This is a genomic window from Gimesia sp. (assembly GCF_048260065.1).
Taxonomy (GTDB): domain Bacteria; phylum Planctomycetota; class Planctomycetia; order Planctomycetales; family Planctomycetaceae; genus Gimesia.
The window spans coordinates 57672-115342 of record NZ_JBLXHC010000006.1 but is presented as its reverse complement, the minus strand read 5'-3'; the positions used below and the strand labels follow the sequence as shown (position 1 = coordinate 115342).

Genomic DNA, 57671 nt, shown 5'->3' with positions numbered 1-57671 from the left:
CCTGGCTGCTCATCACCCTGTTTTGAATCTCTTTTATCAGTCAGTGCCACAAGCAGTGATTTGAATCTGGATTCCGCATTCTGCTCGGCTGTGAGTGTCTGCTGGTCTGTCAGCTTTTGATCCAGTCGGTCGACAGCCGTTTTCAACTGTTCGATTGCTTTTTCCATGGCGAGTTTGAAAACAGGTGCAGCCGCCAGTTTTTCTGCTACTTTAGCCGCCTGCAACTGCAGATCCAGTTCGGTCTGCTGCAGCAGTTTGAGTGATTTTAACTGTCCTCGAGACCAGCGTCCCCGTGAGAGACGTTCCTGTTCCAGTCGAGTGGTTTCTTCTATCACTGCCTGTTGCCGCTCAATCAGTCCTTTGAGTTCTCCTTCCAGCTTGACTAATTCTTCGAAGGCAAGAGATTCTTCCAGCTCATTGCGACGGGCGGCCAGTTCACGTTGTGCCTGTTCCAGATCATCGAGCATTTCCTTGAGCTGCTCTTGTGCTTCGTCCGTATTTCCCTGTTGTAATGCATCATTGATCTGTGATGATCTTCGGCCACTGCGCTGCATCGAGTCTGCTGCTTTATTGAGACTCAGTCGTTGCAGTTTCATTTCCAGCTGCTGCATCTGCTGTTTCAGTTCCTGTTCCTGCTTCTTCAGCTTCTGCAGTTCTGCCTGCTGTTCCTGACTGTCAGGTCTGTTTTCTGCTTTCTTCAGTTTCTGTAATATTTCTTCCTGTTTCTTTTTGATCAGATTTAATTCCTGCTCACTCTTAATCAGTTGATTTAATACCTCTGCAGTCGAATTGACAGGTTGGTTTTCGAAAATATTTTTCAGTTTCTGCATCGACTCCTGAAGTTGCTTTTGTTCCTGCAATGCCTGTCCTACCTGATTCTGCTTTAATTGATCAGCCGTCTGTTTCATGACTTCAGGAATCGAATTTTTCCGCAGGAAGTCGATTGCATCCTGATTTCGCTGACGTTCGGATTGAGAGATATCCTGGTTCTGGTCATTCAGAGCATCAAGCAGATTCCGGAATCCTTTAAAGTGATCAGCCTGTTCTTCCTGGCGATGAGCGAGCTTTTCCAGATCTGCCTGATCCTGCAGTCTCAGTTTTTCAAATGCTTTGGTGATGGTTTTTCTGGCCAGCTTTTCTGTCTGATTTTGAATGTCTGCCTGCTGTTGGATCTGTTCATCCAGTTCGGAAACCAGATCCCTGGTTTTCTGCCACTGTGACAGAGATTTTAAAACCTGATCCAGTCTTTCGATCACCTGCTGTTGTCCATTTTCGGCGATGGTCAATGATTCCAGTGGTGACGCTTTTGCTCCTGTTTTTTCTCGTTCGTTTTCTTCCGCATCAGCAGACCTGTTTTTTGTGTTTGCTGAAGTCTGATCCGGATCCTGGGGGGAGCGGTGATCCGCTTTGGCCAGCATCTTTTTGCGCGCCTGTGTGATCTGTTCCTGAATCTCCGGGAAGACCTGCTGATTCAACTGGGAAAGTTCCGTGTTGAGTTCTGCGAGCCGCTGCTGCATCGCGGGATCTTCAATGCGATTCCATTTCAGTTCCTGCAGAAGTTCACTGGAACGCTGCTCCAGGCCGGTACGGGGGCTGTGGAGTTGAGAGGCAATCCGCTTCTGATCCATTTCCACCTGTTTGATCGTATCAATCTCTTCAGTACGAGCCTGACCGACGCGTTGCAGTTGATGCTGGACGTCTTTGATTTCCGTGTGCAGCAGTCGCTGGTCCTTCAGGACTCGAGCGAGTTCCTCCAGCAGATTAGCCTGTCGGTTTGCCAGTTCATTGGTTTTAAACTGAGGGCTGACGATCGTTAACACACGCGAAATACTGGTGCCTGTATGGGCGTCTGTTGCGGGCGGTTCTTTCGAAGTGGTTGAGGAGCTGTCCTGGAAGAGATCACGGGCTTCGGCTCGAAAAATTATCCGGTCACCTTCCTGAAGCGCCAGTTCGTCGAGCTTCCAGTTGTCTGTCACAGTCAGATCTTTCAACTGGTTTTCTGAAGACGCCGGGCTGAAGGGCAGGGGAAAGGAAAAGTTCTCGCGGTCAGTGCGCAACGCACGTGAGAGTGATTCCTGACTGGAAGATTTCTGATAGCGGATGAGGACACTTTCAATTCCCAGGTCATCGTGAACGACTACCGTGAGTGGAATTTGAGCAGCGGGCGTCACCTGCAGGTCGGTGTCGGGGACTTCCAGGAAGATTTCCGGTACGTCATCGCTGATCGCGGTGATTTCAAAATGTTCCGGCGCGGGTGGTTTAAAGCCCTGATCATTTTCCGCTTCAAACCAGTAGGAATAGGTTCCCGGTGTATCCACAGTAAATGTGCCGGAAAAATGCTTTCGATCCGGCTGCAGTTTCAGTGATACGGGGGTACCGTTTTTGATTCGCAGATCGACCGTTTTCAACAGTTTGTTGGAACTGGCTTTAAACTCAACACGCGTGCCGACCAGCGCTTTAAAATTACCAATGCCGGCAGGGAGTATTTCTTCGGAGAGTTGCGTGTAAGCAGGTGGTGTGAGTTTGACCTGTTCCAGCCGAATCTTGGTGGGAGGGACGGAAACAATATTGAGCCAGGGCATATGGTTGTCATCACCGCCCACCGCGCGCAGTTTGAGCAGTTTGTTCGAAACGACTAAAGAGCCTGTACCCAGATCATGAGCGGCTCCGGTAGCATCAGGGACCGATACAATTCGCAGGGGGTCCGAATAGATTTTACCCGCAGCCTGTTCTTTCTGACGTGATTGATATTCAAGACGAAGATCCTCCGGAGCTGTTCCATTTCGGTTTTCGACAAAAAACTGAAAGGTCTGCCCTTCGACCACCTGATAAGGATTGTTCGGCCCGGTTTCGATGGGGACCAGATTCTCATCCAGGATCTGCAGTTCCACCCGTTGAGGCCAGTCAGGTGCCGAGAAAGGGAGTATCAGACGATGGAGTCCCAGAATCACTTCCTGCGGATGCAGCAGAGTGAATAAAGCAGTGATCAGACAGAGGAGCGTTGCAGAAAACATGATTTTTCTGAGGGGGTGTGTATCAATCAGTTCCAGAAAATTAATCTGAGAGGCCCGTTGATAGGCGTCTTCGATGACTGCCTGACGCATCTGTTGAGAGCCGGCAAACGGCGTGGTTGACTGATGATCAAATTGAATGCTGCTGGAAAAACTGTCTCGCAGGGTCGGATAGCGACGTTCGATTTTCAGCGCCAGGTCTAAATCGGTCAGAGGAGTTTTTAGCGGGACGATGAGATGTTTCCAGAGTATCCAGATCACACTGGAACCTGCGGCGAGACCCAGTACGAGTCGGCTGGCGGGATCGGAAATATTCAGCATCCAGTCCAGGCTGATGAGGCACGTTGCCAGTCCCAGAAACAGTGTCAGACCCCAGCACAAACCGTTCAGCCAGATGAGCTGACGGATTTTGTGATGCAGTTGTTCCAGTTGTGCTCGAATGGAATTTTGCATGATGCTGGTTTCAAGGGAACTGTGGGACGTAACAAATCAGTACGGTTTATTATACTAAGCGAAAACGTTTTCTTAACAGCCATTCTGCAGAGATCAGTAAAGTAAACAGAATCAGGAATTCCCAGCGATTCCAGAGGGGAATCGGTTCTTCATTTTCCAGCGGAACAGGATGACCTGCCGGTATCGCCTGGGGAAGCTGATCTGCTGCGTAGATCGGGAAATATTTTCCCCGTGATTCCTGAGCTGTTTTTTTCATGTCAGACTGATTCATATCCCGGTTGACCAGTTCGCGTTGTGAAATTTCGACACGAAAATCTACCGCGGGGGGCGTGCCCTGCAGAATGGGTTGTGAGACCCAGGTGTGGTAAGCGCCTTCCGGGATGTTTGAGACGCTGCCTTCAAATATTCCGGGCGATTTTTCCAGAGGCGTTAACTTCACAGGCCGCGAAGCCTCCCCCTGTCGTTCGAGCATGACCGTGACATCTTTGGAATCGGCGGGAATCAGCTGTTCATCGAGAAATTTGACACGAAACTGAACGGTATCTCCCTGCTGATAAGTCTTCCTGTCCAGTGTCAGTTCCACTGCCTGTTCCTGGTTCAAGAGTTTGGATCGGCTCAGGTAGCGAATCGTTTGAACCCAGAAGCGTGAATAGTAAAGGTCGCCTACCAGATCGCGCCATCTCCACAGGTCGTCTGAAGCATTAAAGATGACTTTGCCGGCACCGACCCGTTGAGTTGAGATAATGGGAATTCTCTGACCATTTTTTCCCTTTTGTGTGGGATGCACGGCGAAAACGGAAGCGCCTGGTTTGATCTCATCTGCCGCATAAAACCAGTAAAGCTCAGGCAGGTTATTCCAGATGGCCTGGCTTTCTTCAGCGTTGTCTGCAAACCGAAAAATGGAAGTGCTGAACTGTCCTTCGGTGGTCAACTCGGGTTGAAATCCTTCAATCACCGGTTTGTATTCTGCGGGTTGCCTGTTTTTGGAAATCTCGACAGGCAACAGGGCTTCCAGAGCAGTATTGGCATAAGCGTGAGGAGAAAAACGGGGTCCGGCGACCATGATCAGCCCGCCCCCTTTTTCGCGAACGAACTGGTCAAGATTCTCAAAGACGGCCTGGCTGAAGTAGGCAGGGTCGGCATCACCCAGAATAACGACATCGTATTGATACAGGTCTTCTTTTTTGACGGGGAAATAATCGAGGGCGGTGGAGTCCTCTGAGGAATATTCCAGATCCGATTCCTGCAGAATGCTGCGAAGCTCAATAGTTTTATCCCGTTCCAGTAGATGCTTGAGATAGCGGTATTCGTAACGGGGGACAGAGTCGACCAGCAGAACACGGATTTTCTGATCGAGTACCGTCACCTGTCCCGTCTGCTGATTATTCTTGAGATTGACTTCCCCCTTCACCGGTTCTACCGCGATGACATATTCGAGTAATCCGGGTTTCGTGGGGGTGAAGGTCAGCTCGATTTTCTGATGATCTTTCTGAGTATTGATCGGGAACTGTCGTGACGCCAGCGGGCTGCCTGTGTGTGCTTCCTTGAGACTGACCGTCATGTTACCAGATTGAATACCGAAGAATTTCACTTTAGCAGAGACGGTGACCGGGTCGTTGATGAAGGCGACGTCATCCACCAGCAGATCGTACAGCTGCAGATCTTTAACCGGTTGTTCGCTGCCGACTCCTACCGGAAAGAGGGGGACCAGTTTGGATTTCGCCAAAACCCCTGCCCGTGACAGCAGATCGAGATCACCGGTGCTGGAGATTCCATCACTGAGTACAATGATGGCTGTCGGCGGAGTTCCACGAAAATCGTTGAGCACTTTTTGAACGGCGTGGAATGGACGCGTCTCTTTTCCCACCGGTTCCAGCTGTTTTAAGAGTTCCTGTGTCTGCTGGTAATTCTGGAGGTCGATCAGGCCCTGCTCACCCAGAGGCAGGCATTCGTCGGAAAAATGATATAACCTCAACTTGTGTTTGTTCTGCAGTTCCGTCAAAAAGCGGGCTTCATTTTCGAGGAGCAGATCTTTCACCAGATCCAGGCGGTTTTTTCCCCGACTCTCCTGCAGGAACGGTTTGCTTACACTGGCGGAGGACAGTTCCGCGTAATCATCTTCGAGTCCCATACTGGCGGAATCATCAATCAGTACCGCAACGAAAGGCAGGCCGGTTCGATGAATGGTCAAGGTGAAACGCGTGAGGAACAGAATGACAATCGCAAACAGTGTCAGCCGGATTCCAATCAGAAAGAGACGCTTCTTCAAATTCAGATGAGCGGTATCTTTCAGGTAGGCATAGATCAGCAGAAACACAATCCCGCTGCCCAGGAGGAGCACTAACCAGTCTGGTAACCAGCCAGGCCAGGGAGAATTCCACTGAAAATTCCAGGCAGAACCCTGGCCCGGACCCGCGGCGGGGATCTCGAAGTAGGATTCCAGGAGTTGTTTCAGCTTATCCATGATTGGTGCAAATGTATCGTGAAATGCAAGCAGGTAGTCTGTTGGTTGAAGTGATCGGCAGAGAATCGACTTCTTATATTGTATTCAGATCATCCAGCAATTGCTGTTTTTCATCGCCTTTCAGATCTGATTCTGCGATTTTTTTAGCCTGTTCCACATAAGTAGACACTTCTTCCGGTTTATTGGAGATGGAAGCAGCGCGTGCCAGCGCTTCGTAGGCATAGGCAAGGCAGAATGGACTTAAATGTTTGTCTTGAGAGAGCTTGAGGCAGAGCATAGCATAACTGAACGCATTGCTGGGTTGATTTGTCACAGCATACACGCGCGAGAGCTGCCAGTACGCAATCGAAATATTTTCGTCTGTGTGCCCTTCAAATTGCAGCCAGTGCCAATAGGAAGCGTGACAGGCGGAGATCATCTCCAGGTTTTCCGTTGCAGCACGGTCCTGTTTTTCCAGATACTCCCATGTCTTGTTGAAGCTGTCAGCCGCAAAGAATCGATGGGCGGCCTGTATATCAAAATCGGATGTCGACATGCTGATGATCCTGGCAAAAGAATTCTATCGAATCGAGTTAAGAGGTGGATGCCTGAAAACTGCTCTTCAGACAGATTCCATTTCGAGGCATAATGCATTGTATCGCAGCCGGAGAAGAATTATAAGAACTTACGAAAATTGACAGGATATTGATGAATACAGACTGTTCAGGATAAAAACCTGCTCCAGTCTTCCTGTTTTATCAATTTTCACCAGCCGACCGGCTTGATGCAACAGGATCTTGCTATTCGATAATGTTTATCCAGTCGAAACAAAAGTCATAACCAATGGATTCAGAACGCGCTGATTCCCGATAGTTAGAGACGTAGGATTTCGGACCGATCCAGCCGAGACCTGCCACTTGTCTGGGAAGACCCCCTGCGAGATAGATCATCGGGAACTTCAGATAAACATTAAGGCGATTATGATCCTGTCAAAAGCGAATACTCATCAGCAAAGTCAGTCAACAGACGGGCTACGTCTGGAATCATCTGCCTTGCCGGCTTCGGCTCACCTGGTAGGCATTTGCGGTTCTGGAATGAAAGCCCTGGCAGAATACCTGGCAAGTGCCGGTTGTCGAGTCACAGGATCGGATTTAAGCCCCTCTCTGGCCACCGAGCCTGCGCTGCGTGCGGGTGGTTATCGCGTGCATCAGGGGCACGACATGCGTTTTGTTCCTGAGGGAACGAGTGTACTGGTTTATAGTCCTGCCATTGGTCTGGCGAATCCGGAACGACGATTTGCACAACGGATGGGAATTCCCCAGTTTTCGTATGCACAGATGCTGGGGCATCTGATGCGATCGAAGCAGGGGGTCTGTATTGCCGGGACACATGGGAAAAGCACAACCACAGCTCTGACCGCATATATCCTGCAGAACGCCGGTGTCGCACCGTCAGCGGTGATTGGAGCCGAACTTTGCAACCAGAATCTGAATGGCTGGGCAGGTGAAGGGTCTCTGTTTGTCGCTGAGAGTTGTGAATATCAGCGTAGTTTTCTGAACTTATTCCCCTTTTATGCCGCGATTACCAACATCGAACCAGACCATTTTGATTATTTTAAAAATCAGGATGATATGACAACTGCGTATGCCGAGTTCGTCGCGCGGATTCCCAGGGGGGGAACATTGGTATTGCCCTCAACCTGCATGGGATTACAGAAGCTCCGAGAAGCCTGTAAAGGAAAGATCTCAACCTTCTCACTGGAACGAGGGGCGGACTGGTGGGCCACCGATATAAAATCGACGGCGTTCGGATTACGGTTCAGGCTGTTCCACCATGGCGAATACTTTTCCGAGATTTCGCTGCAGAAAACGGGAAAACATAACGTTTCCAACGCGATGGTCGCGGCCATTCTCTGTCATGCCGCCGGGATCGATGCCGAGCAGATCCGGGATGGAATTTACGAATTCCCCGGGATTCGCCGTCGTTATGAGCGGATGGGATCCTATAAAGGCATGACCCTGTTTGATGATTATGCACATCATCCGACAGCGATTCAGGCCACATTAAAGATGTTGAGGCAGGAATATCCGGATCGTCGGATCTGGTGTCTGTATGAACCGCATCAGGTTTCACGTACACAGGCTTTGATGGATTATTATGCCAGTAGTTTCAAGCTGGCAGACCGTGTTTTGATTGCACCCGTGTATGCAGCCCGCGAAAAGCTGGCTGAAGAGCCTGTTGAAACCTCAAAAGAGCTGGTTCGACGAATTCTTCTGCATAATGATTGGGTCAGTTTCAGCAGTTCCCTTGACCAGATGCTCTCAACTTTAGAGACTGAGGCTCAATCTGGTGATATTATCATTACTATGGGAGCGGGCGAAATAAATCGGATCCATCATGAGTTCAATCGAAGACTTCAAAGAAATTCTCAAACTATCTGAGCCACTGGCCAAGTATTCCTATTTCAAAATAGGGGGGCCAGCCCAGTTCTTTCTGGAACCACGCAACGCAGATGAACTGCAGGCTGTGATTAAATGCTGTGTTGAGAATGAAATTCCGGTACGCGTCTTTGGCGGTGCCTCCAATATCCTGATCAAAGATTCCGGCGTGCAGGGTGCCGTCATCCGCATTCATGCCGGCGATTTCTCCAAAATCAGCATCGATGGCACAACGGTCACGGCTGGCGCGGGGGCATTGCTCTCCAATCTGGTTTCAGAAACGGTTAAAGCAGGCCTGGCAGGTCTCGAATCCCTGGTTGGTATTCCAGGAACCGTGGGCGGTGCATTGCACGGCAACGCCGGTGGTCATACTGGTGATACCGGACAGTGTGTGACTTCCGTCACAGTTCTGACCGCACGCGGAGAAAAGTTTGTACGCACTGCAGACGAACTGAGCTTCAGCTATCGTGAGAGCAGTATCAATGAACTGGCAATTATCGAAGCCGTGTTCGAACTAACTGCAGACGATTCCGAAGAAACCACGAGCCGGATGAAAAAGAACTGGATCATGAAAAAGGCGAATCAGCCTTTAACTCACCAGTCGGCCGGCTGCATCTTCAAAAATCCGCGTGGCATGCACGCGGGGGCATTGATTGAACAGGCTGGTCTCAAGGGGACACGCATCGGCGGTGCCGAAATCAGTGATCGGCATGCGAACTTCATCATCAACGATGAGAACGCGACCACCGAAAACGTACTCGATCTGATCAATCTGGCTCAGAATACCGTCTCTGAAAAGTTTGGCGTCGAACTCGAACTGGAAATCGAACTCTGGTAAATCCAGAGTTCGACCAACCTGCTGAAACCGGTTCTGTTGCCTTCATGACAGGCTTCAGCCTCTCATTTTCCGATGCAGTAGAGATGTTGAAACGTTCGGATGAAGATCTGCCCGTCTGAGAACGCAGGCGTAGAGTTACTGCGTTCCTTCAGCGGGTTCTCAGCGACTTTTTCCAGCCCGGCCGTGCTTGGTTGAAAGACGTGCGTCGTTCCATTCTGATCGGTGACATACAGATGTTTGTCTGCGAGGACCATCGATCCCCAGCAGGCGGCTCCGCCGGATCGCTCCTGCCACACGATTTCCCCGGTTTCCGGGTTCAGGCATTGAAACAGATTCGGACCGGCGTTGGCCATAAAGAGATGACCGTTCGTAAAGATGCCGGTTGAGATGCGTTGGGGATTCGGTTCTTTCTGCCACAGTCGTTCTGCATCTGTGATATCGCCACTCCCCTGCATGCGGAAGCCGATCGCCGGACCGTTGAAGCCTCCCATGGCGACACAGATCTCATCTGCCAGTACGGGGGAGGTATAAGCGAGGTCCCCTTTTTTGCCTTGCAGACCTCTGCAACTCCAGATGATTTTACCGGTGGCCGGGTCGTAGGCATTCACGCGTAACGCCATGCTGCAGATGATCAGCGTTTGCCCATTTATGTTTGCGATCACGGGTGTGCTCCAGGAACCCATGTATTTCCGGTCGTCATTATACTGACCATCGCCGGCAACCGGTTCGTCCGTTTCCCAGAGAGTTTTTCCGCTTTCCAGGTCGAGGGCGGTCATGAAAACCCGTTTGCCTGGTCCACAGTGCAGAAAAATCTTGCCTGCATGCAGTACCGGTGAAGCACCGTAGCCCCAGATGTGCTCAAATTCACCCAGTTTGCGATTCCAGAGTTCTTTGCCTGTAAAGTCATAACAGAATAACCCGGCTGAGGAATGCCAGACAACAACCCGTTTCCCATCGGCGGCGGGTGTTGAACCGCAATAACTGTTCGTCTTATGAGTCGGCATGACTTTGTCATAGTTGACACTCTGAACCCAGAGTTGCTTTCCACTGGTTCTGTCGAAACAGTACAGACTCCGTTTGCGACCTTCGTTTTCCGCACAGGTGACAAAGACTTTGCCATTCGAAACGATGGGACTGCTGTTACCGGGAGCAGGCAGCGGCGCTTTCCAGAGAATATTTTCTTTGGAGTCCCATTTGAGCGGGACATTGGTTTCCTGGGAGATGCCATTTCCCAGAGGTCCTCTGAAAGCGGGCCAGTCTTCCGCGTGCAGCTGCCCGGCGGAGAGGGGCACAAAAAACGAGATCACACAACAGAGAGCTTGCCAGCGTTTGACCATGTGAGCGCCTCATTAAAAAATGCAACCAGATGAGAGTACTGCCCGCTTAAGCGATGACGTCATGGATGACATGCCCGTGCACGTCAGTCAGACGCATGTCGCGTCCACCAAAACGGAACGTGGATTTCGTGTGTTCCAGCCCCAGCAGATGCAGCATGGTGGCATGCATGTCATGAATCTCGACACGATTTTCGACTACTTTGTAGCCCCAGTCGTCGGTGGCACCATAGATCGTGCCCCCCTTAATGCCGCCCCCAGCCATCCACATGGTAAACCCGAAGGGATTGTGATCCCGCCCGTTCGTACCTTGTGCAAAGGGGGTTCTGCCGAACTCGCCTCCCCAGATCACCAGGGTCGAATCCAGCAGACCGCGCTGTTTCAGGTCTTTCAGCAGTCCGGCGATCGGTTGATCGACGGCGCGGGCATTATTTTCATGGTCCCGCTTCAGGTTACTGTGCTGATCCCAGCGGTCCCCTTTGACGTTCGGACAGGTCAGCTCCACAAAGCGGACTCCCCGTTCGACCAGTCTTCGCGCCAGCAGGCATTCCGCTGCGTAGGTGCGGGTGGGCTCATACTCAGAATTGAAACCATACAGCTCCAACGTGGATTTGCTTTCACTGGTGAAAGTCATCAGATCCGGGATGGCCATCTGCATTTTATACGCGAGTTCGTAATTCGAAATGGCAGAATCAATTTCATCGTGGACGCCGGTTTCCCGCTGTTTGAGCAGATCCAACTGCTTCATCAGTTTGAGTTTTTGAATCTGGGTCTGACTCGATTTTTCCTGCCGTTCCACATTGGCGATTCCGCTGCCTCCCGGTTTGAAGACGGAACCCTGGAAGCTGGCGGGGAGAAAACCGCTGTTAAAGCAGTCGAGTCCGCCGGGAGGAATCAGTCCCCCGTTGATGACTACAAAGCCGGGTAGATCCTGACACTCACTTCCCAAACCATAATTCACCCAGGCCCCCATGCTGGGACGTCCCTGCAGGCCACTGCCGGTGTGCAGGAAATAATTGGCAAAAGTATGTTCCGGAAATTGAGAGACGACAGAGCGAATCACGGCCATGTCATCAATACAGGAGCCGATCTGAGGGAAGAGATCGCTGACGGGGATGCCGCTCTCGCCGTACGGTTGGAACTTCCAGGGACTTTCCAGCACTTTGCCGACGTTGTCAAACTGGGTGGCTTCGACTTTAAAAAAATCGCCGGGACTTTTCCCGTTAAATTTCGACAGCATCGGTTTGGGATCGAAGGTATCGACCTGGGAAGGGCCGCCATCCATGTACAGGAAGATCACATTTTTGGCTTTGGGGGGGAAGTGTGTTTTGCCCGTTGATTCGCTGGCGAAGCCACGATCCTGCAGCAGGGCAGTCAGTGCGGCTGCGCCGAACCCGTTCGCACATTGGGTGAGCATCTCTCTTCGCGTAAACTGATGTCGGAAATTTCCACAGTGCATGCTGTCGGCTTTCTGAAACCTAAAACAGGTAGATAAACTCTTTAAGATTGAAGATCACATGTCCCAGTTCAGACCAGATACGGGCCTGCTCTGAATCGGAAGGGTTTGATTTCGTCTGTTGTTCGATAAACTCTCGCGCTGTCTGCAATTCTTCAGGCGCAGGAAGTCGGCCCAGTGCGGATTCATACATCCAGCGAATGCGGTCTTCCGTTGTCTGTAATTCCGATTCCGACAGCACGCGTTTGCCCCACAGTTCCGCCTGCTGCAGGACAAACGGATCGTTCATCATGATCAATGCCTGTGCGGGGACGTTGGAAACATTGCGACGGCCCATGGTGCTGAACGGACTGGGAGTGTCGTAGGCCAGCATCATCGGTGACAGGAAATTGCGACGGACCTGAATATAAATGGATCGTCGGCCTGCACCATCCAGGGGGCCGTTAACAGGAGGCTTGCCGCGGCCATCCATGAATTTCGTCAGATGCACGGGAATGGAGGGGCCATACAGGGTCTCGTCCAGTCGACCCGAAATCTGCAGCAATGCATCGCGGATGGCTTCCCCTTCCAGACGTTTCAAAGGCATTTTGTGAAGCAGCACATTATCGGGATCAATTTCCGCGACATCCTGTATGGTGCTGCTCGACTGCTGGTAGGTCTGCGTCAGCACCAGATATTTGATCATCTTCTTGAGAGAGCGCCCCTCTTCAAGAAACTTCAAAGCCAGGAAATCGAGGAGTTCGGGATGCGAAGGACGTTCTCCGAGTACGCCGAAATTATCGACACTGGGAACAATGCCACGCCCGAACAGATGCGCCCAGATGCGATTCACGATCACGCGATGTGTGAGTGGATTTTCAGGAGCATTGATTGCGGCAGCCAGTTCCAGGCGACCGCTGCCAGCTTTGATTCCGGGTGAAGCCCCTCCCAGCGCTTCCAGAAAGCGGCGTTCCACTACGGGGCCGGTATTCTGATGGCTGCCTCGAATCAGGACGTGATCGTTTTCGGCACTCCCATCCATAATGGCCATCGCGGTCTGGGATGCGGTCTGAATCGATTTTTTCAACGTATCCCGCTGCTGCTGCCAGTCTTCGATTCCCGCTTTGAGGTCCTGCCTGGCGGGACTCTGTGGTTCAGAGAACAGATCGGGATGTTGCAGCACCCAGTTGACCAGGGCCACTGACTGAGATGTCGGATCAGGTTTACCGGAAACAAATTCGTCAAACGCGGTTTCCAATGCAAGCGGCACTTTGGGGCCCGTCAGGCTGACGGTTGTCAGGTCAGGTTCCGGATGAGGCGCCCCATGTCTGACCTGATACACTTCCAGGGGAGACTGATCGATGGGCGTGAATTCGAGATGGACGCGATGTCCTTTGTAGCGGGAAAGATCGTGAGTGACCCAGACCGGCTTACCGTCGGGACTGGCTTGCACTTTTTTGAGTGTGGAGCCATGCAAAGGTCCAAACAGCAGTCGGTGGGAATCGACGCAGGCATAAACCCAGCAGTCTCCTTTTACTCGATAGTTGACTGCTCCCTGGACTTCGAATGTCGGAGTGCGGAGGGTTCTGCCGGCACGGGGGTAGGACCGCAGTCTGTTTTTCTGGTTCAGTTGTGGTGACTTCGTATCCACCAGATCGTTCCAGAGCGGATCACGCCGGGCAGCGCATTCGGTTTGTGCAAGTAGAACGGGAAGCGTATCGGACGATTCAAGCACCAGCGTTCCTCGTGAGCGCGGTGCCATGCCAAAGATAAATCCATCTGTAATGAATTCTTCCGGGGCTGACTGTGCATAATCGATGATGATGCGTTCATCCGGTTTGTCAGATTGTTTTTTTGCAAACGGTGAAGGGGGTAAGAGTGTGGATTCCTTGTCTGAATCCAGCATAAAACGGAGTGACATCAGCTGGCTCTGATCCGGGTTTGATTTGAGAAAGCGCACCCAGTTCTTCAGAATTTGAGGCGAGAGTTTTCCCTGATTTGCTTTCTGCTGCAGATCTGTTTGCAGGGCAGCTGTGTCTTCTGCTGGATATTTTTCTGCCAGCGCTTTGGCTTCCCAGTAGTATTTCGAGAAGTTTTGAATGCCTTCACTGAAAGCCGGTTTGATTTTTGCTTTGAGAATTTCCTGCTGCCGTTGATCGAGTTGTTCAAGCTGTTTCGCGATTTTCTGATTCTGTGTTTTCGATTCAAATCGGACCTGGTGGTAATTGCTGCTCTGCAGATAACCATACAGGGCGTAGTAATCCTTTGTGGAAATTGCATCGAATTTATGATCATGACAGCGAGCGCAGGAGACGGTCATGCCCAGAAACGATTTGGTCATGACGTCAATCGCGTTGTCGAAACGGTCGGTTTCATCTTTGCGGATATCGACGGGTGAGTGCACCCATTCGCCGAGGTACCAGAATGCAGTCGCCAGCACGGATTCATCAAACTGGGATTCGGGATTGAGGCGTGGTTGCGGCAGGAGATCGCCGGCAATGTGTTCTGTAACAAACTGGTCGTAAGGCAGATCGGCATTCAGGGCGCGAATTACATAGTCACGATACTGGTAGGCATTGGGGGCATCGTTGTCGAACTCGTGGCCTCGGGATTCTGCATAACGCATCAGATCGAGCCAGTGCCGTGCCCAGCGTTCGCCAAACCGGGGAGAGGCCAGTAACTGATCGACTACTTTTTCTGTTGCATCAGGAGACGAATCATTCAGGTAATGCTGAATCTGCTCTGGTGTGGGAGGCAGTCCTGTCAGGTCGAAACAGAGACGGCGGAGAATCGTACGCCTGTCTGCAGGAGAACTCGGATGCAGCTGTTTTTCTTCCAGCTTTGCCAGGATGAACTGGTCCACAGGATGCGTTGCCCCGTGTTTCTGCGGGACGGTGGGCGGTTTCACCTGCTTCAGAGGTTGCCAGGCCCAGTGTTCCTGCTTGCGTTTTGGCAGATCAAACTCTTGAGTGGCATCGGACGCAGCAGGTATTTTTTCGTCAGGCCAGGGAAGCCCCATTTCCACCCAGCGGGAGAGTGCTGCGATCTGCTCGGGCTTCAGTCGTGTATCGGGAGGCATCTCATACGATTCGTAGCGGACCGCCTGCATCAGCAGACTGTCGTGTGGTTTGTTCAGTTCCGCAGCCGGTCCTGAGTCGCCGCCTTTCAGCAGCAGCGCGCGGGCATCCAGTCTCAATCCCCCTTCCAGGCGTTTCGCCTGACCGCTGTGGCATGAGTAGCAATGTTCGGCGAGCAGGGGGCGAATTGATTTTTCGAAGAATTCGAGTTGCTCGTTTGTAAAACGGGGGGCAGCATCTGCTGTTTGATCTGTCTTTTCGGCAGAGTTCGTAAAGCGACTCAAACCGATGAGGACTAAGACCAGAGATGTGATGCGAATAAACTGCTTCATGCGCCGGTTTCTTTTACGGTGTTTGGGTAATGATCTGGCTGAAGCCTGTTGAGACACTGTGGTATACGCTGTGCCTCACTTCAATGGAGGGAGTATTCTCTAAAGATTACCAGCAGTAATTCTAACCCGATCGCAGACAGCGATTCAAGTTTTAATCGGCTGTACACCTCAAGAGGAGAGAATTGATTGAGAATGTATCAGATCAACTCGGGTAACGGTCGGGCGTGCCCTTCGACCAGATACTGCGGACGCCCGCTGAAATCGTCGACTGTGGTATGTTCCGTTTCGATCCCCAGGTTGTGATAGAGGGTGGCAAACAGTTCGGGGAATGTGACCGGGCGGTCGACGGCTTCGCCTCCCAGTCTGTCCGTCGCACCGATAACCTGACCGGTTTTCATGCCACCACCAAACAGAATGGCTGAATTGACGCGCGGCCAGTGATCGCGGCCTACCTGGGCACTGATTTTGGGGGTTCTGCCGAATTCCCCCCAGATCGCGACCGTGCAGTCATCAGACAGCCCGCGCTGATGCAGGTCTTCCAGCAGCGCGCTCACACACTGGTCGAAGACAGGGAAGTCTTCAGCTTCCCGTTTGAAGATGGAATTGTTCTTGCCGCCATGCCAGTCCCATTTGCTGTAATTGAGGGTTACTACGCGGGCACCTGCTTCAATCAGGCGACGGGCGACAAGCATGCTCTGCGGGACGCGGGGGGCGCCGTTACTGTCAATGAATTTGGTGGGATCGCCGGTTCCATAACGGGCGACGGTCTGGGGGTCTTCTTTCGACAGGTCCAGCGCTTCAGCCAGTTGGGATGAAGTGAGGACCCCCATGGCCTGCTCAGTGAATGTGTCCAGACCGGTCATCATTCCCGAGGCATCTGCTTCCCGTTTGAAGTTATCAATTCCCTGCAGCAGTTGTTTACGATCGGCCAGTCGTTCCAGCGAGACGCCGTTCAAGACCATGTCATGTCGGGTCGGTCCCATCGGCCGGAAAGGAGATTGGGACAATCCCAGAAATCCGGGGCCCGGTTCATTGTACGGCCCGTGAGTGCAGGGGTAACAGAGGCTGATGAAGGGGGGCGCCGATTCGACATAGGGGCCCTGCAGTTTCGCGACAGTCGAGCCAAATTGAGGCCAGCCCCCCTGGGGCGTCGGTTTGCGGGGATCATGGCCGTTGAAGCACTGGATGGCGTCGTGGCCGCTTTGTGAACCGACAATCGAACGGACGAGGACCATTTTGTCCATCGATTGTGCCAGTCGCGGGAATGCTTCGCAGATTTCAATCCCGGGAACATTCGTGGCAATCGGTCGCCAGGGACCGGCGATTTCTTTTGGCGCTTCCGGTTTGAGATCGATCATATCCTGGTGGGGAGGCCCACCGACCAGGTAGATCATAATGACGGACTTCTGTCGCTTCTGAGAAGGATTCCCGGCTTCGGCCTGTAACAGTCGCGGCAGTGTCAGCCCGGAAAGTCCCAGGCTGCCGATCTGCAGAAAACTGCGTCGCGTTAACCGATCGCAGAAAGATCCCTTACCGTGATCCGGTCCCAAGAGTGTCAACATGCTGTACTCGCTCCCGCACTAACCTGATATCGTTTTGAGCTGGTTTGGGAACGATTGTATCAATTTGTGTTTATGTGTTCCAGAGGAGTTGGCTCTGTTCTCGGAATTATTTCCGGGCCCGTTCCCGCAGTTCAGGCAGGACAGATTTGATACCATTGGCACCCAGTGAAGCGATGGAGCCGATATTCACGAAGCGATAACCTTCATCGATGGCCTGGCGACAGCGATCCAGATCGCCGAAAGTGATGCCCGCTGGCTTGTTGGCTTTCGCGACCCGTTTGGGGAAATCAGCCAGTAATTTCTGCAGTTCGGGATGCTGGATCTGTCCGATGATGCCCAGTGATGCTGACAGGTCCATCGGGCCGGCAAAGACGACATCGATGCCGTCTACCGCGGCAATCTCTTCGATGTTTTCGATGCCTTCCGGTGACTCGATCTGGGCAACAATCGCGGTTTCCTGGTTGGCGTAAGGCAGGTAATCATCGAAGGTGTAATCCAGGAACATCACCCAGTCAGGAGATACGCCACGCGTCCCTTCGGGAGGATATTTGGCATATTGAACGGCCAGTTTTGCTTCTTCCGCATTATTGATTTGCGGAACCATGATCGTGTTGGCACCGATATCCAGGGCTTTTTTGAAGTACATCGGGTCCAGTCCCGGTACGCGAATCATGGGCATGCAACCCTGTCTGCGGGCAATCAACGGGAGATTTTTGACTTCGTTGATGCCGTACGGGCGATGTTCGAGGTCAATCCACAAAAAATCAATTCCCGTGTCGACGGAAAGCTTCGCCAGAATTTCCGAAGCATCTGGCATCCCCACTCCTAAAGCAACATCACCTTGAGCAGTCAGTGTTTTAATTTTATTCTCGAACATCAGAGGATCCAAAACAAGAGATGAGATTGAACGGGTATCAGACGCCGGGGCGAACGCAAAATATCATAAGCGTAAAAACATCAACGGCATACCCTGAGGGAGTATGCCGTTGACGAATTCTTCTGATTTGTTTCAAACTTCGTACGTTTGAAATCCACTGGACCGACTAGCGGCTGATGTAATACATCGCGGGGTCGTCGATGATCCACTCAGTGGACCAGGTCCGTCCGTTATCCTGATTGCAGACATTGAAGAATGCAGTGTGGAATGACTGGACCGGTGCTCCATATGGATAATGCGAAGCGAAGCGGTCAGCCTGGGTCAGAGGTCCCACACCAGGTTTGGCATAGTAGTGAGCCCGTCCATCGGGTGTGAAAGACATGCCGATCGTCCACCAGCCGGTCTGCTTGATTTCAGGGCCGATGAAATCCTGTCCGGAACTGTCTGCCCGGACCACGAATACGGCTGAATCTTCGCCGTTGGCACTGTCTGTTTTGCTGTTGAACTGAATGAACATGCCCAGGTAGATCGTCTCAATTTTGGTGGACGGGCTGCTGCGGAAGAACCGACGGCGTGAGCTGGAACCGGATTTCGTCGGCGCTTTGACAGCGGTACGAAAACCAAAAGAAGTACCGGTTTTGTCTTCCCATTCTTCGAAGGGGGGAAGATAGACGCGTGTGATAACACTGGGAGAGTAGGCGACGGAAACCATGGTACCCGACATGATCAGGTCATCCTGGTTCGAACCACTGCTGCCATGTCCGGGGACACCGGTATACAGTGATTTCATCAGCAGCGAGCTCTTACTGCCGGGCAGGCCACCCGCAGGGGTGGGGACGCGCTGGATTACATCGGGTTGTCCGCGTTTAGCGCTTTCGGTCCAGATGCCGTTTGAAGACTGTCCCAGGGGGTAACGGGTTTCTTTATCGACATTGGTACTGCTCTTGGGCAGGTTGGTAATGTATTCCCAGGATTCATCTTCGAAGTCATCCCAGGCGCCATCAATACGGGTCCCTGTACCAGGAACAACCTGTGCATTCACCTGGCCGCCGACGAACAGAATAGTGGTTCCTGCAAACAGAGCCAGACAGTGTCTGGAGAGAAGATGTTTCCATGAGAAAAACATGTGATTGGTTCCTGGGATCGAGATAAAAAAGAGAGGAAAAGCCCCGACTTCCTGACGCTTGGCTGATTCTGCCCTGAAATGGATGAAGGCACACCATTTCGGGCGAGTGGTACTTTTCCGCAGTTGTGCTATTACTGGAATTATCGGACGGATCGGTAGAAATGGTTCAAACGCTCATCACATATCATTATTGCTGTAAGTTGTTTTCTGGTCGCTGTTTTGAGATATAAAACATTGCTCATGCCGAAAAGAGAAAGAACGAAATTCGTGATCACTGAACTCATAGACTCCGTAGCTTTTGTATTTTGACTGAATAGCAAAGATTCCTGTTTTAGTTGGCTGAATTGAGCGTGCTGAATTGGATTTCAAAAATGGAATCGTTAAGATAGCGGTTTGCTTTTCACACCAGTTCTAATCTATGTAAAACAGGCTGAATTTTAATCGTAATCACCCCCTTGAGAGGATTTGGCGCAAGTGCCTCTCATGAAATTGACGATTGATTCTAAATTCCGAGAACGTAATGACTGATCCAAATGTCTCTGAGCAGGATGCTGTTCCCCAGAGTGTTATTGATACCAGGCAGGAAGAGTTAATCCTGGTGCTGGACTTTGGTTCCCAAACCGCTCAACTAATCACAAGACGTGTACGTGAACAGAACGTCTTCAGCCAACTGGCCCGTCCTGATCTGTCTGCAGAACGCATCCGCGAGTTGAATCCGAAGGGGATTATCCTTTCTGGAGGTCCTGCCAGTGTTTATGGTGAGGATTCTCCCCAGCCTGACCCGGAAATCTTTAATCTGGGGATTCCCATTCTGGGAATCTGTTATGGCATGCAACTGGTCTGTCTCTCTCAGGGGTGTGAAGTTGCTGGCGGAGAATTTCGTGAGTTTGGACGAACACCGAGCCAGGTTCTGGACCATTCCAATCTGTTTTCAGGGGTTCCCAGTAATTTCATTGCCTGGATGAGCCATGGAGATCAGGTTCAGAATTTGAGCGAACATTTTGAATCGCTGGCTTCGACCGAAACCTGTCAGTTTGCCGCTGTGAAACACCACAGCAAACCCTTTTTCGGTCTGCAGTTTCATCCCGAAGTAACGCATACCGAATTTGGTGGTCTGTTGCTCTCCAACTTCGTACAAAAAGTTTGTGGTTGCGAAGGGACCTGGAAAATTTCCAATCTGATTGAGCAGGAAATCGAAACCATTCGCGAACGTGTGGGTGACAAGCAGGTCATCTGCGGTTTATCGGGGGGCGTCGATTCCTCGGTCGTTGCCGCGCTGTTGTACCGTGCCATCGGTTCTCAATTATCCTGTATCTTTGTTGATAACGGTCTGTTACGCAAAGGGGAAGCGGACGAAGTCGAACACCGTTTCGGCGAACACTTCAAAACCGACCTGCATGTGGTTGACGCACGCGACCTGTTTTTATCTGAACTGGCAGGGGTCACTGATCCTCAGGAAAAACGGAAAATCATTGGCAGACTGTTTATCGAGGTCTTTCAGAAGGAAGCAGCCTCCATTGAGAATGCCAAATTTCTGGCTCAGGGGACATTGTATCCGGATGTGATCGAATCGGGGGCCAACCCGGATGGACCTGCGGCAACCATCAAGTCACACCATAACGTAGGTGGTTTACCTGAAAAGCTGGGTTTTGAATTGATCGAACCGCTACGCGAACTGTTTAAGGACGAAGTCCGGCAGATGGGCCATGAACTGGGACTGCCCGACGAACTGATTTACCGACATCCCTTCCCCGGTCCCGGCCTGGCGGTACGCTGCCTGGGTGAAGTGACCGAAGAACGTCTGAAAGTGCTGCGGGAAGCCGACCTGATCGTCATCGAAGAATTGCATAAGGCAAATCTGTATCGCAAAACAAAACAGGCATTTGCCGTCCTGCTGCCCATTCGTTCGGTGGGCGTGATGGGAGATGGTCGCACCTATGAGGATGTTGCCGCCATTCGCGCCGTCGAGACAGACGATTTCATGACCGCGAACTGGTCTCCGCTGCCTCACGAGGTTCTGGAACGAATGTCGACCCGGATTACCAATAACGTGCGAGGCATCAACCGGGTCGTCTATGACATCAGTTCCAAGCCGCCGAGCACGATTGAGTGGGAATAATTTCTCGTTCCCCACAGATTCCAGTAGCGCTGACGTAGAAGGCATGACTGCGCGCCGAGTTCTGCAATTCGACTGATCTGGACTTGATTTCCCTGTCAGTCAGGATATGGTAGAACGTATTCGTTAATGTTCTTTATAATTGTCGGATCGGCTGTCTGGGCGTGTCATGCTGCATTTTGCCCGGTGGGATTTCGAAATCTGCGGATTTTGAAGACGCAGCTGCCTCCCTCCTGAAATCATGTCTTTGCTGAAAGAGAAAGTCGAATGATGCGTTCGGTTTCCAAGAGACGTCTGTTCTGCCTGGCCACAGGCAGTTTATCGCTCCTGTTGCTGGTGAGCGCCGGTTATTTTTCACAGGCCACCGCCCAGAAACCACTTGAGAACGAAGGCGATCTTTCGCAACGACTCAAACGGATTCCAGCGACGCCTCCGAAAGAGACTCTGAACGGTTTCAAGCTGGAACACGGTTTCAAACTGGATCTGGTGGCAGCAGAGCCTGATGTGATGGATCCGGTGGATGCCTGTTTTGATGAAAACGGCCAGATGTTTGTGGCGGAGATGCGAGGCTACCCTTATCTGCCCGATCAGGTTCCCGATTACTTCGATCGTCCCGTCAGAAAAGAAGCGGGTGTGATTCGTCTGCTGAAAGATACGGATGGTGACGGGAAAATGGACAAGAGCTTTGTCTTTGCAGACAAGATTACCTGGCCGACTTCTGTCTGCTGTTACAACGGTGGCGTGTATGTCATCGCTCCGCCCAACATTTATTATTTCAAAGATACCGATGGCGACAATAAAGCGGACATCCGGAAGACCGTATTTACCGGTCTGAAGACAAACAACGTTCAGGGGCTCGCCAACAATATGAAGTGGAGCCTGGACAACCATATTTATTTTGCCGGGGGAACGAATGGCGGTTCCATTCTGAAAGATGGCAAAGAGGTCATTCCTGCAGGCCGCCGCGACCTGAAAATGAATCCGAAAACACAGGAACTGGAACCGGTTTCCGGGGGATCCCAGTTCGGGCATTCGATGGACGACTGGGGTAACCGCTTTGTCTGCAATAACAGCAACCACATTCAACACGTGGTTTACCCGAGTCATTATCTGAAACGGAATGCTTATCTGGCAGTGCCGGGCGTATTACGAACTGCCGCTCTGAAAGGGGCTGCTGCTCCCGTTTATCGTCAAAGTCCTCCAGAGCCTTATCGTGTCGTTCGTACCGCCCGTCGTGCTGCTGATCCCAATTTCCGCAAGCGTCTTTCACCAACCGAACTGGTGGCGACCGGCTTCTTCACATCGGCAACCGGGGTGACGATCTACCGGGGAGGCGCGTATCCCAAAGAATACCAGGGCAATGCCTTCATCGGCGATGTTGGCGGAAACCTGATTCACCGTAAGACGATGGGTTCAAAAGGAGCGACCTACGTCGCTGCACGGGCCGATGAGAATACCGAATTCGTGACTTCTCCGGACAACTGGTTCCGACCTGTGAACTTTGTGAATGCACCGGATGGAACGCTGTGGGTGCTGGATATGTACCGGGAAACGATCGAGCATCCCTTCTCGATTCCTGAGGATATCAAGCGTCATCTCGATCTGGAAAGCGGTCACGATCGTGGTCGGGTCTATCGACTGCTGGGCCCGAATAATAAGGTCTTTCCAGTGCAGAAACTGGGTAGTATGCCTGTGGAAGAACTGGTGCTGCAGATGGAATCTCCCAACAGCTGGAACCGGGAAACCGCACAGCGTCTGATCTGGGAACGTCAGGATCAAGCGGCGATTCCCCATCTGGTGAAACTGTTCAATCACTCTGACAAACCACTGGCGCGTCTACATGCTTTGTGGACACTGGACGGACTGAATGCTCTGGACGCTGAGCTGCTGCTGAAAGCACTGAAAGATCCAGAGCCGGGCATCCGGGAGCATGCGATCCACCTGTCCGAGAAACAGGCTCAGGGTAATTCGGAACTGGCGAAAGCAGTGCTGGCGCTGGTCGATGATCCCGAGTATCGGGTTCAGCTGCAGCTGGCCTTCTCGCTGGGAGAATTCGACAAACAGACCGCGATTACCGGGCTGACGAAACTGGTCAATTCTCCGGTTTACGATGGCGATATGCAGGTAGCGGTTCTCACCTCTTCTGCAGACATTGCCGGTCCTTTGGCTGTGAATTTTCTCAAAGCATCTTCGAGCAATCTTTCCGGCAGCAAACGCTCGCTGGTGACCGAACTGCTGCGAATCGCAGGAGCGAAACAGGAGACTGCTGATGCATTATCTGTGCTAGAATACATTTCCAATGATTCTATTCTACTGGCTCAGAAGCAACTGGTATTGAGTGCGCTGGGAGAAGGTCTGGGACGCCGTGGGGCTTCACTGGCAACTTTACTTAAAGACAAACAGCTGGACCCCGCCGTCAAAGAGCAATTTGAGAAAATGGTTTCCGTTGCAGTCACGGCTGCAGAAGATGAAGAGATGCCGATTGCTGAACGGGTGGCCGCAATTCGCCTGCTGGGATTTTTTGATTTCAGTGCCGGCGGTGAAGTATTAGCAGAAGTTCTGAATCCACGGTCCTCGCCCAAAATTCAGACAGCTGCTGTAGAAGCGTTATCACGGATGGATCATCCGGAAGTCAGTGGTGCGCTGTTAGAAAACTGGTCTGCATTCAGTCCTGCCGTACGTGCCGATGTCGTTGATGCACTGCTGGGGTCTTCCGCACGCATTGACAGTCTGTTAAAGGCGATCCAGGCTAAGCAGGTTAAGCTGAATGAGCTTTCACGCGACAAAAAGGATCTGTTGCTGAATCATCCAGACAAGGGGATTCGCCAGCGGGCACAGAAGGTCGTCGGCGGTGAAGTTAACAGCGACCGTGCCAAGATTGTTCGCAGTTATGAAACTGCTTTGGAACTCAAGGGGGATGCAGTCAATGGTAAGAAGGTTTACCTGAAGAATTGCGCTGCCTGCCACAAGGTGGGGGAGGAAGGACATAACGTCGGTCCGAATCTGGCAACCACCAAGAATAAGTCTGACAATGACCTGTTGATTGCGATTCTGGACCCCAGTCGTGAGGCACAGTCGAATTATAATGCTTATACGATTGTGACGGAGCAGGGGAAGTTGTACACAGGGATTATTGCTGCTGAAACTGCAACCAGCTACACCATTCGCAGAGCTGAAGGCAAGGAAGATATCATCCTGCGGAATAATATCGATACGCTGCTGTCCAATGGTGTTTCTCTGATGCCCAACGGCCTGGAGAAAGAGATCACTCCTCAACAGATGGCTGATCTGCTGGAGTTTATCAAAACTCTGGAAGCACCACCCGAAAAGTAATGTGCTGAATTCAAAAAATAACCCCGCCAGTGAATTGCTGGCGGGGTTATTTTATTGTTGATTCTTAAGAGTATCGAAGAGGTTTACCAGTCCATACCCAGTGAAATCGATCCACCGAGCAGGCTCAGGTTACCCGATGGGTTGGCAGCAGAACCGGCTCCACTCCACCACATTCCATCCCAGGCGGCTCGTACCCAGACCAGGGCTCCAGTCTGCAGGACAAAATCGGCCTGCATACCAACCTGGACTTCAGTGATGCTCATTGACTTCTTGGAAGTCGTCTGAGCTGTGGCAACGACAGGACCTGGAGACTGGTCTTCAGCTGCATACTTAGAATTTCCCCAGAGTGCGGCGTATTTTGCACTGGTGATAAACGACAGGCTGGAAGTTCCTTTTGACCGACGGTCGTATAATCCTAATGGACGGCGTGCTTCACCAAAGACAACGATACCATTTCCGTCGAAGCGGTGTCCTGCACTGGATGAAACATCTGCACCACTGGCAGTACCAACGGCACTGTACTGCTGGCTCACTGAAGCATGTCGATAACCACCACCAAATGTGGTCTGCCAGCGTTCAAAATTCAATTCCTGGCTCAAGTCGACATCAATCGTATAGAGCTTGATATTGCTGGATGTCTGGATGAAGTCACCTGCCTGACCACCTGCAGCGATACCACCGATCGCAGTTTGAGTGGGCAGACCATTGAAGAATATGAAGTTAGCTGGTGCGGTTGCACCGTTCGAAGAATTATCTTCAAACTGGAACCAGCGAACCTGGGCACTGAGTCCTTCGTTATCAATCAGCCCCAGGTTGATGCGGGGAGCAGTCTGATAATTGTAGGAAAAATCATTTGAAGTCGTGACTGTTGTCATTCCTGACTGATCTTCCGTAAAAAACGCGGTATCTGAATCGAAACCAGGTTTCACAAAGACGGCAGCCGCACCAGCGACGATTCCCAGTCGTTCATAGGTCGTGTCTTCAAGGTAAGGATCTTCGACCCAGTCACCCTGGGGGTATTCTTCGAAGGGACCGTAGTATTCACCCCCGCCTCCGTAATATTCGGTAGAGGCATACTGCCCGCCTTCCGGCATGGCGATGGGAGATAAATCGGAGGTTCTCGGAGAGGACGGCGCAAAAGAGACGGCGTCGACAGCTGGCTCATCATAGTCTGAAATATTTGAAATCCTGAAGACCCCTTCAGACTCATTTGATGGTTCGACTGGGAAATCTGACTGTGAATAAAGTATCTGCGTCGAAAAACAGCAGATTCCCGCAATCATCAAGCCAACGAATCCGTTCGTTCTCATAGCTTAATCTCTCCATTTCGGTCTCTGCAGAATCTGACAGATTCGGCCAACCGAAAGATGCTAATTAAAAACTAACCTCTCCGACAAAGCACAATTTGTGATCTCAGAGCATTTTTGTTCGTAAGTACAGCAGCAACCGGGGCTGTGTAGACAACCCGCTGTCATAATTGATCGGCTCAGTTCTGCCATGAAGACCATTAAAAACGGTATATCTTGCAAAAACAGTCCGATTTTTCGGAATAATTGAAGCGGTTGTATAGTGGTAATTATGCTGAAAATCACTCAAATTTCAGAGATGCTCAAAAAGTGAAATGTTATAAGTGTCTGAAAACAAACAGGATAAGATTTTTAAAAAATCTTGGAAATGCGGCAGGGACGAAGTGAATCCTCGTTAGTTTTTAGTTTGCCATTCGTCACTTAGGTGAGAATTTCGAGTTGTGAGGGGAGCGTGTCAGCATTTCAGGTGGCCTGGATCCTGGCTAACCATTTTGTGTGATTGTAACCCTACATACGCTGGCATGATTGTTATAAGTGGAATACACCAGTTATAATTTACCTATTTTGTGCAAATTTCTTTGACATCGGTTCAGACTAGTTTTTAGCATCAAAGGCTGGAATTCTGTAAACAGTCAGGTCTTACGCGATTGTGGAGAGTGTTCGAATGTTCCATTTCGGGTGAACTGCTGGCAGAATTCAATGAACTGAATCAGAAAATTGACAACTAACAATAAAACAAAATGGCATTTAAGTTTGTTCTGAATTGAGAGAAGTGGGATGTGATTTCCTGCTCGAATTTCAGTAAAATGTCATGGCAAATTAGAGTTTATGGGAGACAGCAGATGTTACTGACATCTTGGGTTGAGTCGATGCGAGTTGCGTTCGAAAAAAGCCGGAAGGCAACTTTAAATCCTCGTCGCAGACTTCAGCTTCGAAGTGTTCCTTCCTCCGCCCGCCAGAAGGTGCAACGCCGCATTGCGATCGAGCAACTCGAAGATCGAACTCTTCTGACGTCGCTGATCATCAATCAACTCACCGCAGGCATGGGAGTGACGATTGATAACTCCGTACTGGACCCTGATGCCGACGGTTTTTCCGAATATGACTCGATCATCTTCGAGAATCTGACTATCGATACGACAACGGGATATGGTGTTTCGATCGATCTGGATGGTCTTCAATTCCAGAATGCTGCTCATACGCAGGATGTTCCCTTTTCAATTCTATTCGACAATGTTTCAATCAATGCTGCCTCCGGTAACGGCATCAATATTGAACTGTCGAATCTGCTGGTGGATACGATTGCGATTGACAGTTCCACGATCACTGGTGGCGTAGGAAATGCCTTCAATGTGGATCTGACCAACGTGACTCTGAATGAATTCAATATCATTGATTCATCATTGACGGGTCAGGCGGGGGCAGGTGTCACCGTTGCGATGAGTGCAGCCACAATTGAGGAGACATCCCTCCGACGTTCTATCATTGATGGTGTTTCGATCGATGTTGCCGATGGATCAGTTCTGCGGCACACGACCCTGGCTGACAATACCATTTCCGGTTCTTCAGGCAGTGACGGTGTCAGTGTCAATATCGTGGACTCGATTGCAGAAGAACTGCGCCTGACCAACAACAACAGCATCCAGGGAGTGAGCATCAGCGTGGATGACACTGCCGCCGGTGATGCTGCATTGCTGACAGAGTTGTTCATTCATTCAAATAACATCACCGGTAATACAGCCGGCGCTGGTATCAGCCTCGATCTGAATAATGTCGATCAGTTTGTTTCGATTACCGGAAACTCCATTACGGGTAACAGCGGTGACGGAATTGTCTTCGATCAGACCGATGGCGATCTGAGTGGTCAAATTTCAGGCAACAACATTGCCAACAACACCGGGCACGGTATCAATTTCACACCTTCCACAACTAATCAAACGCCAACGGGGGGAGCTCCCGGTGTGCCGGCTTATGCAGGTATTCCCGGGCCGACCGACACGATTGACTTCGCTGCTCCCAGAAATGAAGTCCAGCTGATTACGTTTGCAGGCGTACCTACGGGAGGGACCTTTACGATCACCTATACCGGAGGAAATGGGGTTCCCCAGACGACGGCAGGTATTCTGGCAACCGCGACTGCATCTCAGGTCAAAGCTGCCATGGTTGCTGCTTTCGACGACATCGGTGTCGGCGATGTTGTGGTGAATGGTAATTTCCAGGATGGCTATGAAATTGAATTCGTGAATGCCGCTGGCGGCCTGAACGTGAATCCGCTGACCGTTGATGTCAGCGGTTTCAACAGCACACCTGCCAGTGTCATTGTGTTTCAGGATACGAGTGCGAATGTCGATGAGACCCAGCACATCGATATCATTGGGACTCCTGCCTTTGGATCATATCAGTTGAATTTCCTGGGCGAGAGCGTCGGGCCGATCCCCTACACCATGCTGACTGCTGCCGTTCTTCAGAATGAACTCAACATAATTGCGAATAATTATGACGATGGAACAGGGACTTTCCCTTACTCTGGTAGCCCAATCCAGGTCTCAGGGGATGTTACTAGTGGATTTGATATTTTTTTCCTGGATTCAGGGACGATGCATGATCTGGATGTGCCCCTGGTCCAACTGGATATTACCGGTCTCAACCTGTTTGTTGTTGCAACGATCGGTGCACAGGGAGCGAATCCGAATAAACCAGCCCCTCAGACGATCACCTTCCAGGATGCTGACGGTAATGTTGTGACACCGTCAGGGGGATCATTCCAGCTTACATTCCAGACAGAGACCACCGGGAATATCGTTATCGATCCCGATCCGAGTGTCACAGCAGCGAATATCGATGCTGCTCTGCAGGCGCTGTTCTCAGCCACTACCAAGACCGGTCTCGAAGGCGATTTTATCGTCTCGGGTGATTTTACAAATGGCTTTGTAATCGAATTCAATGAAATTCAGCACTTGTCAATGCTTGGTTCATTCGATCCGACCTTTGGTAGTTTTCAACTGACATTTCTGGGTTCGGCAGTCACGTTTGGTTATGACATTTCGATTCCCAGCGCATTCGGCGCCCAGCAGATTCAAAACGCACTGAACACGATCGCAAATAACTCGGGACTGGGTTATACCGGTTCCCCCGTCAGTGTCACGGTAAGCGGCAATGGTTACGATATTATCTTCCTGGATTCCGGGTCGATGGCAAATGCCGATGTGCCGCAGATTACGGTCGATGCTTCCCGGATGCGGTTTGATGTGGATGTAGCCAATCTGACTCAGGGTAATCCGAATACAACTACGAATGAACGACAGACTCTGAACTTCGCCGATTTTCAGAGTAACTTCCCGTTTACCTTCGCGGTGAATGGTGTTGATATTACAAATCCACCCATCGGTACCGCTTTTACCTTAACTTTCCAGGGTGAAACAACTCAGGGCATCGTCATCGATACAGATCCTGCTGTGACCGCAGCAAACATTGATGCCGCTCTGGAAGGATTGTCTATCGCTACCAGTGGTGATGATTTCGATGTGACCGGGGATTATGCCAACGGATTTATCATTGAGTTTCGGGGAGACTTTGCCGCCTCGAACGTACCGTTGCTTGTCGCTGACGTCTTTCCACTCGATGTCGTTGGAACGACCCTGGTGGGTAACTTTAATATTGCTACCGTCAATCCCATAGTTGGTGACCCGACAAATCTTGAGCCTAACGTTTCCATCTCTTATGGGCCTAATGTCGATGGTGTGGAATATAATGAAATCCAGACGATTTTAATTCCGAATGCACCCGGTGGTGGAACATTTTCACTGTTTGTGAACACTCTTCCCTCGGAGCAGGTGGTTCTGGATTTCGATGCTACGGCTGCTGAAGTTCAAGCTGCTCTGGAGTCTCTGTCCAGCATTGGGGTCGGGAATGTTCTGGTGACCGGGTCGGCTCAGACCGGAGGTTTCAATGTTGAGTTTATCGGCGCATTTCGCGCTACTGCACCTGGCTTCGTGCTCGACATAAACGATTCCAATATCCTGATTGTTGTCCCCACGGTCACAACAATTGCTGAAGGAACTACGATCAATGAAGTTCAGGAAATCAGTGTCAACGGCACTCCGTCAGCTGGTTCTTTCAGCCTGACATTTGATGGTCAGACCACCGGACCAATTAACTATAACGCCGATGCAGCCGCGATTTATACTGCCTTGATCGCTTTGTCGAATCTGAATGCGGGCGATGTCCTGGTTCGAGGCGATGCATTAACCGGTTTTGAAATTGAGTTCACGGGTAATCTGGCAACGGTCAATACCCCTCAGGTGGTTGTTGATAATTCCCTGCTGACGGGAGCCCTGCTGACAGTCAAAACAACGACAGTCGGCGGGTATCTACGCGGAATCAGCGGCAACACGATTACCGGAAATAACGGCGCTGGTATCGAAATTGATCTGGAAATGTACACCTCGTTCTACGGCGATATTTCCAGCAATACGATCAGCTCGAATAATGCTGTTGGTATCAATCTGGTCGCCGCTGACCCCACATCTCTGTGGAGCGTCGATTTCAGCTTGAACGTCGACGGTAACACCATGGATGACAACACGGGGGCCGGCATCGCTGTTGCCATGCAGGATACTGCGACGGGTGATATCAGCATCACCGGAAATACGATTACCAGTTCCAACAACGATAATAATGCGTCAACGCCCTATGCCGGGGATGCCATTTACGTCGACCTGTATGGAACCGATGTCAGCTTTGAAGCATTCAACCAGCTGCGTGACCTGACCATTGATGGCAACTACCTGGGTACTGATGCCAGTGGAACAGCAGGGCAGGGGAATGCCGGTCATGGAGTGGGGATTCACATCGAAGAATCAACCATCATTGACCGGACTCAGATTTCCAACAACGTAATTGCCAATAACACTGCCGACGGGATTAGCTTCCACCGTGAAGATGACGCCCGTGTCGGTCGTGCGATTGTTGATCCCATTGTGGGTGAAGAACGTGCTGTCATGATCTACAGCAATACCATTACAGGTAACAGTAATGGTATTGAAATTCTGGCACAGAACGGAAACCTGACCACAACTGACTTCGAAATTAAAGACAACGTGATATCAACAAATAATCTTGACGGTGTCAGCCTGCATGCCGAAGCGGATGCGACAATCTTTGCTGATATTATCAACAACCAGATCCTCTCTAACAATCGGAACGGTATCGAAGCGACAACACGTACAACCAGTTACTTCGGTACTGACCGGCGTGATATTGCCGGTACCTGGATTCAGAACGACATCAGTCTGAACGGCTATCATGGTGTGAGGGTTTCAGGTCGAATTGGTAACCGCAACATGCTGTTTATCGGTCTGGATGGTGTTGATCCCGTGACCGGCCTGGATCGGGGGAACCTGATTGAAGGCAATGCTCGTGATGGTATTCAGATCGCCGCTAACCTGGACCGTGTTCAGGGGAATGTGAAAATTGCAAACAATTCGATTCTCTCCAACTCTACCGGCGGGATTGAACTGCTTGGGGAAAGTCTGACATCTTCACTCGATAACAACCTGATCGCATTCAATACCGGCAAAGGAGTTGATATCAACTCCAATGGCCAGACGATTTTCATGCGTAATAATATCATCACGGAAAACACGCTGGATGGTCTGGAGATTCTGGCCGCTAACGGTATTACACATAGTGAAGCCAACTACGCTACAACATCGGTCGGCATCGGCGGCAGTAACCGCACCAGCCTGACGGCGATTGGAAACTTTATTGACAACAACGGCGGCCGGGGGGTCGACCTGCAGACAGAAGGCCAGGCAGATTCGGATGTCATCTTTGGTGACGGAACCGAAGCGGGAGCGAACCGGATTGTTTCGAACGCCCTGGAAGGTTTCTATGTCGTCACGACTGCTTCCACAGGACAGGATCAGGATGCCAACAGTACCGCTGCCCTGGATGCGACGGGAAGCGTGGAGAATTCGCATGCTGACATGGTCCTGCAGATTAATACCAACTATATCCAGGATAACGGGGTTAACAGCGGGTTTTCTGCCAATGGTCTGATTTTGCGTATCGGTAGTATGGCGGGAGAGCATTCTCAATATTTCAGCCATGCCCCTGGAACCGATGCCGGTACCGGAGCGGAAGGCAGCGATGAGTTCACGGGGACCAGCGATGGTCGCTCAAACGTCTCGGTTGTCAATAACCAGTTCGAAGGTAACTATGGTGAAGATGTCTTTATTGAATCCTTCACTTCAACCGTGGATCCGAATACAACACAGGATATCTGGACGTCTCCCACAGCGAATCCTCCTTTCCGGGTTTTATCTTCCTATGAAGGGGATCCGCTGGCACGCTTGAATCTGGTATTTCAAGGGAACACCGGGAACGGTCTGAATGTGACCAATGTCGGTGCTTTCTACGATAACTCGGAACCCGATTTCAAATCGCGTCTGAATAATAAGGTCGCGCCGAACCCTGATGGTCCCTTTACTTCTGCTACCCGCCGACGTAATGCTCAACGTGTCGCTTCTCGAACAAATCTGGCGCCTTTCTCGGGGGGGCCGAACGATGCTCCTACCGCTGTTGGAACTGTAGCCAACGCATTTCTGTCTTCGCCTGGTGGACCGATTCAGGTTACCACCACTGGTGCACACGGACTCTTTTCAGGGGCCATTGTCGAAATTACAGGCGTACGATCGGATGAGCTCGGCTTTTCGCTGTTCAGTTCGGCGTCTGAATTGTTGAGTCCTGTCAACGGGGTCTTTTATGTTGATGTAATCGATGCTTTCAATTTCACGTTGAGAAGTACTGATGGGGCGATTTTAGGCAATGTGAGACAAGACTTCGGAACCTGGTCTTTTAACGATAATAATGCGTTCCTGTATCCCGGTATGGGGGGCAGTACATTCCGGATTGCGCAGGGATTTGACGGAGTGGGGAATGGGTTCCAGCAGGGAGATTCGTTCTTAACTCAAATTAATCGTGCGGGAGCAATTACGGGTGAACTCAGCTTCGGCTGGGATACCTGGGTTCCTGATGATGATACCTTCCTGACTCCTTATACCAGTACATTCCTGACCGCTGATATTTCGGTGCTTGCAAATGATCCGTCCGATGATACCAGTATCGGTGATTTCATAATTTCGTTTACAGAAGATGTGGCGGGAGTCGATATTACCGACTTTTCGTTGTTCCATGATAATGTCGATATCAGCAGTCTGTTAACTTCTGGAATGCTCACGCAGATCGATCTGCGGACTTTCAGGCTTAATATCGATTCGATTCTGGGGACTGAAGGAGACGGGGATTTCGAGTTACGTCTGAATGCGAATGGAACTATCTCCGATTCGAAATACGTCCATCCGATATCACCCATCGTTGGGAGTACCCCTGCGAACTATCTGCTGTTTGGTGACGTTGAACGATTCACCATTGATACTACAGATCCGACAGTCACGATTGACAATGTGTCTCCCGATCCTCGCAGTGCCGCAGTGGGAGAACTGGTTGTTAACTTCTCCGAGGATGTAACAGGTGTTGACCTGGGTGATTTCACCCTGGTTGGTCCCAATGGTTCTGTCAATCTCGCTGCAACTCCTGCGACTCTGACACAGGTGACCGGCAGCCAGTTTGTCCTCGATCTCAGTAAAGTAACGAGCCTGTCAGGAACGTATACCCTGACGATCAATACCACTGTATCGTCATCAATCATCGATTCCGCCGGTAACGCGCTGACTGCTGCAGGCAGTACCGCCAGCGAAACCTGGGTCAATGATACACTCGCTCCCATTGGTACTTTTCAGGCTGTGGCTGATGGGACGGTAACGTCAGTCGATTTCGATTTCGATTTCCTGGAAACTGTTACGGGTGTCGATGCTTCAGATTTTGAACTTTACAGAAATGGTTCACTTGTCTCCGGGGGAGTTTTGAGTGTTACCGGAGCTGGAGGGAGCTATACCGTCAATCTGGATGGGTCTCTCACCAGCCAGACTGGCGTTTATACGCTCGTCTTCCTGTCAGAAGCATCTGGTGTTACGGACGCATCAGGCAATGCCGCTGCCAGTTCATCCGATGCGAAGTGGAACAACGGTACAGACTTTACGGCTCCCACCGCCGGGATTGAAGATGTATCGCCAGACGGTACCTCATTGGATCTTGATGACATCCTGAATGATGTAATTGAAATCAAGGTAGCGATCAACTTCTCTGAGCCTGTTTCGGGAGTCAATGACAATGATGGAGTCAAATACACAAATTTCGTGTTGAATTACGATGATGGTACTACCAATCAGGACTTTGATGTACTCGTCGGTACTCTGACTGATGGAAATGGTCAAGTCATTGGTGTTACTCCGCTTTCCTCTTACCTCCTTGACTTAAGCTCATTGATCAAACAATACAATTTAAGTGACAATATAGGAGATGGTCTATACACACTGAAGCTTATTGGTGGTAATGGGACAATTACCGATGCTGCAGGAAATATTTTCAACACAGGAGCGACAGACACCTTCCGGATTGGTGAGCCTGTGCTGCAGGCTTCGATTCAGGGTATTCCGCCTGGGGTTGATACCAATCCGCCTGTGGTTCATACCAACGTGGGGAATGTATCGATCAGCTTTGATGATGGAATCACCTCTGTTTTTACGGATGGTGTGACACTCGATGATTTCCGGTTGACACTCAATGGGCAGGCCCTCGATCTGGCGGCTGCTGGCGTCACTCTTACGCCTGTCGGTACTGCCTCAACGTTTAACCTTGATTTATCGATGATCACTCAGGTGGCTGGTTCTTATGAACTGACACTGGTTGCTGCAGGTTCAGGAATCACAGGCGGCGGTAATGCACTGCTGACCGATGAATCCGTATCCTGGATTAATAGTTCCACCATTGATTTGACTGGTATTGATCCCGCCAATGTTGACCGTGTTGATGATCTTGCCGGTGATGGTATTGTCGGTGACGGCAGTGACGCCACAGTTACTTTGCGTGCGGCCATTCAGGAAGCGAATGCCCTGGCTGGTTCAAATACAATCGTACTGGGTGCTGGTACTTACCTGCTGGGAATTGATGGCATCGACGAAGATCAGTCTGCGACCGGTGACCTGGATATTCGTGACAACCTGACAATTCGCGGTCAAGGGGTCGGTGTCACCATTATCGATGGTGGTGCCCTGGATCGTATCTTCCAGATCTTTGCCGGAATCACTTTGAATCTGGAAAATCTGACAATCACCAATGGTTTCCTGACGGGGAGCGATGATGGCGCCGGTATCCGCAACAGTGGTACCACCACATTAACGAATGTGGAAGTCACAGATAACCACGCAGAAGACAGTGCCGGTGGTATTAACAACAGCGGCTTGATCGTGATCGTTGACAGTACGATTTCCAATAACACCGCTGGTGGAAGTGGTGGTGGCTTGCGAAATACGGGTACGATGCAGATTTCACGCAGCACGATCAGTGGAAACACTTCAGCCCGTGATGGTGGGGCGCTCTTCAATGCCGGAGCCGGAACTGCAACTGTTTCGAACTCGACCTTCTCGGGTAACTCCTCTGATCGAAGTGGTGGAGCGATCCGCAATACTGCGACCCTGACTGCGACCAACAACACGATGACTCTGAACGATGCCGGAACAACCGGTGGTGGTATCTCCAACAGTGGAGCTGCCACCATTCAGAATAACCTGGTGCTTGCAAATACTGCGACCACAAACCCTGAACTGGATGGTACCTTCAGCAGTCTCGAAGGGAACCTGATTGGACTGGTGGGTTCTGCAACCGGCTTTGGATTTGGCGATATCATCGATGTCGCAGATCCTGCACCTGTTCTGGATCTGAATCTGACAGACAACGGTGGTCCCACTCTGACGCACGCTTTGTTGCTGGGCAGTATCGCCATTGATGCGGGTATTAACGCCAACACAGATGCCCTGGAGCAACGGGGGTCAAGCCGTATTCTGGGGTCAAACGTTGATATCGGGGCTGTCGAATTTGGTACTTTCTTCGTCAACAGTACTCTGGATACTGTTGATGCCAATCCCGGTGATGGTATTGCCGCCGATGAAGATGGAAATCTCACTCTGCGTGCTGCCATCATGGAAGCCAATGCCCTGGCTGGTGATTCTGTCATTATCCTCGGGGCAGGAACTTATGACCTGACTTTATTCGGGTCAGGTGAAAACTTATCTGAGACAGGCGACCTGGATATCACTGACACTACAGGCAGCCTGACGATTCTCGGTGCCGGTATTGGTCAGACCATTATCACCGCCGCCGGACTGGTTGATGAAAATGACCGTGTCTTCGATATCCGTTCCGGTGCCGATCTCACACTGCAGGGCGTAACGATTACCGGTGGTAAAGTAATTGGCGACAGCGGTGGTGGTATCCGCAACGTGGGTACTCTGACACTTATCAATTCACTGGTTGACGGCAATGCCGCTGAAGTTGATGTAGATAATATTTCCGCTGAAGTTAACGGTGGTGGTATTCTGAACGGCCAACTTGGTCTGCAGGGGACTTTGATTCTGAATAACAGCGATGTCACTAATAACAGTGCCGTCGATGGTGGTGGTATCTTTAATAACGATCAATCTCAACTGACGATTGTCGATTCTGAAATCTCAGGCAATACTGCTTCCAGTGATGGTGGTGGTATCTTTAACGACCTGCAGGCGAGCATCGATATTCTGCGTAGTTCAATCTCCAGCAATATCTCCACAGAAGATGGTGGCGGTATCTACAACAATGATCTGTCAAGCCTGACGATCACTGACAGCAAAGTAAATAAAAACTCAGCTGACCAGGGTGGTGGTATCTTCAACGAAGAAGCTGCTTCTCTGACGCTCACCCGCACGACCGTCTCTGGTAATACTGCAACCCAGGATGGTGGTGGTATCTATAATGATGAAGGCGTGGTCGCATTGAGTGCCGTCTCCATTCTGACGAACACTGCTGCTGGTGACGGCGGTGGTCTGTATAACGCATCCGCAGGTCAGATCAACATTACGAATGGTATGTTTGATGATAACACTGCTAACCGCGACGGGGGGGCAATTGCCAACTTCGGGATCAGCCTGTCGCTCAACGGGACAATTATCCGTGACAGTATCGCCGTAAGAAACGGTGGTGGCTTGTATAACGACCAGGAAGAAGGAACAGTCAGCCTCCTGAATACCTCATTCCTGAACAACGTGGCTGCTTCCGGTGGTGCCATCAATAACCAGGAACTGGGAATCATTACTCTGGATCTGTCTGATCTGTTAAATAATACCGCCAGTGCAAATGGTGGTGCTATCTTTAACACTGCAGACGGTACGGTTACCGTACAGCGGACTACTCTTGATGGTAACTCTGCATTAAACGGAGCCGGTATTTACAATGACGACGCGGCACAGTTGAACCTGATTAACAGCACTGTTTCCAATAACACTGCAACCAACGACGGCGGTGGCTTGTTCAACAACTCTCTGGTGCTGGCTATCCTCGAGAATGCAACGATTTCCGGGAACAATGCTTCCGATGGTGCCGGGATTTATAATACGAATGAAGGCGCGATGGAAATTACCAACGCGACCGTCTTCAATAATGCTGCAACATCCGGTGGTGGTATCGTTAATGAAACCGATGGATTTGTCAGTGTGGTAAATACCATTATCGCTGGTAATTCAGCCACAGTGGCAAGCTCAGACCTCCTGGGGGTATTCAGTTCTAATGGAAATAACCTGATCGGGGATCAGGCTGGTTCAACGGGCTTCACTGATGGTGTTAAAAAAGACCAGGTGAATGTCAGCGCGGGTCTGGGGGCATTGCAGGATAATGGTGGTGCGACCTTCACTCATGAACTGCTGGGGGGAAGTCTGGCCCGTGATGCTGGAAACAATTTCTACGCTCCGATAGAAGATCAGCGTGGTTTTGCCCGTCTGTTCGATGGTGATGGAAATGGATCTTTGATTGTTGATATCGGGGCATTTGAATCTGGCTACATAGTTACCAGTTTTGAAGACTCGGTCGATGTCAATCCTGGTGATGGAGTCAGTGTCGACGCTAAGGGACGCAGCACGCTGCGTGCAGCAATTATCGAAGCCAACACCCGTACTGGTGCCGACACCATTCTGCTGGGAACCGGTACTTATACACTGTCACTGTTCGGTCTGAGTGAAGACGGTGCTCTGACAGGCGATCTTGATATTACAGATGACTTAACCATTATCGGTGCCGGATCTGATAAAACCTTTATCGATGCCGACACCCTGGATCGTATCTTCCATATCTTTACCAACGTCAATGTTTCGATTCGCGGCGTGACGCTGGTGAATGGAAATGTCACACGTGTGGAAGACGGTGGTGCGATTCTGAACTTTGGTAACCTGACATTGGAAGATGTGACGATTGAGAGCAGTCTTGCCAACCGTGGTGGTGCCCTGTTCAATAACGGGACCGTCACCATGATGGACAGCTACTTCCACAACAATACTGCGATTGCTGACGGGGGAGCTATCTTCAACAGCGATTATGGTACCCTGTCTATCGATACGAGTACCATTTACGCCAACGATGCGGAAAATGGTGGGGGTATCTACAACTCCACAGGGGGAACCCTGGCTGTCAACAACACGACAGTCGACGGCAACACAGCAACGGTTGCCGGCGGTGGTATCTTCATCTCGGATCAAGCGGCTGTCGGGAATGGTGAAGGGGGTGAGGGAGCGAATATACCAGCCCTCGTACCAGTATTAATGTACCAGCCTGGAGATGCGGGAACAGACCCTGTATATTACTACGATTATCAAGTCTCTAATTCCGATTATGAATTACACACTAGTCCCAATTACAATAACGTTGGCTCAGAAGCTGCTGGTTTGAGCGAAGCGCCCCCGTTTCCAGTCGGCGACACATTTAACCTGAGTTCGCTGCCCGGGTCTAATTTCACGATTTATCTCGATTTCGATGGCCACACGACAACGGGCACACAGTGGAACAGCGATTTCGGTCAGGTTTCGATTGTTACCCCTGCTTATGATACCGATGGCAACGTCGGGGCATTCAGCCTTGCCGAACTCGAAGATATACAACGAGCCTGGCTACGGGTTGCTGAGGACTTTGCTCCGTTTAATATCAATGTGACCACCGCGGAGCCACCAGTCAGCGATCTGATCAGGTCCGGTGCCTCAGATACGCGCTGGGGTGTGCGTGTCGTCTGTGGTGTGGACACCTTTGATCTCACTGGTACCGGGGGCCTTGCATACCTGACATCGTTCAACGCCGGCACCGACACACCAGCCTTCGTATTTAACGCAGGTCTGATTGGTGTTGCCGAGACGATCAGCCACGAAGTAGGACACACACTGGGATTAAGCCATGATGGTACGTCAATTGATGAATACTACCTTGGTCATGGCGGCGGTGCAACGGGCTGGGCTCCGATCATGGGGGCTGGTTTTTACGAGAACGTGGTCCAGTGGAGTTCAGGTGAATATACCGACGCTGACAACCAGGAAGACGATCTGAGTATCATCACAACCCAGAACGGTTTCAGTTATCGGGCCGATGACCACGGCAGCAATATTGGTACTGCTTCAACTATCTCCGACGGTGTGGCATCCGGAATTATCGAGCGAAACACGGATCTGGACTTCTTCCAGTTCACAACCACTGGTGGCGATGTCATCATCGATCCGTTCTTTGAGAGCCCCAACCTCGACATTCTTGCCACATTGTACGACTCCAGTGGTACTGTGATTCAGACAAGTAATCCCATTGGTGCTCTCAATGCATCTTTCATCGGACTGACATCAGGCACCTACTATGTCTCCATCGAAGGGACTGGTGAAGGAGATGTGTTAGGAACCGGTTACTCAGATTACGGAAGCCTGGGGCAGTATACCATTCTGGTCACAGGCGTGCCTCCTACGGTGGACGTCGTCGGTAACGTGACGATTTCCAACAGTACGATTTCGAATAACGTCGCCGGCACCCGTGGCGGTGGATTATTGAATCAGGACACCGTCGATATCTCGAACGTCACCTTCTCCGGTAACGAAGCTGGCAAGCAGGGGGGGGCGATTCATAACACCGGCGACATGACGATTAACAATACTACGATCTATAATAACTTCACTGAAGGCACAGGCGGCGGTATTTATTCCGTTGCTGATACTGCCAGTGTCAGTGTCAAGAATACAATCGTGGCCGGCAATAATGCTCTGGTCAGCGGATATGACCTCGCAGGTACATTCACCTCGCAGGGATATAACCTGATTGGTTCCGGCGGTACAGCGACCGGGTTCATTGACGGGTTTAACGGCGATATCGTTGGTACGAATTCTCAACGTGTCGATCCCGCCCTCGGTATTCTCCAGGACAATGGTGGTCCAACTCAGACGCATGCATTACTCACAGGTAGCCGTGCGATTGATGCCGGTGACAATACCGACGGCGTTTCTATCGATCAGCGTGGTGCCACACGGCCCACCGATACGACCAGCGACATTGGTGCCTTTGAAATTGTCACTCCGACCATCACCATTGATGATGTGAGCCAGATCGAAACAGATACTGGAACCGTATTTAAATTTATCGTTTCTTTATCGAATGCGAATGTTGATGAGGTAACTGTTGACTTTGAGACTTCCAACATTACCGCGACAGCTGGGGTCGATTATCAATTTACGACTGGCACTGTAACTTTCGCAGCAGGGGAAACCACTCAAGTCATTGAGGTAGTGGTCAGTGGTGATGCCTTACCTGAAGATCACGAAAAGTTTGCCGTCAACCTGTATAATGCACAGGGAGCCGTGCTTGGAACAGCCCATGGTATTGGCACAATTCTGAATGACGAAGCAAACCTGATCATCAGCAATGCTCCCCCTGTAATGGAAGGTCCAGCTGGTGTTAATACTAATATGAATTTCACGGTTGAGTTATCCCACCCCGTGACAGATATTGTAACCGTCGATTTCGAAACACTCGCTAAACTCGTAAGTGGTGGGACTGCAGATGAAGGAATTGACTTTGTTAGCTTGTCAGGACATCAAATTACATTTGATCCAGCTGATTATGCAGAAGGTGAAGCATTCAAGCAGATCGTATCGGTGCAGATTATTGGTGATTCTGACATTGAACCTGATGAAAACCTGTTCGTGGAATTATCAAATGTAAACTCCACTATCAGCACCATATTTACATCAGGACTGCAGGCAGAAGGTACTATTGTGAATGACGATGATGCCTTCTTATCAATCGGCGATGCGACAATGGTGGAACCTGAAGATGGTTCAGGTCCAGCCAAGATGAGGTTTACACTCACTCTGTCACATCTGGCAACATCGACTCTGGATGTTGATATTATTACTACACAGTCACCTTCGATTCCTCAAACTGCTCCAGGCCTGGATCCAGCGACTGCAGGTTTAGACTATGATGACAGTGGGTCTCCATTCCGCGCTACTTTTAATGCAGGCGATGATACTGCATACTTCGAAGTCGATATTTATGGCGATTCTCTCGATGAAGATACTGAGTTCTTCTATGTAGAAATCACAGGAACAGCTGGGTTCTCTATTGAAATCGGCAAAAAAATAGCAATTGGTCGAATTATTGATGATGGTGAAGGACTGGTCGTGACTACGACCGATGATGAATTGGATTCCGTTTTCGATCCATCGGATCTTTCACTGCGAGAAGCAATCGATTTCATCAATAATGACAGCACTGGAAATTATCATACAATCGTTTTGCCAACCGGTGTCTATGATTTGACTCGTGCTGGAATCAACGAAGATAATAATGTCCTGGGTGACTTTGATATTAAGAAAAATATGACGATTGTAGGTGATGGTTCCGGATTAACCGTCATTGATGCACAAGACCTCGATCGTATTTTCCATACTGTAAGCGGTGCTTCACTGAATCTCTCGGATATGACGCTGATTAACGGTGATGCCGATTATGGTGGAGCCATCTATGCGGAGGGAGATTTAAGCCTGAATCGTGTCATCTTCCAGGATAATGATGCTGACTTCCTGGGTGGTGCCATCGTCAGTGCCGGGCAACTCGATATTAGCGATGCCCTCTTCCTGAATAACCACGCCGGTTTCCAGGGGGGAGCCATTTATCAGTACTCGAGTACAGCAAGTGTTGGTCGTACTACCTTCTCTGGGAACACCTCGGATGGGCGAGCCGGAGCCGTCTATGTTGCCACTGGTGCCAGCTTTGATGTATCACAGTCTCTGTTCTATAACAATCAATCGGGAAGTCGTGGTGGTGCCATCTTCAACGAAGGCACTGTCACATCGACCAACGTTACTTTCTCTGCAAACGATGCCGGATCTCGTGGTGGTGCGATCTTCAATACGAGTAAATTAACCCTGTTAAATAACACTCTGACTCTGAATACGGCAGATCAGACTGGCGGTGGTATTTCAAATGATTCCGCTGCCAATCCGAATGCCACTGCGAAGTTGACCAACACCATCGTTGCGGGAAATACCGGCTTCCTCGGAAATAATGATCTGGGTGGTGCCTATGACGTGACCAGCTCTTATAATCTGATCGGGGATATCGGAGCAGCAACCGGATTCGATGATGTGGCCAATGGAAATATTTATGGTACTCCGGCGGTACCCATTGATCCGAAACTGGGTATCCTGCTGGATAATGGTGGTCCTACCAAAACTCATTCACTGCTGTTTGGCAGCCCGGCAATTGATGGTGCCAGTGGATCCGCCCCTGCAGTTGATCAGATCGGTAATCCTCGGCCCGTCGATGGCAACATGGATTTAAATGCTGTTGCAGATATTGGTGCTGTTGAACTGCAGGCTCCTCCTTCAGCTCCTCTGTTTGGAACCGGTGGTGATTCTACTGCTGCTGATGAAAATACCAATATCCAGATTTCGGTTGTCAAACAGAAAACTACTGTTTCCAGTAATGGTCACACTGCAGCATTGCCTGGCAACGAAGACTGGCTTCAGGAATGGGATACCTTCTGGGTGGAAGTCTGGGTTGATACCGCCAGTGGGTTCGGCATCAGTGATGTCCTGACCGACATTGCCTATAACACAGCCTACTTCACTGCCACTTCTGTTGAATTTGGTTCCAACTTTGCCTTCAACAGGACTGCATTGATTGATGATGCAGCGGGAGTTGTCCGTAATCTGGGTGGTAGCACTCTGTCTGCGAACGTCGGTGGAACTGGTTATGCCCTGCTGGCCCGAATTAAATTCGAGTCACTCGCAGGTGATGGGGTTGACGTCGATACAACAAACCTGACGGTTGAGCCACTTCAACTGGGGCTTGATATTCAGAATGCACAGATTGAAATCTCCGGAATTGGTGATGTGACTGTCAACGTGGGAGCACTTCCCGAAACCGATCTCTATCCGGTGATCTATGACATCAACGATAGTGGCGTGATCGATTACCGTGACCTCATTTTCCTGACTTCTGTCTATGGTCAGAATGTAATCAACGGATCTTCACCCTATGTGTCTGCTCTGGACTTCGATAAGAGCGGCAAAATTGATTATCGCGACCTGATTGCTCTGGCAAGTAACTACGGCAAGAAGAGAGGTGGCAATACTCAAGTTAACTTCCCGTCGAACTTCGGTCAGAAATGGGTTGGAAATCAGCTGGAAGTCGCCAGTGGTGATGACAGCATTGGTCAGGTGATTGAAGCCGCCGTCGATACCTGGGAGACAGCTCTGGGTGTGGATGATCTCAATGTGCAGGTTATCGTGCACGACTTTGGTACTGCTCAACTGGGGTCAGGTCAGACTACGGAATACAATGTCGATGGTATTCCAGTCGGAGGTCGTGTTGTGATTGATGATGATGCCAATGGTTTAGGCTGGCACGTGGATGTGAATGATCTGCCTTCAGGCAGTGCCTATGACCTGTATACGGTATTGTTACACGAAATTGGACACGTACTTGGATTTACCCGTTACTACAGTGGTTTCGGCAGTCTGGTCGAAGATACTGGTAGCGATCTGGTATTTGTCGGTTCTGACTTTACTGTTCAGCTGGATTCAACAGGTCTGCACATCGATGATCCTGCATACGCGGGTGATCTGATGAACGACACGCTTGATCCGGGCGTTCGAAAATCGATTTCCGAACTCGATGTCAAGATGCTGCTGGAATCTTATGCCAGTGCCAACTCTGGTTCTGGAAGTACAGGTGGTGGAGCGGCTCCAGTCATAGGTACCAATTATGTACCTGCTCAAGATCTTGCTGAACCGGTACTGATCCAGAGTCAGGAAGCTGCTCAGACCTTTGTCGAACAGTCTTCAATGAGTCTGGCTGCTCCGGCAGTCATCAAATCGACTGAAGAAGAAGATGCGAATGCTGGAATTCAGCAGACTGTCACTTTCGATGTCTTCCAGCCGACTGTCCTTTCAGATCTGCAGGCTGCTGACGAATCAGGACTGGATATCAGTCTGTTTGAAGACCTGTATTCCTCTTCTGAATTTGAAGACGTTCTGATGGATTCTGATACCGATGACCGTGAACTGGTCTTAGCCCATGCAGAAAATGATCTGGACTGGAATCTGGCTGACGACTTTAGTCTCGAGCAGGAATCCATGGACGATGCGTTTACTAACTGGGAAGGACCACTGCTTTAAGGTCTGTTTCCAATCGTGCTGAATGGAATTAGAATTGACCCTCTGTAGATGAGAATCATTTACAGAGGGTCTTTCTTTTGCATGTATAAAATGCCCACAAATCTTTCCTCCCGTACTGGGGAGCGGTAAGATAAGGGTGAGTATGTCTGAAAGTTGCCCTGCTTTTCAGATGTTTCGAACGACCTGGTTCAAGAGGAGATTCCATTTTGCATCGTTTAATGATGAGAGTTAACCTGTGTCTGCTGGCCTGCATTCTGGCCGGCACGGTGACGACGACTGTGACAGCTGCTGAATGGGGAACCTTGACGGGGCAGTTTATTTATACCGGTCAGGTGCCACAGCCTGAGAAACTGGATATCAGTCGCGATGAGGCAATTTGTGGAAACTTCAGCGACCTGATCGTCGATCAGGGGCTGCTGACAGGAAAAAACGGGGGCCTGCAAAATGTCTTCGTCTACCTGCGGGAATCGAGCCTGGATGATTCTCTGATTCACCCTGATTATCTGAAACTGCCCGAAACAGTAACCATTCAAAATAAAGGCTGTATCTTTCAACCACATGTGGCCGGGCTCTGGGTGAACAGGCAGAAACTGCTGGCCGAGAATAAAGATTTGTGTGCGCATGGGTTTCAGGTGAAAGCTTACAGAAATACCAGTCTGAATCAGGTCCTGCCACCTGGTGAAAAGATGATCCACGGATTTGAGTACGGGGAAAAACTGCCTCTGCGAATGAGTTGCAGCATTCATCCCTGGCAGGAAGGCTGGCTGGTTGCATTGAACCACCCCTATTTTGCAACAACAGATGAAACAGGGCGGTTCCAGATTAAGAACCTGCCGGTCGGCGAATGGGAATTTCAACTCTGGCAGGAGAAGGCAGGTTACCTGACGGTCCGACCGGAGTGGAAACGTGGGCGTTTGAAACTGAAAATTGCACCTGGTGAAAATGATCTGGGATTGATCAAAGTGTCTCCCTCGGTGTTTGCAGGCAAGTAACAGCGAATCAAGAATGAGATTATTAAGCTATAATATTCATAAAGGTATCGGCGGCAGAGATCGTCGCTATCAACTGGAGCGGGTGATCGGAGTGATTGAGCAGGAAAACCCTGACATCATCTGCCTGCATGAAGTGGATCGCAATGTTAAACGTTCCCGCTTCAATAATCAGCCAAAAATCTTTGCAGACTACTTCAATATGCAGGAGTCTTTGTATCAGCTGAATGTCAAACTGAAGACGGGGGGATATGGAAATCTGATTTTGTCGCGCTGGCGTTTTTTAACTCAGCATCAGATTTCGTTGACGAATAAGTGGCGTAAAGCGCGCGGGGCACAGATCGTAATGATTGATTCGCCGGAAGGCGCATTCCAGCTGGTCAATTTTCATCTCGGACTGGCGGAAAAAGAGCGACACTGGCAGATCAACCACCTGTTGACACATCGCCTGTTTCAAGAAGGGAATGGATACCCCACCGTCATTGTGGGGGATACGAATGACTGGCGCAATACACTGGCAAAAGGGAAGTTTTCGGAGCATGAGTTTCAGGAAGTAACACAGCCTCCTTCAAGGTATCGCTCGTTTCCCGCATACATGCCTGTGGGGACGCTGGATAAAGCGTTTGTCCGTGGGGAAATCATGATTAAGAATGCCAAGGTTGCGAAGTCAAAACTCGCCAGACAGGCTTCAGATCATCTGCCGCTGGTGATCGATTTTCATTTGAACGGTTCTGAAACCATCTCGTAAAAAAAGGCAGGGCATTAGATGCCCTGCCTGTATCGCTCATTGAGATGTTCCAGCATATCTTGAAGGATATGCTGATCTCAGTTTAATTATTCAGATTTTTTTGTTGGTGGCATTTCATCTGCTTTAATGAAATCACCATAAGTTTTACCTTCAACTGAGGTAGGTTTCGCTTCTGCAGCTTTAAGCGCTTTTACAATGACTTCTTTATCAGTTGCTTTGCGTTTTTTGCCCAGGGCTTCAAAGACTGCTTCGCCGTAGTCGCTCTTTTCTTTCTTGCTTTTTCCAGGATGGCAGATGCCACACTTTTTGGCAATCAGCATTGGAGAATTGGGATAAGTTTCAGCCCAGATATTTTTAAAGTTAGGTCGAGCCTCAACTTTATTTGCAGTGCCGAACATCGAAAGTCCTGCTACTACCAGACCAAACAGTAAAGCTGTTTTCACGTTCATCAGTTTCCGCATAAAATTCCTCATATTCTTCTAAAAAAGTAAGTGAACTTTGAACTTCTGTCACTCCGGTTTGAGCCAACCAGAGTGATCCGGAAGTGGTTGCCCCGTATCACGTAACGTTCTCATTGGTAATCAAAACAGGACTACCAATACATTAGAATTATCAATTTCCACGCTGTCAACGCATCCAAGCTGCTTTAACCGGAATGCTTAACTTGCAAAAAATGTTTCAGCATATCTGTTTCGGATTCAGATTTTTTTCCCACATACCAGGTGAGAAAAATACGACAGAATTTCCTGAATGTTCGTGTTTAAAATGTTTGTAAGTCTTTTTGGGTGTTGATCTTAGTGAAGCAGTTGGTAGGATGGATAGAATGTGAAGCAGAAGTGTGTGTACGTCTTCTGCAAGTATCTACGTAATTATATGGTTGAGTGTTGGGTAAATAAATGAAATTTTTCATAATAATTCCCAGACAAATCAACTTATCAAGAAGCAGTTTTTCGGCTGTTTGACGACAGAATGGATAAAATCCTTAACCGGTTCTCTCGCTGGAAAACTATTGCGCTCTCATCCCGAGGAGACTCAACGTGAATTCATTCTTTAAGTGGTCCTGGTTCCTGCTGGCGGTAAGTTGTCTCAGTTATTTCCCGCAACTGGTTCAGGCTGAATCCAGGTCCAGCCACCCGAATATTGTCATCATTCTCTCAGACGATCAGGCCTGGAATGATTATAGCTTCATGGGGCACGACACGATCAAAACACCTGCGCTGGACAAGCTGGCTTCTGAAAGTGCGGTCTTCAAAAGAGGATATGTTCCTGTCAGCCTCTGTCGTCCCAGTCTGATGACGGTGATAACAGGTTTATATCCGCACCAGCATAAAATTACCGGCAATGATCCTCCCAAAGGGATGGACCGACAGAAGCTGTTGAAGCATGTCAAGCGTGCCGACTGCCTGCCGGAACTGCTGGGGAAGATCGGCTATAAAAGTTTTCAATCAGGAAAATGGTGGGAAGGCAATCCGTCGCTGGCAGGATTCACTTCCGGGATGACTCATGGCGATCCCAAACGGGGAGGCCGTCATGGAGATCTGGGATTGAAAATCGGTCGCGAAGGAATGAAGCCTATATTCGATTTCATTGATGAGTGTGGACAGGACCCGTTTTTTCTGTGGTATGCACCGTTTCTGCCTCACACTCCCCATACGCCGCCACAACGACTGTTAGATAAGTATCTCAGTTCTGAAATTCCAATTGAATTATCTTACTATTATGCAATGTGTGAATGGTTTGATGAGACTTGTGGACAACTGATGAATCATCTGGATGAAAAAGGACTATCAGAGAATACCATCGTTGTGTATGTCACGGATAACGGCTGGATTCAATATGTGCCGGAAACAGACCAGGAGCGGCAGAAAATGAAACGTCGTTTTCGATATGCTCCCAAATCGAAACGAAGCCCGTACGATGGTGGTGTACGGACACCGATCATGTTTCGCTGGCCGGGCAAAATTAAGCCGGCTGAATACGATACGCTGGTCAGCAGCATTGATATCGCCCCCACATTACTCGCTGCAGTCGGTCTGAAACCTACGAAAGACATGCAGGGCATTAATCTACTGGAGGTGATGCGCCAGGGAGGAAAAACAGAACGAGATACCCTGTTTGGTGATATTTATGAGCATGATATGATCGATATCGACGATCCTGCATCGAGCCTGAAATATCGCTGGTGCGTCCAGGGTGACTGGAAAGCTATCTTCCCGAGTTCGCGTCTGAAAGACGAAAAAGTGGAATTGTATAACATCACCGCCGATCCCTTCGAGCAGAATAATCTGGTTTCGAAGAACCCCGAAAAAGCACAGCAGCTTTTGAAATTGACAGATCAGTGGTGGGATGCAGGATCGCAATAATCCTGAATGATTTAAAAACCAGAGCAGATCCCCGTCTCAGGGCTACTCTGGTTTTCTTTGCCACTTTTAAAGAACAGGAAAACAGGAAGTACACCAGGTTTCCATTATCACTCGCTTGTCTGAACCGTCCAGGTTCATCGAATTGTCGGAGAGTTCGTGTCTCAGAGGACCTTAGTGGCGATGACGTCTCCGTCCACCATGCCAGTGTCCCGTCTGGTGATAGTCGTAGTGTCCCGGGACATAATGGTAGTGATTACCATGACGCTGAAAACCACCTGGGTGATAATCATAGTGACTGGTATCATGCCAGAATGAGTGGCGTCGACCATAGTAGTAAGGGGTCCGGTTATATCCGTAACCCTGGTTACCATAGTACCCACCAAAACCATTACCGATGGTAATTCCGAAATTCACGCCGCCTGCTTGAGCCGTGGATGTCGTTCCGACGAATGCCAAACCTGAGAATGCGACACAAACGATTAATAATTTTTTCATCTCTCCATTCCTTAAAAGAAATTACAGTCTTGTTTGAATCTCACGACCGCTTCTGAAGGATGTTAAAAAGCATCGATTGTGCCAATTAAACAGGAATTGCTGTAACTGACTGATATTTTTGGTTTTAAGGAAATATCTGTTTTTCGGGATTAAATAGAGTGTGCGCTCAAAATGATAAAAGTGATATCAATCTGATGATTGATTACAGGCTGTTTTCGGCAGATTCCTGCATGTGATGAGCGGAACGGGAGATCGGGAGATCAACCGTTGGTTCGAATGGTCATGGCTTTGATGGGAGCCAATAGACGACTGAAGTCACGCACACGATCCATGGTCATGGAGATTTCTGTCTGCAGCTTCTCGGTATGCGAACCGTAACCCAGTCGTCTGGCAAGGAATTCGAACTCTTCCTGATCTTGAGGCGGGACTGTCAAATCCTTGGCGTTACCTCTGACCATGCGCAGTGCATCGATCAGTCTGCGGAGAAAGATATAAGCATTGCGGAGTTTCACGTAATCATCGGGGCTGATTAACCCGAGTTCTTTGAGCGAGTCAATCCCTTCCAGTGTGTTCGTGGTTCGCAGACCCGGATTACGATGACCATAGGTGATCTGCAGACTCTGGATCAGGTATTCACAGTCAACGAGTCCACCGTCCCCGAGTTTGGCGTTGATGGTCCCCCCTTTGACAAGCTGCTGAATCTGTTTCTCGCGCATTGCCAGCATCGCAGCGACGTCGAATGGTTTGCCGCTATAGATAATGGTATCCCTCATGCGGACAATCTGGTTTCCGAATTCTTCATCAGCGGCAATCGGGCGGAGTTTTACCAGTGCCTGTCTTTCGTAAGGCCAGGCTGCTCCCTCGTGAGAAAAATAACTCTGGAATGCTTCGGCGGAAACGGCGAGACTGCCTGCCTGTCCGTAAGGTCTGAGGCGGAGGTCAATCTGGAAAATCCCCTCACTTCTGGTCTTGATCATCTTGCTGAATTTCTCAACCAGCTTCAAATAGTATTCATTGTTTGTAATCATTTCTGGTCCGGTAGTCTGACCGGAGCCTTCGTAGATAAACATCAACTCGATATCGGAGGCGAAGCCCAGTTCGCGGCCGCCACACTTACCCAGCGCACAGATGGAAATCCGACAGGGGTCTTCCGTTTCCAGTTGAGGTACGCCATATCGTTCCTGTAACTGCTGATCACAGATTTCATAGGCCCCCTGAACAACGACTTCGGCGACATCAGTCAGTTCATCTGAAAACTGTCCGAATTCTGAAATATGCCCGAGGATATGTCGCATGTCAGTGCGTAACATGGCGCGGTCTTTGAACGCGTTCAGGCGTTCCTGCTGATCCTCTGGTGAAGTTGCTTCTGTCAGTTCCCGTGCCAGTTCTGCTTTTAACTCAGTGAAGGTAACGCGGTTTTTTAACTCTTCCACGTTCGCGACCACCGGAAAGAGGTTCGAGTGTTGTAAACGCAGGAAGTCTTCCCAGAGGAAATCACTTACGCCCAGCAATCTGGCCAGTGCGCTGAGAACGCTGGTTCGTTCGAGCGACGAAATTTCTTCGACCCAGTTTGGTTGTTTAAACAAATGCTCCAGGAATTCACGGAAATGCAGTAAGGCCGCTTCCGGATTGGGCGAGCGCGGCAGCAGGTGTGTAAAATGTTTAATGAGCACGATGGCCGCCCGCAAGCCCTGCTGTTGTGCTTCGGCACTGATTTTTTCCCCTTTGTCATCAGTGACATAGAGGACATCGCTGACTTTGTTTCCTTCAGAGTCAATGACCATTCTGGCGATGTCGATGCCACTCATGGAGAGCGCATTCGTCAGTTCATACAGAAACCCGATCGTATCTTCGGATTGGATTCTCAAGATGGTGTAGCGTGTATCGGTATCGTTATCCAGTTCAATTTCGACCGGATACAACATCTGGCTGGCTTGAGGCAAATCGTGCAGCGCTGCCGCAACCCGCTTGGCAAGTTCTCCCACTGCTTCCTGGATTTTTCCGGATTCGACTTTATGCAGCAGTTCTGTCAGGTCATTTTTATAGCTGATCCAGAACGACGGCTGAACGGCAGCATCGGATGCTTTGACTTCAAGTACGATGACGAATTTGCGCGCACTGTTTGACTTCTCACTGGGTTTGGGAGCGCGGCTTTGCGACGAAGCAGCAGGTTTGACCTTCTGATTGGTAAACAGGTGCCCTTGCTGGATATCAAATCCATAGACAAACAGGAGTCCGCAGATCAGGGACAGGTCCCCGGTCTGGTCGAAGCCAACCATGGTGAGTCGCACCTGGTCATCCGGAATTTTTTCCGTAAGAAGTTCTACATTATTGGTTTCACTCAACTTGCGGGCCATCTGGCTGTGTTTTTCGATTTCCTCTTCATTAAAGACTTTCGAATACGACGCAGCCATCATGCCGATGGGATTGCTTTCCTGTTCAGACTGAGCCGCATGCAGACCGGAATCTGACTGAGAGGGGTAGATATACTTTTTGAAGATGCTGCGTACTGCTTTACGATGTTGTTCGTAATATTGAACCAGCTGTTGACCTTCCTGGAAGTCGAGTCTGCGTGCCAGGTACGCCAGTTCCCGCTCATCGGTAGGCATATGGTGTTCCTGGTTGTAATGCATCAGCTGCAGAGCATGTTCAATTTTTCGGAAAAAGACATATCCGCTGGTCAGGTGGCGATATTCGTCTGCCTGGATCAGTCCATGGTCGACCAGTCTGACCAGGCCATCGAGAGTGTTGATACTGCGAATGGAAGGATATTTCGCGCCATTCGCCATCTGCAGATATTGTGTGGTAAATTCCACATCGCGGATGGAACCTTTCCCCGATTTGACTTCGCCCCAGTCTTTGCCTTTCTTTTTCAGTTCCGTTTCAATCCGTTCTTTCATTTCCAGAACGTTTTTACGTACTTCTTCCGGATCACAGTTGAAAATCTGTGGTTCAATCCGTCGAAAGAAATCAATTCCCAGATTCTGATTGCCGGCGATCACACGCGCTTTGAGCATGGCCTGCTTTTCCCACAAGCGACCATGCCTGGCGAAGTAATCGACATAGGCATCTACCGTTGTGACCAGTGCCCCCGATCGTCCCCAGGGACGCAGACGCATGTCAACACGATATAAAAAACCTTCTGACGTGGATTCCATCAGTGACTTGATCAGCCGCTGTCCGAGTTGCCAGTACTGTGTTGAGTTGTCACCTGCGATAAAGACCAGGTCGATATCCGAACTGTAGTTTAATTCTTCCCCTCCCAGCTTACCGAATGCCAGAACGGCAAAGTCATCGAGAGGCAGGTTCAATTCTTCAGAAAGAATCGTCAGGCAGGTCTGGACCAGGCCGTCTGCCAGCAGTGACAGCTGGACGGTAATGTTTTTCAGGTCCATCAATCCGAATGTGTCACAGGCACCGATGCGCAGGAGTTCCCAGCGCTGAAACCGACGGAGGATATCAAATATTTCTGCTGTCGACTTCGATTCCTGTCGCGCTGCCGCCATCGCTTCCGAATAAAACTGCTGCTGACTTTTGAATTCGGCAATCCGGTTATAGCGGGTCAGCCGTTCCAGGTAGTCCGGGTTTTTCAACAGGATCTCTGTGAGAAACTGACTGCCCACAAACAGCCTGACCAGGATTTCAACGGCGCGGGGATTGTGGGTGAGAAAATTCAGCATGACTTCCGGTTCAGAGACGCTGTTGATGAAGCGTTCGAAATTGATCAGGGATCCATCGGGAGTGGCTGCATCCGTCAACGCCTGTAACAGTGTCGGCAGAATCAGAGTCAGTTCATTGCGGATGGCTTCCGAGGTACACATCTCGCGAATGCGGGTTAAAGCGCGTTCCTGTTCTGTAAATCCAATTCCAGAGAGAATCTGTTGTATTTCCGGATCTGTGACGGGAAGCTGCTGGTCCAGAAGTTTCGCTGCATTGGAGTAGAGCACGGGTTTATTCATAAAAACGGCAGAACCTGCTGAGTGAGAGACCTGGTATTCAGGATTGGATTAAATCATGGGACAGAGATTTGCGAGTCTGCTTTAGCGGTGGATCATCTGCTGGATGTTGCCTGAGGGAAATCCAGCGCACAAAAATCTTGTGATGTGTCAAACGGTATTATAAAGCCGATACCGATTCAAAAGAAGGTTCTCCTCTGCGGAAATTGCACGAAAACAGTTGGTTCATCTGTTTTGAACAGTTAGTAATCCTGTCAAATTAAGCATTGCTGAATCCAGTTGCTTTTCCGTTCTGTTTCATTTACTCTGATTCTATGAGGTTTTTGGGTACAGCAGTTGTGCAGTACGTGGTCTTCCTGTGTTCTCAGCCAGAAGAAAATCAATGATCCATCCTGAATCCGTCAGCCGTCGTCAGTTTCTTGCACAATTGATTTCTACCGCTGGTTCCGCTGCACTGGCTGGAGTTGCCTTTGCTGACAAAGCAGAGTTTCCACCAACACGGGTGATTACCAGAGGTCCGCGGCACCACTGGTTTGGATACTATGACAAACTGCAGTTCGATCCTACCAGTCGCTATGTTCTGGGAATGGAAGTGGCTTTCGAACATCGTTCACCGAAGGCGGATGATGTAATTAAAATCGGGATGGTTGATCTGCAGGATCAGGATCGCTGGATCGAACTGGGAGAATCTTCTGCCTGGAACTGGCAGCAGGGTTGTATGCTGCAATGGCTGCCCGGATCCGCATCACAGGTCATCTGGAATGATCGAGAGCAGGGACAGTATGTGAGTCGCATTCTGGATGTGAAAACCGGGAAAGGACGCACGGTCTCCTCGCCGGTTTATTCTGTCAGCCCGGATGGTAAAACCGCAGTTACTCCTGATTTTCGCAGGATTCAGGATGTCCGGCCCGGTTATGGATATCCCGGATTTCCGGATCCTCATTTTAATGAGCTGGCCCCCAGAGACACCGGGATCTTCAAAGTAGATCTGGAGACGGGGAAGACAGATCTGATTCTCACGCTGGAGGAAATTTCCCGCACCGGAAAGATTCCCAATCAACAGAAAGACATCAAACACTATTTCAACCATCTACTGTTCAGCCCGGACGGTTCTCGCTTTATCACACTGCATCGCTGGCAGTACCCCAATGGCAAACGACTTTCGAGAATGGTGACAGCAAACCTGGACGGCAGCGATGTACGTGTGGTCGTTGATAACGGTTTTGTCTCACATTTCATCTGGCGTGATCCTGCTCATATTCTGACTCAGTCGAAAGCGACTTCAGACAGTCCAGCCTGGGGTGATTTTCTGGTGAAAGATGAATCGCAGGGGGACTTGCAGGAGGTCGGAAAAGGAGTGCTGGATAATGGCGGGCATCTGACCTATCTGCCGGGCAATGAATGGATTCTGAATGACACTTATCCCAAGGGGAAAGAACGCATTCAGACGCCTCATCTGTATCATGTCGCATCCGGAAAGCGAATTGATCTCGGGCACTTTCATTCTCCCGCGCTTTATACTGGGGAATGGCGGGTGGATACTCATCCCCGATTCAGCCCTAATGCAAAGTACGTCTGTATCGACAGTCCTCACAAAAATGAGGGGCGACAACTGCATTTGATCGATATCTCAGGCATCGTCGGGCAATCCTGAACGAGTAGCATAAACCTGGAGACCTCAGGTCACAGGCTAATTTGGGGTGGCTTTCTTAGTGGCATCTGGTTCTGTTGCTTTTGCAGGTACTGCTTCCTGTGAGATCGCGAGTTGATAGAATTTATTTCTGTTCAAAGCGCGTTCCAGTGCCCCGGTATCAACGGGGCTTCTGTTTATGAAGGAAATTTCTTTCTTGTGTGGATTGAACTGGATCGATTTCTGGTCGACCCACACAAAACCTTTCAGACTGCGCTTCACAGATTCTTTCGCATCGTCGCCGCCATAAACGCCATACAGAATCACGTATTTCTGAGACGTATTTGCCTGGGAGGCTGTTGACCCCAGATCAATCATCTTAGAGGGATTCGCTGTTGATCCGTAATTTTCATATTTGGAAATATTCTCGGGAGTGAGGCGGGTTGGCGTGAGGTCGACAGACACTCCCGCATTCGAGAAAAGGTTACGTATCTGGTATATGACGCTTTCGTCATCAGTGACTTTGACAAAAACCCATTTCTCTTCAAGGTTGAGTTTAAGGGATCCGGGAACATATTGATCCAGCTGTTTCAATTTGATCTCTGCGACCTTCATAAAATTGGCCTGGTCAAAGTTGAAGCCTTTGAGAAAAGTGATCTTGAATAACAGCCCCTGGCTGCTGTTCGGCCCACTGGGAGTGTTGTTGATACCTTCGATGACAGGCGGATATTGATCCAGTTTGACGGCCTTGCCTCTGTGATCTTCTGCCAGGAGCTGCGGCAGATTATCAGGCAAATTACCGGTAAAATTGAAACTGAGCAGTTGATTCTGCAGATCAAGTCGCACAGAACCTTTGATATATCCACCGACGATCTTGGTTAAGCCAGATTCCACACTGTTTTCAATAGACCTTGTCCAGAAGGTAGGATCGTTTTTCATGGCTTGCGTATAAAAGTCGTTATATCCGGATATTTTAAAGATGGCCCTTTGCTGCGGGGTATTAGGGTCGGGCTTTTCCTTGAATGCACTGTTCTGAAATTGCTTTCTCATTCTTTCCATGCGGGCCTTCGTCTCAGCACCCTGTTCTCTGATTTTTTTATTCATCTTCACCATGGAATCTGATAACGCATTCGGGGCAGAACCGGGGCTCGAATCAGGTTTGGATTGAGGTAGAGGATCCTGCTGTCCGCCAGTTTGTTTTTGAATCCAGCTGATCCCCCTGGGAATCCCAAAATCAATCATTGTCTGATAATGGTCTGCACCATTACTGGTACTGAATTCGACATCGATCCCCTGTTTTTGTAACTGGGCGGTAAAAGCTGCGGTATCAGTGTAAGACGTGACCCGATCCCCGGTGGAATGGAATAAGAATACCGGGCAGTCAATCTTTTCTGAGTAATTACTGGGAGAGGAGATTTTAATAAACTGTTCCACATCGGGAATGATGCGTTTGAAGATGGGCAGGTTTTCTTTCAGGAAAGACTTTGAATCAGTTGCAGGAGCATACGCCAGACAACCTTTCAGTTTCAGTGAACTGCCTTGAAACACTTTGGAGAAATATTCCGCGAAAAGCAAAGAAAGCGTCGCAGCAGAACTGTGTCCGGCGATAAAAATATTCTTGCGATCGATGTTCGGTACTGTTTCGATCACCTGATGAAACGCATTCACACAGTTGATCACCCCAGCCCGACTTTCTCGGAACTGCATATGAGAATTCACAAACTGATTGTCGGTTGTCTGCTGGATATCTCCGATGGGGCCATCGATCGAAAACGTAATGACAGCAAATCCTGCTTTGATATAAGGTTCATGTTCCGCATCCAGGGATGTGTCGTTCAAGTCGATATCCATCCCCGTTAACATCGTCGCACCTGCTGGTGGAACCAGAACGCAGGGGACCTGAGTGTTCTCCGGGATATCGGGGGGGAGATATACCCTGAATTTCTGGGGAATGCCTGTCACTGTTTTATTACCGGGACAGACAAGATCATAGACTTTGGCACTTGATGCCGTTTTGCGTTCCCGGAAAACCAGGTCACTCTGTCCTCCCTGGTTGGGCCAACTGGTTTTAATAGGGGGAAGGGGACCAAGATTCAGTTTATCGGTATCGTTTAAATTACCGCCACCTGCCAGCCTGTCAGGTTTGTTGCCCTGCGGAAAGAACAGATTGACCAGAATGAATGTGGTAAACAGGAAGACGATAAATCCCGCAACGGCAATCAAAGGCACGTATCGATTCGATTGCGTCGGCTCAGACCTGTATCGTTTCGATTTTCGACCTGATTCTTCGGTCTGCTGTTTTTTCCTGGGAGGGGATTTTTTGTCTGAAGAACCGTGATTGAGATCATCCTCCCAGTTGTCAAATTCGTCATCGGCCAGACTGTAGGATGATTCGCTTTCGTCCCCAAAGAATTCTTCTGCGAGACTTAACGGTTTCGGTTTCTCGCTGCTGGAACTCGATTTAATGGAAACCGGTTCAGGGATCACAAACGGGGTTTCGCACTTGGGACATTTCACTTTTTTCCCGAAGGCGGACTTTTTTTTTATTCTAAAAGCAGCCGCACATTGCGGGCACTTAACTAATTGGGGATCTACCATGAAAACGTCTCTGGCGTAGCAGTTTATATGGAAAGAGACAGTAACAGACGCGCTCTGTTCCTCTTAAATAATTCTACTGATTGCCAGTACACGATGCAAATTGTATCTGTTCAATTCTACGACTGAAGCTGAATCGACTCTGCAGGTTATCGAGCCGACTTTGGCATGCGTTCCTTAAGCGCCTCCCGAAGCTCGTGAACTTCCCGTCTCAGCTCATTGACCTCATTTCGCAGTTGCAGCAGCGATTCCCGTACTTCGTGATGCGGGCCGTGATCCGGGTGATGCCTGTGTTCGAGGTGTTGCTGCAGACGCTGATGTTGTTCTTCGGCTTCACGGTGAACCTGATGTGCCAGCTCTGGGAGTCCGGCGTCCTGCAGGTGTTCTGCGGCAACATGCATTTTTTGAATGCGGTGCCGTCGTTCATCCAGATGGCGCTCATGCTCTCGATGGCGATGTTCTCCGGAACGAGCTTCAGGTCTCCGATGTCGCATCTCTTCTCTTTCTCGCTCCGGACGATCTGCGCGTTCGCGATGTTTTTCCCGCTCGGCTTCTGAGTCCAGGTAACGGTCAATTTGATTTGA

General features: G+C 50.0%; 24 protein-coding genes (2 of these 24 cut by a window edge). 9 read left to right on the top strand and 15 right to left on the bottom strand.

The genetic code is table 11. The features are described from left to right. From ACN0YN_RS13145 to ACN0YN_RS13135, 3 genes are all read right to left on the bottom strand, one after another. Positions 1-3464, bottom strand: partial view of a hypothetical protein gene (locus tag ACN0YN_RS13145; RefSeq protein WP_417385475.1) — the 5' portion only. 271 nt of this gene lie to the left of the window's left edge; the window shows 3464 of its 3735 coding nt (coding positions 1-3464); it begins with the start codon at positions 3462-3464; its stop codon lies beyond the left edge, outside the window. 49 nt (positions 3465-3513) lie between these two features. After that, the gene (locus ACN0YN_RS13140) at positions 3514-5928 is read right to left on the bottom strand and encodes a hypothetical protein (protein WP_417385474.1); all 2415 of its coding nucleotides are present in this window, start codon (positions 5926-5928) and stop codon (positions 3514-3516) included. A 73-nt stretch (positions 5929-6001) separates the two neighbouring features. Further along, the gene (locus ACN0YN_RS13135) at positions 6002-6463 is read right to left on the bottom strand and encodes a hypothetical protein (RefSeq protein WP_417385473.1); all 462 of its coding nucleotides are present in this window, start codon (positions 6461-6463) and stop codon (positions 6002-6004) included. 424 nt (positions 6464-6887) lie between these two features. On the opposite strand from ACN0YN_RS13135, the gene murC reads away from it, so the two are divergent. Further along, complete coding sequence (gene murC / locus ACN0YN_RS13130; RefSeq protein ID WP_417385472.1) at positions 6888-8348, top strand: UDP-N-acetylmuramate--L-alanine ligase; 1461 nt, start codon at positions 6888-6890, stop codon at positions 8346-8348. Then, positions 8305-9183 (top strand): UDP-N-acetylmuramate dehydrogenase, encoded by an 879-nt coding sequence (gene murB / locus ACN0YN_RS13125; RefSeq protein WP_417385471.1) that lies wholly within the window; start codon positions 8305-8307, stop codon positions 9181-9183. The genes murC and murB overlap by 44 nt, the downstream gene beginning before the upstream one ends. 62 nt (positions 9184-9245) lie before the next feature. Here the strand turns inward: murB and ACN0YN_RS13120 are convergent, their stop codons facing one another. The 6 genes from ACN0YN_RS13120 to ACN0YN_RS13095 form a co-directional block, all read right to left on the bottom strand. After that, a complete protein-coding gene (locus ACN0YN_RS13120; RefSeq protein ID WP_417385470.1) occupies positions 9246-10520 on the bottom strand; it encodes a PQQ-binding-like beta-propeller repeat protein in 1275 nt (424 codons plus the stop codon). Between the two features lie 46 nt (positions 10521-10566). Further along, positions 10567-11976, bottom strand: a complete 1410-nt coding sequence (locus tag ACN0YN_RS13115; RefSeq protein WP_417385469.1) for a DUF1501 domain-containing protein — start codon at positions 11974-11976, stop codon at positions 10567-10569. Between the two features lie 19 nt (positions 11977-11995). Beyond that, on the bottom strand, positions 11996-15361 hold the full coding sequence (locus tag ACN0YN_RS13110; protein WP_417385468.1) for a PSD1 and planctomycete cytochrome C domain-containing protein: 3366 nt from the start codon (positions 15359-15361) through the stop codon (positions 11996-11998). Between the two features lie 197 nt (positions 15362-15558). Then, the gene (locus ACN0YN_RS13105) at positions 15559-16923 is read right to left on the bottom strand and encodes a DUF1501 domain-containing protein (protein ID WP_417385467.1); all 1365 of its coding nucleotides are present in this window, start codon (positions 16921-16923) and stop codon (positions 15559-15561) included. Positions 16924-17029: 106 nt separating this feature from the next. Then, on the bottom strand, positions 17030-17800 hold the full coding sequence (locus tag ACN0YN_RS13100) for an HpcH/HpaI aldolase family protein (protein WP_417385466.1): 771 nt from the start codon (positions 17798-17800) through the stop codon (positions 17030-17032). A 166-nt stretch (positions 17801-17966) separates the two neighbouring features. Continuing rightward, positions 17967-18926, bottom strand: coding sequence for a hypothetical protein (locus ACN0YN_RS13095; RefSeq protein WP_417385465.1), 960 nt, complete (start codon positions 18924-18926; stop codon positions 17967-17969). Positions 18927-19446: 520 nt separating this feature from the next. Here ACN0YN_RS13095 and guaA point away from each other — a divergent pair. Both guaA and ACN0YN_RS13085 read left to right on the top strand, forming a co-directional pair. After that, the gene (gene guaA / locus ACN0YN_RS13090) at positions 19447-21045 is read left to right on the top strand and encodes a glutamine-hydrolyzing GMP synthase (protein ID WP_417385464.1); all 1599 of its coding nucleotides are present in this window, start codon (positions 19447-19449) and stop codon (positions 21043-21045) included. Positions 21046-21309: 264 nt separating this feature from the next. After that, the gene (locus ACN0YN_RS13085; protein ID WP_417385463.1) at positions 21310-24375 is read left to right on the top strand and encodes a PVC-type heme-binding CxxCH protein; all 3066 of its coding nucleotides are present in this window, start codon (positions 21310-21312) and stop codon (positions 24373-24375) included. Between the two features lie 83 nt (positions 24376-24458). Here the strand turns inward: ACN0YN_RS13085 and ACN0YN_RS13080 are convergent, their stop codons facing one another. Beyond that, on the bottom strand, positions 24459-25685 hold the full coding sequence (locus ACN0YN_RS13080) for a hypothetical protein (protein WP_417385462.1): 1227 nt from the start codon (positions 25683-25685) through the stop codon (positions 24459-24461). 839 nt (positions 25686-26524) lie between these two features. Here ACN0YN_RS13080 and ACN0YN_RS13075 point away from each other — a divergent pair. From ACN0YN_RS13075 to ACN0YN_RS13065, 3 genes are all read left to right on the top strand, one after another. Further along, positions 26525-44311 (top strand): choice-of-anchor Q domain-containing protein, encoded by a 17787-nt coding sequence (locus ACN0YN_RS13075; protein WP_417385461.1) that lies wholly within the window; start codon positions 26525-26527, stop codon positions 44309-44311. Between the two features lie 206 nt (positions 44312-44517). Then, positions 44518-45303 carry a hypothetical protein gene (locus ACN0YN_RS13070; protein WP_417385460.1) on the top strand — a complete coding sequence of 262 codons (786 nt, stop codon included), beginning with the start codon at positions 44518-44520 and terminating at the stop codon, positions 45301-45303. A gap of 13 nt (positions 45304-45316) precedes the next feature. Continuing rightward, the gene (locus ACN0YN_RS13065; protein ID WP_417385459.1) at positions 45317-46048 is read left to right on the top strand and encodes an endonuclease/exonuclease/phosphatase family protein; all 732 of its coding nucleotides are present in this window, start codon (positions 45317-45319) and stop codon (positions 46046-46048) included. 86 nt (positions 46049-46134) lie between these two features. On the opposite strand, the gene ACN0YN_RS13060 is transcribed toward ACN0YN_RS13065, so the two are convergent. Next, positions 46135-46497: a hypothetical protein gene (locus ACN0YN_RS13060; protein WP_417385458.1), complete on the bottom strand. Its 363-nt coding sequence runs from the start codon at positions 46495-46497 to the stop codon at positions 46135-46137. A 588-nt stretch (positions 46498-47085) separates the two neighbouring features. Here ACN0YN_RS13060 and ACN0YN_RS13055 point away from each other — a divergent pair. After that, entirely contained in the window at positions 47086-48411 is a 1326-nt protein-coding gene (locus ACN0YN_RS13055) for a sulfatase (RefSeq protein ID WP_417385457.1), read from the top strand. A gap of 171 nt (positions 48412-48582) precedes the next feature. On the opposite strand, the gene ACN0YN_RS13050 is transcribed toward ACN0YN_RS13055, so the two are convergent. Together ACN0YN_RS13050 and ACN0YN_RS13045 are read right to left on the bottom strand one after the other, a co-directional pair. Next, positions 48583-48906, bottom strand: coding sequence for a hypothetical protein (locus ACN0YN_RS13050; protein ID WP_417385456.1), 324 nt, complete (start codon positions 48904-48906; stop codon positions 48583-48585). 260 nt (positions 48907-49166) lie between these two features. Then, entirely contained in the window at positions 49167-52865 is a 3699-nt protein-coding gene (locus ACN0YN_RS13045; protein ID WP_417385455.1) for a glutamine synthetase adenylyltransferase, read from the bottom strand. Positions 52866-53244: 379 nt separating this feature from the next. Here ACN0YN_RS13045 and ACN0YN_RS13040 point away from each other — a divergent pair, with 379 nt between their 5' ends. After that, positions 53245-54516 carry a hypothetical protein gene (locus tag ACN0YN_RS13040; RefSeq protein WP_417385454.1) on the top strand — a complete coding sequence of 424 codons (1272 nt, stop codon included), beginning with the start codon at positions 53245-53247 and terminating at the stop codon, positions 54514-54516. Positions 54517-54552: 36 nt separating this feature from the next. On the opposite strand, the gene ACN0YN_RS13035 is transcribed toward ACN0YN_RS13040, so the two are convergent. Beyond that, positions 54553-57090: a prolyl oligopeptidase family serine peptidase gene (locus ACN0YN_RS13035; RefSeq protein ID WP_417385453.1), complete on the bottom strand. Its 2538-nt coding sequence runs from the start codon at positions 57088-57090 to the stop codon at positions 54553-54555. A gap of 146 nt (positions 57091-57236) precedes the next feature. After that, a protein-coding gene (locus ACN0YN_RS13030) for a hypothetical protein (RefSeq protein WP_417385452.1) crosses the window boundary here: on the bottom strand, positions 57237-57671 show its 3' portion. Its footprint extends 129 nt past the window's final position; only the last 435 of its 564 coding nucleotides appear in the window; the start codon falls outside the window, past its right edge — the gene reads right to left on this strand; its stop codon occupies positions 57237-57239.

Coding starts and splice junctions, on each gene's coding strand:
- ACN0YN_RS13060 (WP_417385458.1), bottom strand. CDS start 46,497: ATGAACGTGAAAACAGCTTTACTGTTTGGTCTGGTAGTAGCAGGACTT.
- ACN0YN_RS13050 (WP_417385456.1), bottom strand. CDS start 48,906: ATGAAAAAATTATTAATCGTTTGTGTCGCATTCTCAGGTTTGGCATTC.
- ACN0YN_RS13140 (WP_417385474.1), bottom strand. CDS start 5,928: ATGGATAAGCTGAAACAACTCCTGGAATCCTACTTCGAGATCCCCGCC.
- ACN0YN_RS13105 (WP_417385467.1), bottom strand. CDS start 16,923: ATGTTGACACTCTTGGGACCGGATCACGGTAAGGGATCTTTCTGCGAT.
- ACN0YN_RS13095 (WP_417385465.1), bottom strand. CDS start 18,926: ATGTTTTTCTCATGGAAACATCTTCTCTCCAGACACTGTCTGGCTCTG.
- ACN0YN_RS13040 (WP_417385454.1), top strand. CDS start 53,245: ATGATCCATCCTGAATCCGTCAGCCGTCGTCAGTTTCTTGCACAATTG.
- ACN0YN_RS13065 (WP_417385459.1), top strand. CDS start 45,317: ATGAGATTATTAAGCTATAATATTCATAAAGGTATCGGCGGCAGAGAT.
- ACN0YN_RS13135 (WP_417385473.1), bottom strand. CDS start 6,463: ATGTCGACATCCGATTTTGATATACAGGCCGCCCATCGATTCTTTGCG.
- ACN0YN_RS13085 (WP_417385463.1), top strand. CDS start 21,310: ATGATGCGTTCGGTTTCCAAGAGACGTCTGTTCTGCCTGGCCACAGGC.
- ACN0YN_RS13075 (WP_417385461.1), top strand. CDS start 26,525: ATGTTACTGACATCTTGGGTTGAGTCGATGCGAGTTGCGTTCGAAAAA.
- murC (WP_417385472.1), top strand. CDS start 6,888: ATGATCCTGTCAAAAGCGAATACTCATCAGCAAAGTCAGTCAACAGAC.
- ACN0YN_RS13110 (WP_417385468.1), bottom strand. CDS start 15,361: ATGAAGCAGTTTATTCGCATCACATCTCTGGTCTTAGTCCTCATCGGT.
- guaA (WP_417385464.1), top strand. CDS start 19,447: ATGACTGATCCAAATGTCTCTGAGCAGGATGCTGTTCCCCAGAGTGTT.
- ACN0YN_RS13120 (WP_417385470.1), bottom strand. CDS start 10,520: ATGGTCAAACGCTGGCAAGCTCTCTGTTGTGTGATCTCGTTTTTTGTG.
- ACN0YN_RS13100 (WP_417385466.1), bottom strand. CDS start 17,800: ATGTTCGAGAATAAAATTAAAACACTGACTGCTCAAGGTGATGTTGCT.
- murB (WP_417385471.1), top strand. CDS start 8,305: ATGAGTTCAATCGAAGACTTCAAAGAAATTCTCAAACTATCTGAGCCA.
- ACN0YN_RS13080 (WP_417385462.1), bottom strand. CDS start 25,685: ATGAGAACGAACGGATTCGTTGGCTTGATGATTGCGGGAATCTGCTGT.
- ACN0YN_RS13045 (WP_417385455.1), bottom strand. CDS start 52,865: ATGAATAAACCCGTGCTCTACTCCAATGCAGCGAAACTTCTGGACCAG.
- ACN0YN_RS13035 (WP_417385453.1), bottom strand. CDS start 57,090: ATGGTAGATCCCCAATTAGTTAAGTGCCCGCAATGTGCGGCTGCTTTT.
- ACN0YN_RS13115 (WP_417385469.1), bottom strand. CDS start 11,976: ATGCACTGTGGAAATTTCCGACATCAGTTTACGCGAAGAGAGATGCTC.